The sequence below is a fragment of the Moraxella sp. HMSC061H09 genome, assembly GCF_001809255.1.
In the GTDB taxonomy this organism is placed as follows: Bacteria; Pseudomonadota; Gammaproteobacteria; order Pseudomonadales; family Moraxellaceae; genus Moraxella; species Moraxella catarrhalis.
In genome coordinates this window covers 229748-287418 of record NZ_KV796834.1, presented here as the reverse complement: position 1 = coordinate 287418, position 57671 = coordinate 229748, and the positions used below count along the sequence as shown (strand labels likewise).

Below are 57671 nucleotides of genomic sequence, written 5' to 3'. Positions count from 1 at the left end.
TCTAAGAATTCACGAAGCTCACTCACAGCAACTTGCGAACGCAACATGGCATTAATCTTATCACCCAAACCTTTGGCTGCCATACCCAAATGGGTCTCTAGCACCTGACCGATATTCATACGAGATGGTACGCCCAATGGGTTTAGTACGATATCTACAGGATTACCATTTTCATCATATGGCATATCCTCAACTGGCATGATGCGTGATACAACCCCTTTGTTACCATGACGACCTGCCATCTTGTCACCTGGCTGGATACGACGCTTAACCGCCAAATACACCTTAACAATCTTCTGAACGCCATGTGCTAAGTCATCACCTTGAGTTAATTTGCGTTTTTTCTCGGTAAATTTATTATCGATATCTTTTTGCTTATCACTTAAGAATTCAGCAATCTGACCCAAACGCTCTGAAACTTCCTCTTCAGCAGGCTGGATATCTAGCAAGCTTTCTAGTGGCAAATTTTCGATGTCTTTAGTGCTTAGAATCGTACCTGCTTTAAAGCCTGCACCACCGCTGACTTTTTTACCATCAAGTAAGCTTAAAATACGACCTTTTGCAGCTGCTTCAAAAATCACCAGTTCTTCTTTTAAATCTTTACGGTAATCATCAAGCATGGCTTTTTCAATAGATTTGGCACGGCTGTCTTTTTCAAGACCATCACGGGTAAAGACTTGCACATCAATGACCGTGCCTTTGGTTGATGATGGTACACGCAAAGAGGTATCTTTAACATCCGCCGCTTTTTCGCCAAAAATCGCACGAAGTAGTTTTTCTTCTGGGGTCAGCTGACTTTCACCTTTTGGTGTTACTTTACCAACCAAAATATCACCAGCATCGACCTCAGCACCGATATACACAATACCCGCTTCATCAAGATTTGCCAATGCAGCCTCACCGACATTTGGAATATCGCCTGTAATTTCTTCTGGTCCAAGCTTGGTATCACGAGCCACACAAGTTAACTCTTGAATGTGAATCGTGGTGAAACGGTCTTCTTGAACCACTCGCTCAGAAAGTAAAATTGAGTCTTCAAAGTTATAGCCATTCCAAGGCATGAATGCCACGCGCATATTTTGACCAAGTGCAAGCTCGCCAAGATCAGTCGATGGGCCATCTGCCAAGATATCGCCACGCTCAATTTCATCGCCTTCATTGACGATAACACGCTGGTTAATACAGGTATTCTGGTTGGAACGGGTGTATTTAATCAAATTATAAATATCAATACCCGCTTCACCTGCAGTCATTTCATCCTCATTGACACGCACAATGATACGACTGGCATCAACCTCTTCAATCACACCACCACGCTTAGCGACCACACACACGCCCGAGTCACGCGCCACATGGCGTTCCATACCCGTACCTACAAGTGGCTTATCACTACGCAGTGTTGGAACTGCCTGACGCTGCATGTTTGAACCCATCAAGGCACGGTTTGCATCATCATGCTCCAAGAATGGAATTAGACCTGCTGCTACCGATACCACCTGACGCGGTGAAACATCCATATGAGTAACTTTATCGGCGCTCATACGCACAAATTCACCATCGTGACGAACACTAACCATCTCTTCGGTCAGCTCACCCTTGTCATTCATTGGTGAGTCGGCTTGTGCGATTACCATGCCTACTTCTTCGATGGCAGAAACATATTCAATTTCGTCAGTCACACACCCATCAACGACGCGTCTGTACGGTGTCTCCAAGAAGCCAAAATTATTTGTTTTGGCAAAAGTCGCTAAAGAGTTAATCAAACCAATGTTTGGACCTTCAGGGGTTTCAATTGGACACACACGGCCATAGTGGGTCGTATGGACATCACGAACCTCAAAGCCTGCACGCTCACGCGTCAAACCACCTGGACCCAATGCTGATACACGGCGTTTATGGGTAATCTCAGATAATGGGTTATTTTGATCCATAAACTGCGATAGCTGACTTGAGCCAAAAAATTCTTTAATAGATGCTGCCACAGGTTTTGAGTTAATCAAGTCCTGAGGAGACAAATTATCAGAATCAGCTGTGGTTAAGCGTTCTTTAACAGCACGCTCAACACGTGCCAAACCGATACGGAACTGGTTTTCAGTCATTTCACCCACAGAGCGAATACGGCGATTACCCAAGTGGTCAATATCATCCACCTCGCCACGACCATTACGGATCTCGATCAACTCTTTTAAGACATCAACGATATCTTGATTGGATAAAACACCTTGTTCGCGTTGCACATCCATATCATCGGTATCAATGAACTCACGACCCAATCGACGGTTAAACTTCATACGACCCACATTAGACAAGTCGTAACGCTCTTGGCTAAAGAACATTGATTCAAAAAGTTTTTCAGCAGTCTCAAGTGTTGGTGGTTCACCTGGACGCATCACTTTATAAATCTCAATCAATGCCTCTTCACGAGTCACAATTGTATCGGCGCGTAGCGTGTCAGCGATATATGCACCATGATCGATATCATTCGTGAATAAAATCTTAAATGATTGAACATTTTTTTCAGCAAGTTTTACCAGAATCTCATGGTCGATCAAGGTATTGGCACGAACCAAAACCTCATCCCCAACCACAATATCCTCGCCAATGATACGCTCATACAAATATTCATCAGGTACCGCAAGCTTGGTCATACCTGAGTTTAAAATTCGTTTTACACGAAGTGCGTTAATGCGTTGACCTTGTTCAACAATCACATTACCATCAGGACCGACAATATCAAACTGAGCCATCTCACCTTTTAAACGATCAGCAACCAGTTCAATTTCAAAGGATTCATCACCTTTAAATACTTCAACTTTTTCAAAAAATTGATCTAAAATTTGAGCGGTATCCATACCAATGGCACGCAAAATAATCGTTGCCAACAACTTACGACGGCGGTCAATACGCGCGTACACCAAATCTTTAGCATCAAATTCAAAATCAAGCCAAGAACCACGGTAAGGGATAATGCGTGCGTTATAAAGCACTTTACCGCTTGAATGCGACTTACCTTTATCATGGTCAAAGAAAACACCAGGTGAGCGATGCAATTGAGAAACGATGACGCGCTCAGTACCATTAATAATAAAAGTACCATTATCTGTCATCAATGGAATTTCGCCCATATAAACGCTTTGTTCACGAACATCTTTAATGGCAGTTTTATTTTCTTTATCCTTAATAATAAGGCGAATTTTTACACGCAAAGGTGCCGCAAAAGTTGAACCGCGCATAATACATTCACGCTCATCAAATTCAGGCTCGCCCAAGTAATACTCAACGAATTGCAATTGAGCATTACCAGAGTGGCTTTCGATCGGAAAAATTGATGAAAAAGCCGCTTGTAAACCAATGTTGGCACGAGCTTTTGGTTTTTTATGCTCTTGTAAGAATTGCTCATAAGAATCCACTTGGATGGCAAGCAGATAAGGCACATCCATGACATCTGGAAGCTTTGAAAAACTTTTGCGAATACGTTTCTTTTCGGTATAAGAATATGCCATTAAGATTCCTTAGATTAACTTAAAAATATGTTGCCAAAGAGGCAAACACTGCCAAAGATTTTGTCTATTTTAATAGCTAAAATCAAAATATGAAAGAATCATTGCGATTCTTGAGAATAAGCACCCATTTTTTGAACTCGACAAAGGAAAATTACACGAAATAAAGACAGATAGACACAAAAAATCACCAAATACCATCCAGTATCTAGCAAATCACTGTTAATAATAGGTAAGTCGTTCAGCTTGCATGGGTGCGTTTGTCCTTTTGGGATGTGTTTCTATCCCACCATAAAAATAGATACACAAAAGGTCAAATACTTAATTATAATAAAAAAAAGCCAATAATGCAATATATTATTGGCTTTTTAAAAAATAATTTTTAAATTGCTGGTTGATTAATGAACAGCAATTTAGAAAAATTATTTAAGTTCGACGCTTGCGCCAGCTTCTTCAAGCTTCTTCTTAAGCTCTTCAGCTTCAGCTTTAGATGCAGCTTCTTTAACAGTTTGTGGCGCACCTTCAACTAGGTCTTTAGCTTCTTTTAGACCTAGACCGGTAACTTCACGCACAACTTTAATTACAGCAACTTTTTTATCGCCTGCGCTGGTTAGAACAACATCAAACTCATCTTTTTCTTCAGCTGCACCGCCAGCATCACCGCCAGCTGCTGGTGCTGCTGCTAGAGCTGCTGCAGATACACCGAATTTTTCTTCCATCGCAGAGATAAGTTCAACGATTTCCATAACTGATTTTTCTGCGATTGCGTCTAAGATTTGTTCATTAGTTAGTGACATAGCAATTATTCCTAAATAAAGGTATGAGAGTAAATAAATTTAAAATATGACAGTAAATTAAGCCGCTTCTGATTCCATCTTATCACGAAGTGCAGCCAAAGTGCGTGCAAGTTTGCCTGCTGCTGCTTCTTTCATCGTACCCATTAGACGCGCAATAGCTTCGTCGTAAGTTGGTAGGGTAGCTAGGCGATCGATAGATTTTGCGTCAATAAATTCACCTTCAAAAGCTGCGCCTTTGATTTCGAACTTATCGTTGGCCTTTGCAAATTCTTTGAACAAACGGGCTGCTGCACCAGGATGCTCATTTGAAAATGCGATTAATGTAGGACCAACGAATACATCGTTCATGCACTCAAAAGAGGTATCAGCTAAGGCACGACGCAACAAAGTGTTACGTACAATGCGCATATCAACCCCTGCCTCACGAGCAGCTTTACGAAGTTCGGTCATCTTTGCTACTGTAACTCCGCGCGAGTCGGCAACTACAGCAGAGAGCGCACCTTTGGCAGTTTCATTTACTTCAGCAACAATTGCTTGTTTGTCTTGAAGATTTAGTGCCATGGGTTGTCTCCAAAATTATTGCTTAAAATACCACAAAAGCAATAAGTCAAATTCACAAACACCAAAGGATGTTTGCACCATTACGGCGACAATATAGTCTCACCGTCTGCGTAGGCAGGTTTCTCCTATTAGATTGCTTAGCAATACCTACGGTCTTAGACAGCACAACCCGTTGTGCTGAACTAATAAATATTAATTTGTCAAAATTCTGTTGATGACCAAAGTAAACTTTAGCCATCAAAATTGTATTATTATAATCAATAAAATTTTTAAATCAAGTTAAATTATAAGAATTTAACTCAATGTATTGATTACTTATTAACACGGTGTGGCACTGGATCAATTGTGATGCCAGGACCCATAGTACTAGATAATGTAATCTTCTTAATATAAATACCTTTAGAAGTTGCTGGTTTAGCACGTTTAAGATCATTTAATAAAGCTGTTGCATTTTGCTCAATTTGATCAGCAGTGAAGCCCACTTGACCGATAGAAGCATGGATAATACCTGCTTTATCAACACGATACTGTGCCTGACCTGCTTTAGTATTTTTTACGGCAGTAGCGACATCAGCAGTTACTGTGCCAACTTTTGGGTTTGGCATCAAGCCGCGTGGACCAAGAATGGTACCAAGCTGACCGACAACACGCATAGCATCAGGTGATGCGATAACAACATCAAAATCCATATTACCAGCTTTGATGCTTTCTGCTAAGTCTTCAAAACCAACGACATCTGCACCCGCTTCTTTGGCAGCATCAGCAACAGCACCTTGTGCAAATACTGCAACACGCTTAGTTTTACCAGTACCTGCAGGTAGATTGGTTGCACCACGAACAACTTGATCAGATTTGCGTGGATCTACACCCAAATTAATCGCAATATCAATTGACTCTTTGAATTTTACTGCTGGCAAATCATTCAAAATTGCAACGGCTTCTTCGATCGTGTATAGCTTGTTGCTATCGACACGATCTTTGATTAATTGTTGACGCTTAGTTAGCTTAGCCATTACACACCCTCCACAGTGATACCCATTGAACGAGCAGTACCTGCAATGGTACGAATTGCCGCTTCAAGTTCAGCAGCGGTTAAATCCGCTTGCTTGGTTTTTACGATTTCTTCAAGCTGATCACGGTTTACAGTACCAACTTTTGAAGTGTTAGGCGTACTTGAACCTTTTGAAATACCTGCTGCTTTACGCAATAAAACTGCTGCAGGAGGTGATTTCATCACAAAAGTGAATGACTTGTCATTAAAAACGGTAATTACAACAGGAATAGGCAAGCCTGGCTCAATATTTGCAGAAGCAGCATTGAACTCTTTACAAAATGCCATGATATTTACGCCTTTTTGACCCAACGCTGGACCAATTGGTGGCGATGGATTTGCCTTTCCGGCAGGCACTTGTAGCTTGATGTAGCCATCAATCTTCTTTGCCATGAGAATCTCTCCAATAATGGGTAATAACGCTAAACAGCTCCCCAAGTTAATAACAAACTCTAGCTATTGACCAGAGCCAAAACCGTATATTATACGGCAATTAATTAATCTTTTCAACTTTATTAAATTCAAGCTCAACTTCAGTTGGGCGATTAAATACGCTAACAGTCAAATGTAATTTTGACTTATCATAATCCACTTTTTTGACAAGGCCTTTAAAGTCCGTAAACGGACCATCAATAACCAACACTTCTTCACCAGGCTCGAACATGGTTTTTGGACGCGGTGCATCACCAGTTTTATTAATACGATTTAGGATACGATCTGCTTCAATCTGAGTAATTGGTGCAGGATTCTCTGGCGTGCCACCGATAAATCCTGTGATATTTGGGCAAGATCTGACAATATGCCAAGTATCTTCATTCATTTCCATATTAATCAGGACATAGCCTGGGAAAAGTTTTTGCTGCATGGTGCATTTTTTACCTTCACGCATTTCAACAACTTCTTCAGTCGGTACAAGCACTTCACCAAATTTATCAGCAAATTCACTACGTTTAATGCGTTCAACCAAAGAACGCTGTACTTGATTTTCGTAACCAGAGAACGCTTGAATGATATACCAACGCATTTATCAACCCTTTTTAGTTATTTAAATAATCAAGCCAACAATGTAGCTAAAAAACATATCTAGCAACCAAATGATAATTCCAAAAATAATCATTATCAAAATTACTTGCCAAGTATAACGAGCAGTCTCATCTTTGGTTGGCCATGTCACACGACGCAGCTCAATACCTGCATCTTTTAACAATGTTTTGAAAGCTGATCCTTGATTGGTAAACGCCAAACATATAAAACCAAATACAACCAAGCTTACCGTAATAGCAATCTGTGTCCAAACATTATTGGCAGGTGCCCAATACCTTGGCAAATATTGGGATACCAAAGTTGCTGAGATCATAGCAATGATGGCAATTAACCACAACAAAAAATCTTTTGCTGAATGTTTTTTAGCAACCTCTACCACACTCTCTTTTGCAACCGTGATAGGGTCTTTTGTATGTTGTGAGCCAGATGCTGAAGTTCCAGATTGGATATCCAAATTGTCTTTATTATCGCTCATGCAGGGACTTGCCTTGGAATGACCAATTTTTATGAAGTTAAAAGAATGGTATGAATAATAAGATGGCAGGCGATGAGGGACTCGAACCCCCAACCCTCGGATTTGGAGTCCGATGCTCTACCAATTGAGCCAATCGCCTAGGGTATTAAGGATTGCTATTATAGCAAACTTTTTATTTTTTGCAAGTATTTTATCTAAAAAATTCAAGCAATATCCAACAAAAAACCAAACCCTTTCAGGTTTGGTTTTTGTGGTAACTGCTTAAGTTAAATACTAAAAATATCAGTCTTTAACATTAGCAACAACACCAGCACCTACGGTACGACCGCCTTCACGGATAGCAAAGCGTAGACCTTTATCCATGGCGATTGGGTGGATAAGCTCAACACTCATCTCAACATTGTCACCAGGCATAACCATTTCGGTACCTTCTTGTAGAGTGATGGCACCAGTCACATCTGTGGTACGGAAGTAGAACTGTGGGCGATAGCCATTTAAGAATGGGGTGTGACGACCACCTTCTTCTTTTGACAGTACATAAACTTCAGCATCAAACTTAGTATGTGGGGTGATTGAACCTGGTTTTGCAAGTACTTGACCGCGTTGAACTTCTTCACGCTTAGTACCACGCAACAAGATACCACAGTTCTCACCTGCACGACCTTCGTCTAACAGTTTACGGAACATTTCAACACCAGTACAGGTGGTTTTAGCAGTTGGTTTGATACCGATGATTTCAATTTCATCACCAACTTTAATAATACCTGATTCAACACGACCAGTCACAACTGTACCACGACCTGAGATCGAGAAGACATCTTCAATTGGCATCAAGAATGACTTATCGATATCACGCTCAGGCTCTGGGATATAGCTGTCTAGTGTGTCTAGCAGTTCTAGAACTGCAGGCTCGCCATATTTACCATCAGAACCATTCAATGCTTCTAGTGCTGAACCTTTGATGATTGGGGTATCATCACCAGGGAAATCATAGTCAGATAGAAGTTCACGAACTTCCATTTCAACCAATTCTAGTAGCTCTTCATCATCAACCATATCGCACTTGTTCATGAATACCATGATGTATGGTACACCAACCTGACGAGATAGTAGGATATGCTCACGAGTTTGTGGCATAGGACCATCAGTTGCAGAAACAACCAAGATAGCGCCGTCCATCTGTGCTGCACCTGTGATCATGTTTTTAACATAGTCAGCGTGACCTGGGCAGTCTACATGTGCGTAGTGACGAGCTGCAGTGTCATACTCAATATGAGAGGTGTTGATGGTGATACCGCGTGCTTTTTCTTCAGGTGCTGAGTCAATAGCAGCGTAATCTTTTGCTTCACCACCGTGGTGCTTAGCAGCAACGGTTGCGATAGCAGCAGTTAGAGTGGTTTTACCATGGTCAACGTGACCGATGGTACCAACATTTACGTGTGGTTTTACACGTTCAAACTTGGCCTTTGCCATGATGGTTTCCTCGAGTATATGCGATCATACAAACAGATCGCAACATTGTTAAAATTTGATTCATGATACCATCCGAGTATCAGATGGTATCTGATGATACTACTGCTAATAGACGATTAATTATTCATCATCATCTTTAGCTGTAAATTTCTTGATGATCTCATCAGCAACATTTTTTGGCGTTTCTTGATACTTCAAGAATTCCATTGAGTAAGTTGCACGACCTTGAGACATTGAACGCATTTGGGTTGCATAGCCAAACATTTCAGCCAATGGTACTTCTGCACGAATAGACTTGGTGCCACCAGGAAGATCATCCATGCCTTGAACCATACCACGACGACGGTTCAAGTCACCCATGATGTCGCCCATGTAGTCTTCAGGTGTTTCCACTTCAACTTTCATGATAGGCTCAAGTAGCGCTGGATTGGCTTGTAGAAAGCCTTTTTTGAACGCCATAGAACCTGCCATCTTAAATGATAGCTCATCAGAGTCAACATCATGATAAGAACCATCATATAAAGTTGCCTTGATACCAACAACTGGATATCCTGCGATAACGCCATTTTTCATACGCTCTTGGATACCTTTATCAACTGCTGCATGGTATTCTTTTGGAACTACACCGCCGACAATTTCTTCGTTAAATTCGTATTCCACATCGCCTGTCGGATCAAGTGGTTCAAGACGCAACCAAACATGACCAAATTTACCACGACCACCTGTTTGACGAACGAACTTACCTTCAACTTCCACAGATTGGCGAATCGTTTCACGATAAGCAACCTGGGGCGCACCAATATTAGCTTCAACATTAAATTCACGCTTCATACGATCAACGATGATGTCAAGGTGAAGCTCGCCCATACCTGAAATAATCGTTTGACCCGATTCTTCATCTGTGCGTACACGGAATGAAGGATCTTCTTTTGCTAAGCGACCCAAAGCAACTGACATTTTTTCTTGGTCAGCTTTTGTTTTTGGCTCAACCGCCAAAGAAATTACTGGCTCTGGGAATTCCATACGCTCTAGAGTGATGATGTTATCGTTATCACACAGCGTGTCGCCCGTGGTTACATCTTTCATACCTACTAAAGCTGCAATGTCGCCTGCACGGATCTCTTCAACTTCTTTTTGTTCATTGGCGTGCATCTGTACGATACGACCGATACGCTCACGCTTCATCTTAACAGGGTTATAAACGCTATCACCTTGCTTAACAACACCAGAATAAACACGAACAAATGTCAAGTTGCCAACATACTTATCATTCATGATTTTGAATGCCAATGCTGAAAAAGGTGCTTCATCAGAAGCTTCACGAGAAGCTTCGGTTTCGGCTTTATCATCCAAAATGCCTTTGATCGCTTCAACATCATCAGGTGCTGGTAAGAACTCGATGACAGCATCCAGCATACGCTGTACGCCTTTGTTCTTGAACGCTGAACCACATAGCATCGGCTGAATCTCACTCGCCAAAGTGCGGATACGCAAACCTGCAACGATATCTTCTTTTGACAATTCGCCTTCTTCAAGGTATTTATCCATCAGCTCTTCAGATGCCTCAGCGGCAGCTTCGATCATGTTAGTACGCCACTCTTCGGCAGTGTCAACCAAGTCTGCTGGGATTTCGCCATATTCAAACTTCATACCTTGTGACGCTTCATCCCAGATGATAGACTTCATCTCGATCAAGTCAACCACACCAGTAAAGTTTTCTTCTGAACCGATAGGAATAACGATTGGCACAGGGCTTGCACCTAAGCGAGTTTTCATCTGCTCAACAACACGGAAAAAATTTGCACCTGTACGGTCCATTTTATTCACAAATGCCAAGCGAGGTACTTTATATTTGTTAGCCTGACGCCATACGGTTTCAGACTGTGGTTGTACGCCACCAACAGCACAATAAACCATGCAAGCACCGTCAAGAACACGCATAGAACGCTCAACTTCTACAGTGAAGTCAACATGGCCTGGGGTGTCAATAACATTGATACGATGTTCTTTGAACTGGTTACCCATGCCTGACCAAAATGCGGTGGTCGCAGCAGAAGTAATGGTAATACCACGCTCTTGCTCTTGTTCCATCCAGTCCATGGTAGCAGCACCGTCATGTACCTCACCAATTTTATGTGATACACCAGTATAAAACAAAATACGCTCAGAGGTAGTGGTTTTACCTGCATCAATGTGTGCCGAGATACCAATATTACGGTAGCGACTAATAGGGGTTGTACGAGCCATAATTTTTCCTAGAAAAATTCTGTTTAATTTGGTAAATCTGTTGGCTATTAACCATCACAACCAACAGATTTTTGAGTATTATTTGGAAATAAATTTCCAAAAACAATTGCAATTATTGCAAGAAAAGTATGCACCAAACGCTGGTTAATGCACCTAAAATTAGAAACGATAGTGTGAAAACGCTTTGTTTGCGTCCGCCATGCGGTGAACATCATCACGCTTCTTGATGGCTGCACCTTTACCTTCTGAAGCATCATTTAGCTCACCAGCTAGGCGTAGAGCCATAGATTTTTCAGAACGCTTTGAAGCAGCATCAGCTAACCAACGCATAGCCAAGGCGGTACGACGGGATGGGCGTACTTCCATGGGTACTTGATAGGTAGCACCACCAACACGGCGAGCCTTAACTTCAACGGTTGGGCGAACATTTTCTAGCACTTCTTCAAAAAAAGCCACAGGGTCTTGGATATTCTTTTTGGCAACAACTGCTTCTAGTGCGCCATAAACAATTTTTTCTGCGACTGATTTTTTACCATCAACCATCACATGGTTAATGAACTTAGCAATTGTTTGGCTGCCGAATTTAGGATCTGGTAGAATTTCACGGGCAGCGACGACACGACGTCTTGGCATAATAGTTTTCCTTATCTCTTCAGGATTATCTGGTATAAAGCTAGGTTTAACCAGCCTTACTGCATGATTGGGTCTGACACACCAAACCCTGATTCACGCAACAATGTCTTAGGCAAATAATTAGGCCTTAGGACGCTTAGCGCCGTATTTAGAACGGCCTTGCTTACGATCTTTCACGCCTGCACAGTCAAGTGCACCACGCACGGTATGGTAACGCACACCTGGCAAGTCTTTTACACGACCGCCACGGATTAATACAACACTATGCTCTTGAAGGTTGTGACCTTCACCACCGATATAGCTAGAAACTTCATAACCTGAAGTTAGGCGTACACGGCAAACTTTACGCATGGCTGAGTTAGGTTTTTTTGGTGTGGTAGTATAGACACGAGTACACACACCACGACGCTGTGGGCACGCTTGCAACGCAGGAACTTTTGATTTTTCCTTGATGGTTGTGCGACCCTTGCGGATAAGCTGGTTTGTAGTTGCCATAGGGCAATTTTCTCCCGTTGTTGTTAAAAATTCGTCATCAATCAAGCACCAATTTTAGTTGGTACCTTCAACCAATAACGCAAATCCCCATTTAGGGCAATATATTATAGGGCTAAATCAAGAAAACTTCAAGCAGCCCTATAAAATAAATTATGTTTTTGATAAGAATAATTCAAGCCGCTATCAAAAAATGACTGATTGATAGCGGTTTTTTGATTACTCTTCGGTAGTTGCTTCTTGATTTTCAGTATTTTCACCTGAGTTAGCAATCAATTGATGGCTTTGCTCAAAATCATCTGAAAAGGTTGCCATCGCTGTACCGATGACTTCATCAATCAGCTCATTATTATAATGAGCACCCACTGCTACTGCAGATATTGGCAAAATTTTATGCAACCAATTTGGATTTAAATTATCAAGATTAACAAATTTATCCAAATCCAAAAACTGTTTGGCATAAGGTTGGCTTTCACGATAACGAGCAGATAAGCTATCTAACTGAGCTTTAATGCCTGTTTGTTGAGCATTGGCAAGCATGCTACTACCCAAAGCCAACGCTGTCAAAATCACCTGTTTTTCTTGGAGTTTTTCAAGATTAGCACCTGACAGCACACCATAAGCCTTCTTAGCACCTTCTTTGCCAGTCAGCGGCTGATCATAAATGGCAGCCACTTGATAAACTGTACGCAAAGATACCATCAATAGCCAAGCTGCATCAGCAAGCACACCTTTTAAGCCTGCTAAGCCTGCCACACCACCAAGTGTTGCCAACGCACGGTTTTGATTAGCAATATCTTCGGCAAAAGCATTACGCTCTTGGGTGTTCATGGTATTGATTAAATCAAATCTTGGGTCATTTTTAAGATCTTTGATTGCCCATGCATTCGACCATTCAGCTACTTTATTATAAAGTGATTCACCGATGGCTTCAAATTTAGATTGAGGAACGACTTTAGCCGCCACATTCTTAGCCGCAACTGCTTTGGCACCAAATATTTGTCCTGCAAAAAAACTGCTTTGAGCATGAAACGCATCTTTATCAAAACTTTCACGATGCAAGTCAACGCCTTGGTAGTGTTTATTTTTATTTTGGCTAATGCCATACATGCCAGACAAATAAGCACCCACTTTACCAAGTTTAGCGGTTAAACCCTTATCTTCGTGGGTGGCGTCATACGCTTCGCCAGCTGCTTTGGCAGCTTGTAGAGATTCTTGGGCATTGGTTTGTAGTGCTTGTGCTTCTTCTTTAATGACTTGGGTAGCCAAATCTACATTTTCACTGACTGCATTAATTTTTTCAGTTGCACCAAATTTCTCACCCAATTCTTGAACTTTCTCATCCAAAGCGGACTTACCTTGTTCAAAGAGCTGATTGAGCTTATCTTTTGCACTTTGAGCGGTTGATTGTACCGAATCGGCGGCAGCGACCGAGCCACTTACTACGGCAGCTTGGGCTTCTGCAATGGCATCATCAGCAGCGGTTTGAGCTGTTTGTTTAAGCTCTTCACCAGAAGATTTTAGGGTATCAGCTTTTTGGCTAAGCTGAGATTTTACCTCTTCTGTTTTATCAACAGCAGCTTGCTTAATCTCATCTATTTTTTCGCTTGCGGTATTTTTGAAAGATTCGGTGGTATGTTTGACATCATCTACCACATCTTCAACTTTACGCTTAGCAGCGGCGGCAGCTTGCACTGCCTTATCTTTTAGGGTCTGTTTTTCTTGATCTTGATCGGTGTCGTCTTGATCAGTATCATCTTGATCAGTATCGTCTTTTAGGGAATCAACCTGATCTAAGACTTTATCTTTGATGGTTTCTACTTTGTCTTCAACCGCTTGTTTGGCTGATTCAAATGCTTGAGTAGCATCATCTTTGAGTGATTGAGCTTCAGTTTTGGCGGTCTCAACCTTATCGCTGGCCGCTTGTTTTAACGCTTCAACTGTATCGGCAGCATCTTCTTGCAAAGATTGGGCTTTACCCTTGATATCCTCAACTTTATCTTCAACCAAATTCTGAGCTTTTTCTACCTTATCTTGGGTAGCCTCTTTGGCGACTTCAAGCTTTTTAGAGGCTTTGTCCTGAAGATCTTGTGCTTTATTCTCAAAATCTTCTTGAACCTCTTGAGCTTTTTGTTTAACGCCATCTACCACAGTCTCATCATCTACTTTAGATGCGTCATCAGTGTGATCTGCTTGGTCAGCTTTGGTATCCGTATCACGAATAATCAAAACATCAGAGACAGCTTGATTGTCGATATCTACTTCAGCAACAATTTCAACATCATCATATTCAGCGACTTCTTGAGCCAGCTCTTTGACTTGATCATCATGGCTGTGTTGTGTTTGTTTGGTGGTTTTTTGAGTTGATTTTGTCATCAGTTACTCCATGATTTTGGTATTAAGATTCAGGTTTTGACATAAAATACAAAAAGTCAATTTACTTTTATCTATCGTATGTCCAACCTCATTAATTGTATGAAATTGTCATAAAAATTATCTTCTAAAGATTATCACAAAAACTAAACTACGCCTAGTGATAATATACAACATAAATGTTATTAAATGTTCATAAATACCGTCGCCAATTGATGAATAACTAAATATTTGGTAAACCCTTGTCTATCTTTAGTCATTTTCACCTATTTTTATGAAAATTTTGGGAAAATTTCCCTAAGTGTTGGAATAATTTGTTACAATAGCAAGATTACAACTGTAAACTTTTTAGGATGAAATTATGAAACGAGTTGTCATCACAGGTGCAGGCATTGTTTCTTGCTTGGGTAATGATTTAGATACTGTCAAGGAGGCCTTAGAAAATGGGCGTTCAGGCATTCGCTTTAAGCAAGAATATGCCGATTTGGGATTTAAATCATGCGTGGCAGGTAGTATAGATCATGATGACTTGGACACCACAGGCATTGATCGTAAATTAAAGCGCTTTATGAGCAACGCCAGCCTTTATGCATATATCAGTGCTTTATCAGCAATCAAAAACGCAGGGCTTAGCATTGACACCATCGCTGACAATCCTAGGGTTTCGGTGGTTGCAGCATCGGGCGGTGCTTCTACTGCGGATGTGGTGGCAGCTGCGGATGCCATGCGTGAAAAAGGCTTGCGTGGCGTAGGTGCAATGGCAGTTCCCAAAATCATGGCAAGCTCGGTATCTGCGACCTTAGCGACGGGGCTAAAAATCAAGGGCTTGTCTTACTCGCTATCTTCTGCCTGTGCCACTTCAAGCCACTGTGTCGGTCATGCCATGGAGCTGATTCAACTTGGTAAGGCTGATATCGTACTGGCAGGCGGCGGTGAAAGTGAGCATTGGACGCAATCGTGTATGTTTGATGCCATGGGTGCAATGAGTACACAGTACAGCGATACTCCACAATCCGCCAGTCGCCCCTATGATAAAGATCGTGATGGCTTTGTGATTGCAGGCGGTGGTGGCATGGTTGTTGTTGAAAGTCTTGAATCAGCACAGTCCCGTGGGGCAACAATCTTGGCAGAGATTACAGGCTATGGTGCAACTTCAGACGGTGCAGAAATGGTTGCACCAAGTGGCGAAGGTGCGGTCAGATGTATGCAAATCGCCCTTGCTCAAGCAGGATTAGCCAGTGTTGATTACATCAATAGCCACGGCACCAGCACACCCCTTGGAGATATCACAGAACTTAACGCCATCGCAACCGTCTTTGGTGGAGCAAAGCAAACACCACCCATCAGCTCAACCAAATCCATGACAGGTCATAGTTTGGGTGCGGTAGGTACCCAAGAGCTGATCTATTGTCTGCTCATGATGAACCATGAGTTTATTGCTCCGACGATTAATATCCAAAATTTAGATGACGCTGCCAAAGATTTTGACATCGTTACCCAAACTCGTCAAACAGCACTCAATAGCATCATGAGCAATAGCTTTGGCTTTGGAGGTACCAACGCCGCTTTGGTTATCCAAAAATTTAATAATTAAGACAACAAGGTCATGGGGACGGCATCCCTGTGACCTTATTAAACATAACAGCCATACAGCCATCTTGTCAAATCCAACGGCTTAACTTTTCAAGTATTGCAAGCTAAACTGAAACAATCAGATCACTCCCCCTTTTTCTTTTTTGTATTTTGCTTTATAATTTGCATTTTTATTTGCCATTTGATAATGCTAAAACATCACTTTGCCACCACATACACCCCAAGTCAAATCACAGCTCTCATCACGACGCATCATCCTGATTGGCAAGTGTGCTTTTTAAATAATGCACATCGCCCTGTGATTGGGATTTGTCCTAAGGTTGCATGGACAGCTACTTTTGATAAAAATCTGTACATTCACAAAAAAACTCGTCAAGTACATGGAGCAAAGCGTGCGAATGAACAACGCTACCCATCTACTTATGACAACTGGCAGCATGAGCTGATAGCCTATGCCAATCAAATGAATCTCGATGATTATCATGGCTTAAATCATAGCAGCTATGTGCATGGATTTATGGGATTTATTAGCTATGATTTATCAGCACATCAGTTAAATCATCGCATTACCATCAAGCCAAATCAACCTTGTGGCTATTTGGCACATTATGATATTTATCTTCAGCCCATCAAAGACGGCTATAACTTAATTGGCATGGGCGTTTGTTCTGAATTTTTTCAGCGTATTACCCATCAGTTATCTGACTTATTATGTCGTTGTCCGCCCACAGCATCGCCGATAGACTTTCAGCCTATTTGGACAAAAACAGAGTATGCCAAAGCATTTTATCAAACCCAAGAATATCTAAAAGCAGGCGATACTTATCAAATCAACCTAACCCAAAAATGGCATGCTCATTTAGACCGTCTGGCAAACCACTTGCCTGATTTACAAGACACAATGAATGCACCTTTTGCAGGATTTTTACAATTGGGGGAATTTGAACTACTCTCCATCTCACCAGAGCTATTTTTTGAATTTTACAAAACAAACGGTAAAATCCATCTGATCACCAAGCCCATTAAAGGCACACGCCCACGCCATACAGACCCTATTATAGATGATGAGCTTAAACAATCTCTTGCAAATAGCGAAAAAGATATCAGCGAAAATCTGATGATTGTGGATTTGCTCAGAAATGATTTGGGCAAATATGCACAAATTGGTACGGTCAAAACGCCCAAGCGTTTCGCCATCGAAAGCTTTAAAAATGTGCATCACATGGTCAGCACTGTTACAGCGACGCTCAGTGATACGCATCCAATTACCGTCTTATTCGGCTCGCTGCCAGCTGGCTCTATCACGGGTGCACCCAAAAAACGGGCATGCGAGATTATCCATGAGCTTGAAACCTCACCTCGCGGTGCCTACTGTGGGACGATGGGCTATATGAATTTTGACGGTACAGGCAGCTGGAATGTATTAATTCGCACACTACAAAAATGGCAAGAATGCGAGATCTGGGCAGGTGGTGGCATTACCATCAAATCAAATGTTGATGATGAGTATCAAGAATGCCAAGATAAAATTGGCACTATTTTGGCAAAAATGTCTAAGCCAAAATAGTGCTTGATTTAAGTCTTAGATGGCTTTGGTTCTTTCGATCAGCCAGTCTTTAGCTGCACCACTGACACGATCAATCAGCTCATCATGCACACGCTGATGGTAGTGATTTAGCCAAGATTTTTCATCTTCGGTCAAAAGGCTGGGCAAAATGAGACGAGTGTCAAAAGGACACAAAGTCAAATCATCAAATTTTAAAAATGTGCCAAACTCACTGCGATCAGCCTCAACACAGACAGCACAGTTTTCTAAACGGATACCCCACTGACCTTCACGATACAATCCAGGTTCATTGGTGGTTACCATGCCACGCTTAAGCACACGCTCTGGCGTTGTTGGAGCAAATACTGAAATCACTTGCGGACCTTCATGGACATTCATAAAATAGCCCACGCCATGTCCTGTACCATGATTATAATCCAAACCCTGACGCCATAAATGGATTCGGGCTAACGCATCTACTTGTGATGACGCCAAACCTTCAGGAAACTGTGCTTGTGCCAGTCCAATATGTGCTTTGAGTACATAAGTAACATCGCGTTTTTCATCATCGCTCACTTGACCCACGCTTGCCATGCGTGTAATGTCGGTTGTGCCATTATAATACTGTGCACCTGAATCGATGAGTAACAGCCCATCACCTTCGATCACACTGTAATTATCTTCACTTGCACTATAATGCACAATTGCTCCATTGGCTTGAAATCCTGCGATGGTATCAAAACTGGGTGAAACATAGTGCTTTTGTTTACTGCGTGCCTCGATGAGCATACGATCGATATCAAGTTCGGTGATACGCTCGCCAAGTGATGTTTTGGCTTCAAATTCGGCAAAAAATTCACAAAGTGCCGCACCATCTTGACGCATGGCTTCACGAATATGTTCGATGTCTGCCTCAGATTTGATGGCTTTGATGATTGTACTTGGATTCATGGCACGAATCAGCTCAACCGATGAAGAAAGCTGCTTTAAAGTACCAATCGCAATGCGTGATGGATCAATTAACAGCTTGCCTGAAACTTGAGCAATCGCATCGCCAATCGCTTGATATTCAGCAACTTGTACGCCCATCGACTCAAGTGAGGTGCGTATTTTGTCATCAAGCTTATTGATATCAACAAATAAAGTCGCCTTGGTATCGTCTAATAGCAAGTGTGATAAAAATACAGGATTAAATTCCACATCAGATCCACGCAAATTTAACAACCAAGCAATATCATCAAGGCTAGATATCAGATGAACATCTGCTTGTTTTTGTTGGATTTGAGCACGAACCTGTGCTAATTTTTCGGCAACCGTTGTATCAACAAACTCAGCAGGATGCTCATAAATGGCGGCATCTGGTAACTGTGGTCGATCTGTCCAAATTTTTGACAACAAATCCAAGTCTGTTACTAACTGAATATCTTTATCCAAAAATGCTGTTTTTAAATTATCATGCTCATTTACAGACAATACATTGCCATCGATGGCAACCTTAGAACCAGCTGGTAATGTGTCAGCCAAATATTGTGTAAAAGTCGGCTGTCCGATCTGCATTTTTTGAAATTCAATGCCCGTACCTGCCAGCTGAATGGGTGCTTGTACCCAATAGCGACTGTCTGTCCATAAGCCTGCAAATGTCTGAGTGACAACCAGCGTTCCCACCGAACCTGTAAAGCCAGATACCCAAGCTCGGCCCTGCCAATATTTAGGCAAATACTCCGACATATGCGGATCGGCTGATGGGATAATCAACGCATCCACACCTTCATCTGCCAGAATTTGACGAGCAAGACCGATACGCTCTTGATATCTATTTGACGAATTTAGCATAACTTTTCCTTGATAATGATAAACCTATATTATATGCCTAAAGCGTTTAATTTTAACATAAGTTTGAACAATTGTTCTACGAATAAGGCAATCCACCTGATAAATCTTTAAGATTTAGGGCGATAAAATAAAAAACCCTTGTGATACTCACAAGGGCTAAAAGCCATAAAAAGTCAATTACTTTGCAATGTGGCGACTTCAGCTTCAGCAGGTTCAGCTTGGGCTGGATGCTCGCCTGCTGGGCGTAGCCATGCTGAAATTGCAATACCTGCAATCATTACAAGCAATAGCACAGTACCAATCAATGCTGTTAGCGATTCTTTGAGTGGGTTATTATTTGAAGCATCATGTGCCATGGGTAACCTGCCTAATTTAGTCTAAGATGGGTAATGATTTAATTTAAGATGAAACCTAAAATGAATTATCCTTATTATATAACAAATGATGGCTTTTTGTACAATGACTTTTATCAATTCAAAGTTGTCTAAACCCAAAATGTCAAAATTCACAACCAAGTCAGCTTTGAAGATTAAAAACCATTAAAAACACCCAGCCATCTTAACCTGCCCTTAGGCAATTGAGTTAAAACGACCGACCAAGCTCCAAATAAAAATTTTGTTTGTTATGGCTATAAAGTGCTGGTAAGTTACTGTTATTTTTACTGTAACGATAAGTCAGCTTTGGCGTTAATCCAAGCCAGTGAATGTCTTTGTGCCAAATGGAGGTTTGTAGGGTTAGGGTTTTATCTGTGCGATACACATCATCAGGATTAACCAGACGCAATAATTTACCATGATAACGCTCACGCTCAGCACTCACTCTACCTTGCACGGTCAGACCATTTGGCAATCTTTGCAACACCCCAAAATGTATCTTTGTGGCATGACTGCTTTTTGTTGCATCTTGCAGATGGCTAAGCTGATACCCCACGCCCAAAGAGTAACGACGATTTGGGCCATCTTGCAACAAAATGGTGTCATTCACATGATAACGCTTGCCATCATAACCTTGATAACGCTCGGTATAATTGCCTTTTTCCATGCGTGCAAAAAACGCATTTTGCCATTTATCATTGATCCGATGATGGCTGCCAAACGCCACGCCCTGACTGTCTTTTCTGGGGGATAATCTGCCATGCTGCTGATTGGTGGCAAAAATACGCCCAACAAAAGGTACGACATCAACATAACCTTTTTGGTGATCTTTTCTTAGTCCAGCATGAGCAAAAACCGCCAGTTCATTGTGGCTTTTGTCATCATAAAATTTACCATCAACATCTAGGGCTGTATAAATACTCATGCCATGACTAAGCGGCGTGTATTTATTCACACCAAGCGATAAGGCAAGCCCATGAGCAGGTTTTGGGGCATCTTTTTTAATATTGGGCTGGGTGATGGTGGAGGCGGCGTTGATATTATCCAAATGCAGATAGTTGATGCCCAAATCCAAGCCCATTTTATATTTTTTATGTAAATAGCGACTTTGCGATAGCACCCATCTTTGCTCTTTTTTGCTTAATTTTAAAAAGTGGGCATCATCTTTGAGTTCATCTAGCACCATTTGGGCGTGTTTATCGTGCTTGTTGGTCAGCAACAAGGAAGCAAGTTGTAATTTTACCGCCGTAAGTGTTGGCTCTTTGTTACTCAAATCGGTCAGCAGATTCAATGCCAATTTGGTATTGCCATCACTTAGGGCAAGTTTACTTTGGGCAAATAACAACAAAACATCATCTTGATAATCATCAGGCAGGCGGTCATAAAATGGCAATAACAAGCGTAATGTTGCCACATCATCTTGCACAATCGCTTGATGAAAGACATGATAAAATGCCTCTGGCTGGGCAAGTAAAAAATTGACATCTACGCTCGGTGGGGCAGGCTGGCTCTCATTGGTCTGATGGGCGGTCAAGGCGTTGATGGGTAAAGGGGCTTTATCACTTTTTAAGCCATCACCCAAACCATCGCCTAAACCATCACCCAAACCATCTGGGCTATCCAAACTGTCCAAACTGCCCAAATCCTTACCCAAGCCTTCATCTGATAAAGCATCAGCAGATGGCAGCTCATGCGTGGGTGTATGAATGGGCGTATGATGGCTGTGGGCGTACGCCTGTGCTGTTAATGTATCAACACAAAGCAATAACAGCACCTGCTTTAAAAATCTGTGCTTGACTTTTAAAGCAGGGTTGGTCTTTGGTAAACAGGTCATATTAAAACTTCATTTCAAGACTGGCAAAGTAACTGCGACCTGGTGCAATGTAACGGGTTGATTGGGTACTGCTTGCAGCTTCGCTGGGCAGTTGGCGTGCCGCTTCCCATGTGGTGTAGCGGGTGTTTAATACATTGTTGATACCAAGACGAGCGGTGATGCTCTCAGTTGGGCTATAATAGCCTGTCATGTCCAGTAAGGTATAGGCTTTGGGTATTGTGTGCGTTAAGGTTTGTGTTTCTCTTTTGCCATTTCGGATTCTAAGGGCACTTAGCTCATTTTCATCTTTTTGTTTGCTGTGCGTTAAAGTTGTGCCAATGCCCCATACTTGACTGGGGTGGTCATAGTTTAGACCGACCACATAGCGCGCTGGGGTGATGGCATCCCAAAAAGCAGGGCGAGCCTGATACCAACCATCGGCATCTTTGGGTGCAATGTAATCAAATTTCCCCAATTTGGTATGACCATAACCCAAGGTCATTTCAAGACCATCTGGCAGTTTTGATGTCATGGCATGCAAATCCAGTTTGCCTTTGACACTCACCCCTTTGATGGTGGCATTATATAAGTTGGCAAATACCTCATCACTGGTTTTGGGCGTGGGCGGATTGCCAACACATTCATTGGAATCCAAATGAGCCTTACAATACTCTTGCTGGGCTTTGGTTAGGTTCGGTATGGCTTTATCTAACATGTCCTTGTAACGGCTTTTGAACATGCTCATCTCAATATCCCCCCAAGGGTGCTGATAGCGAAAGCCGTATTCATTGGTATTGGAAGTTTCAGGTTTGACATCAACCGCTCGTTTGGGAAAAGACACATCAGGGTCATTTTTATGCTGGGCGGCGGTGCTGTTATAGTTGTACAGTTCATAAAAACTTGGCGTACGAAAGCCTTTGGCAGTTTTATACAACAGGCTAAAATCAGGTGTCAGATGAACCGCCGCTCCAAAATTATAGCTTTTGTTGGTGTAAGTTTTGCTGATGATGTTTGAATCGGTGCTGTGAATGCGTTGTTTATCCAAGCGTCCACCAAAACTTAAATCCACATAATCATTTGGTGTATAAAGGTTGTTAATGCCCACATATTGGTTACTGCCATGAATGGGGGCGCGTTCACATTCATTGGCATTGCCACAGGCGTCTTTTTCTTCTAAGCGTCCAAGGCGATTTTTGACAATCCATGCCGCCCCCGATTGCTTAAATTTGGCTTGCTCCTGTGCTGTCAGCGTGCTTTCATCAATGATGGCATCGCCTTGGGTGGTGTCAATGATTGTGCGTCTGGGGTTGTTGGCACGAAATTGGCTTTTAACTTTATCTGCACCAGCCAACACCGTCAAATCGTGCTGACCCAGCAGGTCAAAATTAAAATCAAGTTTGCCTGTCAAGCTGGCACGCCCTTCTTTATAACGGTAATTATTTTGATATTCATAATGCCCAATTTCACTGATGCCACAATTTAAATCCACCTTAGGATATTGGCTGCACGATTTTTTAATGTCATGGTTAATGATTTGGATATTTTGTTGGTGTAGGTTTAATTTTGCTTGCTTAAACCATGGCGTGTCAGGCTTAAACTCAAAACTTAACCCATAGCGAGTTTTGCCATGCTCTTGGTTAAACACACTGCTTCTGGCATAAGCCAGTTTTGGAATGGGGGCATCATTAGCACCTGGTCTAAATAATGCTTGTGATGCGTCATTGGCGTTTAGATACTCTTGATAATCATCGCAAAGAACAATGGAGCCACCATTGGCAGGCTTACCATCATTGCCCAATCTTGCCCCATGGTAACTACAATGACGCATATCACGAATGTTGTATGTTTGCTTGGTGTCTTCTAATAACAGTTTACTGACCAGATTTGGGGTGATTTTGATGTTAAGGCGTGCCAAATACGAGTCTGAACGATAGTCCATGGGGTCAGGCAATAGCCGATAAGTGCCTGTATAATCTTTGGCAGAGACAACCTCATGGGGGTGCGTGGACGCCAAATATTGTGCTTTTTCAGCATCGCTTAACTCAGAAAAATTGCGATTGCCGATGCCATCTGGTCGGGCTTTGGTGTAGACATAAGGGTATTGTACGCAGCTTTTTGGGTCATCACTTGCCAAACAGCTTTCGGTGATGTAGCTTGTGCCTGCAAACAGTTCATTGGGCTTTCTTAAATCATATTTTTGTTGCCATGCACCCAAGCGATATAGGCTTTGGTTGATGCCATTTAGGTCGCTGTGTGCTTTGTTTTCTTTGCCTTTACGGTAGGTATATTGCCCCATCGCTTCCACACGCTCGGTTTTACCTGCCGCTGCCAGCGTCTGACTAAAATGGTCATTTTTGCTGTTATAAGTGGTTTTGCTTTGAGCGCCAAGATTTTTACCAGATTTTAAGACATCGCTCACATCTTTGGTATGAAACGCCACCGAACCGCCCAACGCACCAGAGCCTGCTTCTAGGGCATTACCACCTTTATTGATGGCAACGGCGGCAATGTTTTCAATCTCTATCTCGTTCATCGCCCCAGAGCCTGCACCAGCTCGTTTGGTGGATTCATCTTTGTAGGATTGAATTTGGGCAATGCCATCTACGGTAATGCCCACTCGGTTTTTATCCACGCCATGAATGGCAAATCCGCTGCTGCCACCACGCCCCTGCTCAACCACACTCACCCCAGTTTCATAACGCACCAAATCACGAATGCCCTGTACTTGTTCTTTTGCCAGCGTGTCAGCGGTTTTAACGGTTTTGCCAAGCCCTGTTACATCGGTGTCAAACCGAGAAACAGGGGCAGATGGGGCGGCGGTTACCGTGATGGCATCTAAATAGACGACAGGGGTTTTTGTGTCTTTGGCATCAGAGTTGGCATCTGTCTGAGTGTTCTCTTGCGCCCAGACGGATAGGGGTAAAACTGCCACACCAAATAACGCCGCTTTGATGGCAAGGTTTAAGCGGTGCGTGGTCATGGTATGGACTGATGGTGTTTGTGTTTTTGTGATAGATTTTGACATAAAAAAATCCTAAACTTTATTTTCTATTTTATGGCGATGTTTTATCAAGATATTAGCCCAAGGCAAATCTGGTGCATTTATCCAAGAATTCGCCCAAGGCACTGTTTCAAAGTGCTGTTTTAAGACATTGCCAAGGGCGTCATCAACTGTCGGTCAAGCGACTAAAGATGATGAGGGGGCGTTATTTGGTCTCTTTAACAGCCCCAAAGACAGCCCCTGCTTTTTCGGCGGGGTCATTGATACCATCGCCTTTGTCATACTGTAACTGTCCTGCCAACTCTTCGCCATTTGTGCCAAAAAATTGCCCTTTAACATCAATGTCTGTGATGTTGTATAAAAATCCGCCACTGTTGTTATTGCCGATCTCATGGCGATAATTGGTCACATCGGCTTTGGCGCTAAAGGCTGTGCCATCAATCTTGCCATCTTTGATATTAAAAACACTATGACCATTACCATCATTGAGATGACCTGTCAGGCTGTTGGTTTCAAAATCTACATCAAACTTAGCTTTATTTTTACCATCTAGGGCAAAGGTTTTTTCATGAGTAGGCTCATTAATGGGCAAGTATTTGTTTTCAAATTCAGGGCGAATCTCACCTTTTTGATACACATTATCTGCACCATCATCATCGGCGTCGTCTGCACCATCATCTTGAGGGTCAGCAGATGCGACCAAGCTGTCATCATCTTCTTCTGGGGTGAAGTCTTCGGTTAACAGATAATCTTGATGACCTTTTTTCTTGATGGTTTCTTCATCTTTGCTATAACCTTTGTCATTTTTTTGGATAAGATAGCCCGCCCAAAGACCATTATAGGTGAATTTACCTGCACTGGGCAGCGTGGTGCTGGCATCGGCCCTACCGCCTTGCACAAAATAACTGCGTGTTGGGTTGCCTTTGTTATCATTATACAATACTTCACCAAAACTGATGTGGTCATAGCTTTTGGCATGAATGGCGGTATACGGCTTATCTTTGGCTTGTTGTAGAACGATTTTGGTAACTTTATTGTCTGTGCTTACTTTGGCATCTGGGTATTTAGCCAAAATACTCTTATTGGTGCTGGTATCTTGGGAGACACCAAGCTTGTTTGCTTCTTTGGCTGATAAGTCATAATAGTTACCATTAAAATAAAACTTATCATGCTGACCAAAATAAGCAGGGTTTTTTTGGACGCTGGCGTTTATTTTTTTGGTGAATTGTTTGTTGGGTCGTCCATAATTATATTCATAATATTCTTTATTACTGACAGGGACAGTTTCATCTTCAATTTGATTATTGACTTCATCATTTAACTTTTTACCGTCAATAATGCTACCAATCTCTTCATTGCCAACAAAGCTGGTGCTGGGTTTTTCAAATCCTGTACTAAAATACACCGTTTTTGTGGCGACAGGTTCGGTCGTTTTGTCTCGTTTGCCACCAAAGACCACAAAAGTTGCGTTGTCATTGGATAAAAATTTACCCGCCAGCTCATCGCCCGACTCACCATAAAACCCGCCTTCTAGCGTATCTGAGTTGGGGTCTGGGTTGTTGGGATTGGCTTTTTTGGAGAACAGCTCTTTAACAAAAGGTGCGGTATTGGTGTTATCATCAATCAAAGATTTGGCTGTGCCAGTAAAGCGGTTGCCATTAATCTTGGCGTCAATCTCATAGACATCGGCTTCATTGACCTTTTTGTCGGTATCAAACTGACTTCTGATATAACGCCCATCGGCTGTTTGCTTGTTTGGGTTGTCATAATAAGACAATTTGCCTTTTAGGGTATTTTGATCAAAGTCCACGCTATAAGTGGCCGGGGTGTGTTTATATTTAAAGCTGTTTAGATAAATGTGTGCTGCACTCACCAAATCGCCTTCATTTGATTTTCTGGTTGAGTTAAAATAAGTGCCTACTTTATCGTCTGTTTTATCTAAAAATGGGCGTTTTTTGACATCGGTCAGATACAACCAATTGCCCTCATAGTCAAATTTACCCGCCTTTGGCAGATGGGTGCTGGCATTCTCACCATGATAAAATAAAGTAGGTGTGGTGAAAATGATGGCACGGTTCTTGTCGCTCTGGGTGTCTGCACCTTTTTTATTTAGGTCCAGCTCTCTTAGCTCCATATAGCCAAAACGAATGTTTTGATAATCATCGCCTGGTTTTTTGTTTTTGATGTTTTGTTCTTGTTGATAATTCATGTAGGTTGGGTTTTTGGCAGGTGATGACAATGCACCATAACCATATATTTTGATGTTATTTGCTTTTTTAGCATCAAACACATGCTCGCTGTTTTCTAGGTGCAGATCGGATATTTTGGGGAATTTATCAAAATAAAGTGGTGTAATGTCATCAGCTGTGATGGGCTGGCGTAAGTTTTTACCTGTACCTGTGCCATCTGGCCGAGGCTCTTTGGTGCCTAAGTACTGTAAGCCTTGCCCTGCTGTATGTACGTTGCCTTGTAAATCTTTGGTATAATCTGGGTCATTTTTTTCGCTGGTATCACGAATTTTACCCATCACAAAAAACCCTGCGGCGGCGGCAGTTTTTTGTGCTTGTGTCAGTTGGTTGTTATCGCCATTTGGGTCAGTTGTGCTGGTGCTGTTATCCGTGTTGTTGCCCTGATTGTTGGTGTTATTGGTGTTGTCATGACCTGTGTTCGGTATTGGTGAAACCGTGCCTTGGGGCAGTTGGGTAACATTGGGTGCATTGACGCTGATGTCATCAGAGCGGCAGCCTGTCATCACCACGGCAGCAAAAATACTGGCGATGGCAAGGCTAAGGGTGCGTTTTTGGTAGAAAATGTGGGGGACTTTGACAGTACTCATGGTGATATCTCGTTTGGTGTGTTGTGAAGACCGCTTTGATCAAATTTAATTAAATCAGCCCAAGCATCCACCACTAAGGTAAGTACAATCAACTCCCACAAACACACAACAAGGCAAAAAGACAATCAGCCGATGCCATCATGCTAAGCTTGCTGTCAATCGGACAATCCGCTCACCGCTTGGTAACTGTTAAGATGGGGGATGAAGTTTAGTAATGGATATCTTGGTACTAATGATAATTATTATCACATGATAACATAAGAATTTACAATACAGCAAGTTATTTTCTGATATTTTTAGCCATTGTATGTTTAGGTTTTGGGCGGTGATGTTTGGCAGGTTTCGGGTAGGCTGATGAGTAATACAACCAAAGCTCACCCAACGCCTAATCTTGCTCATGCTCTAACGCCCAAAGTGGCACAATTCAGCGGTCTACCACACCATCAGCGGTATAAAATTTTTCTCGTTTGGCGGTGGTATTTTTCATTTTCTTTGCCATGATACTAAGAAAAATCAGCACCAAAGAAAACCCCAACATGGGATAATGCCCCCAAACCATATAAGGCGTGTGTCCAACATAACTGGGTACATCACCTCGCAAAATATCTCGCTGAAACTGCGGTATCTGCTTGATAATCCGTCCTTGATGGTCAATTAATGCAGTCACTCCGTTGTTTGTTGCACGCACAAACCATCGCCCCGTCTCCAAGCTTCGCATTTGCACCATTTGTAAATGCTGCAAAGGACCTGCTGTTGTACCAAACCAAGCATCGTTTGAGACGGTTAATAAAAAATTACTGCCAAGTGCATTTTTACGCGTCGTCTCAGGATATGCCACCTCATAACAAATTGCCGCACCAATCGTATCACCCACGCCGCCGCCCAATTTGAGCGGTGGTTGCTTATCATCGCCACGGCTTAGGCTAGCGACACCCTCAAGCCCTGGTAAAATATCCAACAAACCGCCAAATGGTACATATTCGCCAAATGGTACAAGCTGTTGTTTTTTATAAACTGATACTTGATTGGCATCGTATAACATCACACTGTTATAAAATTCTGCCTGATTTGAGGCATCGCTTGGTGTCTTGCGATACATAATGCCCGTTATCCATGCACTGCCATCAGCGTTTGCCTGTTTTGCTAGAGCATTGATGTGGTCGCTGGCTTCGTCTTGAAATAGCGGAATGGCAGCCTCTGGCCAAACCACCAAATCACGCCCCCATTCAGATTGTGATAATCCTGCATAAATCCCCAAGGTTTGTATACCAAAACCCTCTTGCCATTTTAGGTCTTGTGGAATATTGCCTTGGATGAGTGAAACGGAAGTCAGTTTACCTGTTGGCTTTGTCCAATTTACCCCTATCAATGAAATCATGACAACAGCAGTTGTTAAAATACCGCCAATCATAATATGCCCAATATTACGATAAAACAGCTCGATCACAGCCGCCCCAATAAATACCGCTAAAAACGATAAGCCAAATACCCCAAAAATCGGTGCAATGCCATTTAGCCAACTGACATCTGTAAATGCATACCCCACAAAAAGCCAAGGAAATCCTGATAAAACCCAAGTTTTTAGCCATTCTTGAAGTATCCAAAATCCTGCAAAAGATATCGGCTGTTTGGCACTAAATCGAACAAATGCCCATGCCATCAAGGCATGAAACAGCCCCATAATCAGCGACATTGCCCCAATTAATACAAGTGCAGCCCAACTTGGTACGCCGCCATAGTAGTGAATGGAGTGATATAACCAAAATGCACCGACCACCCAAGTCCCAAATCCGTAGAGCTCACCCAACCAAAAGGCCCGCTTAGGGCTATCGCACTTTTTTAACAGTGCATACAACAGCATTGGTGAGAGAACCGCAATGGGGATAATAAAATAAGGCGCAAGTGCCAAACTAAACATTGCACCAGCAGACAAAGCCGTCATCACTGATATCGGTAATGACAACTGGCGAGTGGTGGTCTTAGGCCGGATAGAATTGGTAGCGGTTCGCATATGACAAGCTAAGATTTCATAGTAAAAGTGTGAGAAGTGAGTGAGTTGTATTAATGAAATTAAATCACCTCACGCCCATGATACATATTGGGCTGGGTGATTAAAATAGTTAGGTCATTTAGCCATGTTAAGAGCTTATTATTGCCCTTCTTGGACTTCGGCATCCTGAGTGGCAGTTTTGGCGGTCTCATCAATCTCTACCACTTCAGCGATTTGAGTACTATCGCCTTCAGCAAATGCTTCAGGTACTACCTGCTCAATCGATGAAGGTGAATCACTCGGTACAACGATCATTGGCTCGGCAGGTTCAGCCGACATAGGCACTTCTTTTTCTTCAACAGGCTTGGCGGTTGCCTCTTTGGTTTTTTGGGCACAAGCAGACAGTACAATCATAGCTGACAATGCTAACGCTTGCCAAATGAGTTTTTTCATGGGGTTATTCCCTCACTGGTTAAGTCAATAGCCAAACTCAGGAAGCAATACATCCTTTAAATGAGAGTGGTTTACAATTAGCTTAGTATAGCACAGTTTTTTATAAAGCTCTAATCTTAGCGATATACCCAAATGCCCAACAACCAAAATTTATCACCGCCGATAACGACTAGCTTAGTTTGCCATGGCATTGTTTATATTTCAGACCAGAACCGCAAGGACACGGTGCATTGCGATGGATATTTTTGGGAATCACCAATGCCTCATCCGTTGTTGTATCAGCCGCTTTATCTGGTGCAGAGGTAGCACCTAAAGTCACTGTCATACGACCCAATGGGCGTGGTGTTTCTTCAGCAGGACGATTATCCAAGCTTTGAACATCATCAAGCTGTGCCTGCTGCTCAAACATCATACGCATTTGTTCGGCCTGCTGGCGACGCTGTTCTTCTAAGGCGGCAAGCTCTTCAGGCGTTGGCACATGTACACGCGCCAAATCTTGAATCAAATCTGACTTAATCGCACCAAGCATCGATTGAAATAGCTCAAATGATTCACGCTTATATTCTTGTTCTGGATTTTTTTGGGCATAACTACGCAGATGAATGCCTTTTCTGAGCTGATCCATTTGGGTTAAATGCTCTTTCCAATGCCTATCTAAGCTTGTTAGCATGAAATGGCGTTCAAGCTGGGCGGCTGTCTGTTCGCCCATTTGCTCACGACGAGTCTGATAACGCTCAATGGCAGTTTCGATGATTTTGGCACGAAGACCCTCTTCATCCAAACGACGATCAGCATCAAGCCAATCATTAATTGGCATATCAAAACGAAACGCCTCTTCGATTTCATCTTCTAACCCATCAATATTCCATTGGTCATCGATAGAGCCAGGCGGAACAAATTGATTGATTAAGGCGTGATATACTTCATGGTGCATCGCCTGAATACCTGCTTGCAAATCCATCTCTGCCAATAAATCATCTCGTTGTGAATAGATAACCTTGCGTTGTTCATTGGCAATGTCATCATACTTAAGCAAGCTTTTACGGGCATCAAAATCTCGAGCTTCAACCTTGCCTTGAGCGTTTTCAATTGCACGAGAAACCATCTTATGCTCAATGGCTTCATCTTCTTTTAAGCCCACTGCACGAAACATACTGGTAATACGATCGCCTGCAAAAATACGCATCAAATCATCTTCAAGCGATAAAAAGAATCGTGATTGCCCAGGGTCGCCCTGTCGCCCTGCCCGTCCACGCAGCTGATTATCAATACGGCGTGATTCATGACGCTCAGAACCAATGATATGTAAGCCACCTGCTGCCAACACCTCATCATGGCGTGCCTGCCAAGCTGTGAGTGCCTCACGACGCATCTCATCGGTGATGACTTCATGTGTTTCAAGCTCGGCCTGCCAATTACCACCCAAAATGATATCTGTACCACGGCCTGCCATGTTGGTTGCAATGGTCACCGCACGAGGACGACCTGCTTGTGCGATAATATCTGCCTCACGCTCGTGCTGCTTGGCATTTAAGACATTATGAGCAATACCTTCTTGATTTAATAAATAAGACAGCTCCTCAGAAGCCTCAATGGTCGCAGTACCCACCAAAACAGGCGCACCTTTTTCGGTGATTTGTTTAATCTCACGAATGATGCCTTTATATTTGCCAAGCTTGGTCAAAAAAATCTGGTCATCCATATCAATCCGTGCAATCGGTCGATGTGTCGGAATGATGACCACATCTAAATCATAGGTTGACTTAAGTTCAGCAGCTTCAGTATCTGCCGTTCCTGTCATGCCTGATAATTTATCATACAGACGGAAATAATTTTGGAAAGTGGTGGTTGCCATCGTTTGGTTTTCTGCCTGAATCTCTACCCCTTCTTTGGCTTCAACCGCTTGATGTAAACCATCTGACCATCGTCGACCTGGCATGGTACGACCTGTATTTTCATCAACAATGATCACCTCACCATCTTGAACGATATAATGAATATTTTTGACAAATAAATGATGTGCGCGTATCGCTGCTTGTGCATGTGCTAATAATGGTAATCGTGCTGGGCTGTATAGGCTTTCATTTTCGCCAAGCTCACCGACTTCCGCCAAAAAGCTTTCGATTTTTTCATAGCCTTTTTCGCTAATCTCAATCGTACGGTTTTTTTCATCAATCCAAAAGTCGCCATCAGTATTATTTTTATTATCTTCTTCATCTTTGGAACGCACCAATCGCTCAACGATATTATCAATCAAAGCATACAGATGTGCTGAGTCTTCGGCTTGGCCTGAAATGATGAGCGGAGTACGAGCTTCATCAATTAAAATGGAGTCAATTTCATCAATAATACAATAGTTTAATGGTCTTTGTTTTTTTTCACTTAGGCTAAACACCATATTATCACGCAGATAATCAAAACCGTATTCGTTATTGGTGCCATAAGTAATATCAGCTCGATAGGCGGCAAATTTTTCTTGGGGGGCTTGTTGGCTATAAATCACACCAACTGTCAAACCCAAAAAATCAAACAACGGGCGATTTAGTTGTGCATCACGGTTTGCCAAATAGTCATTCACTGTGACAACATGAACCCCTTTGCCACTGATGGCATTTAGATAAATGGCCAAGGTCGCCATCAAGGTCTTACCCTCGCCTGTTTTCATCTCAGCGATTTTACCTTCGTGCAATGCCATGCCACCAATCAACTGCACATCATAATGACGCATGCCATTGACACGCTTAGACGCCTCACGACAAACAGCAAACGCCTCAGGCAAGAGTTTATCTAGGCTTTCGCCTGCTTGATGACGCAGCTTAAACTCTTCGGTTTTTTGGCGTAATTCATCATCAGATAACGATTGAATGCTTGATTCATAACTGTTTATTTTGGTAACAATTTTACGCATACGCTTTAATTCACGGTCGTTTTTTGTACCAATGACTGTACTGATAATTTTTGTAAGCATACTAAATATTCCGTCAAGAATAGATAAACAATCCATTCTAATGGGTAAATGGGCAGTGCGATTAGATGACTTTTTACCATTTAACAATAAAATTCATCTGCATACCCCACCAATGTTTGTGTGAATTTTGACCAATTTATCTAAGATGTGCCTATCCTTTATAACATCATTTTCATTTTAAAAATTGATAAAAATAAAATAATGACTTATACATAAAAATAGCCAAACTGATTTTTATTGCAAATACAAAAGATGGGCATACCTTATTAAAATACCGCTAACGATTGAGGGTAAGATACCGCTCATGACGCTTGTGATAGCTGTAAAAATACTTGCTCTGCTGCTTTGATGGTTTTATCCAAATCTTCATAAGTATGTGCCGCACTCATAAATGCCGCTTCAAATGCCGACGGTGCAAGATACACACCCAAATCCAACATACCATGAAAAAACTTGGCAAATTTTTGGGCATCGCAAAGATTTGCCACATCATTAAAATTCTTAGGCAAACTGTCTGAAAAGAACATACCAAACATACCGCCTACCGAACATGCCTGAAAAGCTACTTGATGCTTGGCTGCCGCGGCTTTTAAGCCATCAATCAAATATGTGGTTTTTTGACCAAGCGTCTCATAAAATCCATCAACCATCAGCTCATCAAACATCGCTTTGCCAGCACGCATTGCCAAAGGATTGCCTGACAGTGTGCCTGCTTGGTACACGCCCCCAAGTGGTGCAATGCATTCCATAATTTCACACTTACCGCCAAATGCACCAACAGGTAATCCTGCACCAATAATCTTGCCAAAGGTTGTCAAATCAGGCGTAATGCCAAAATGCGCTTGAGCACCGCCAAGACCGACACGAAATCCTGTCATCACCTCATCAAAAATCAGCACCACGCCGTACTCGGTACACAATTGACGCAAGGTTTGATGAAATGCTTGGGTTGGAATGATCATGTTCATATTGCCTGCGATTGGCTCTAAAATCACGCACGCAAGCTCATGACCAAATTCATGAAAACATGCTGTCAATGCCTCGATATCATTATAGGGTAAAGTGACAGTATGCTTGGCAAAATCAATCGGTACACCTTTGGATGTCGGTTCACCGATATCTAGCATCCCCGAACCTGCCTTGACGAGCAGGCTGTCTGAATGCCCATGATAACAGCCTTCAAATTTGACAATTTTATCACGACCTGTATAGCCACGAGCGAGTCGAATCGCACTCATGGTAGCTTCTGTGCCTGAGCTTGTCATACGCAATAAATCAACACTTGGGATGATTTGACAAATCAAATCCGCCATGGTTGTTTCAGATGGGGTCGGTGCTCCAAAAGACAAGCCATCTTCAGCAGCAGCCTTCACCGCATCGATGACTTGATCATGTGCATGACCCAAAATCATCGGACCCCATGAACCAACATAGTCAATATAGGCGTTATTTTCGGTATCATAAATATACGCACCCTTTGCACGCTGGACAAATACTGGCACACCCCCTACACCAGCAAATGCACGCACAGGTGAATTTACACCGCCTGCAATATGGCGTTTGGCATCATTAAACAATTTTTCATTGGCTGGGCGGATATGTGTCATGACTGCGTCCTTATGATAAATGAACTAAAGTTGAGAGAATCAGGCTTTTTTGACAACCGAAGATTTAAGTTTCATCGCACCAAAACCATCAATCTTACAATCAATGTCATGGTCATCTGGTGCATCATAAATCAAACGAATGGATTTAACTTTTGTGCCAACTTTGATTGGTGTGCTTGAACCTTTCACTTTTAAATCTTTAACCACCGTGACCGCATCGCCGTCATTTAGGATATTGCCGACAGCATCTTTGATGATAGGCAGTGCCTCGGTCTCGCCACCCTCTTGCCATTCGTGAGTACACATTGGGCAAATCAACAGCATACCATCAGCATAGGTATAAGATTCATGACATTGCGGACAGTCAGGTAAGTTCATGATTTCACCTTAAATTAATTTTTGATAAAAAACTTAACTGCTTATTGTAACCGATTTTGGGGTTTAAGTGTTATGTTGGCTGGTATTTTGTACAAAAAATTTAACATCTGCCATCAAATTTATCCTATAATTTGATGAATAGCCCCAATATTTATTATGACAACTTTTGAATAAGAGACAAACCATGACTGATTTTTGTTATTTTGAAATGACTGGTACAGACAGTGAAAAATTCTTACAAGGGCAAATTACTGCTAATATCGCTGATATTGGTGAGCAGTTTTTACCGACAGCAATTTGTAATTTAAAAGGGCGTGTACAATTTGGGATTTGGATTGCACGAACTTTGGCAGGCTTTGATATTGTTATGAGTTCTGATATGGCAGATAATTTTATCATGCATATTAAAAAATATGGGGCATTTTCCAAAATTACCCTATCATCAGCCAACCCCATTTATCCTGATGTGATCGATGACATACCCACTTTTAATAAAACCCAGCAAACCGATACCAAGCTTTGGGAGCAATTAAGCATCAAAACAGGTAATTATTGGCTGACTGCCAAAACCAGTGAGATGTATCAACCCCAAGAGCTTCGCCTACACCAAAAAGGAGGTGTGGCTTATGATAAAGGATGTTATTTGGGACAAGAGATTATTGCACGGCTATATTTTAAGGCTCGCCCAAAGGCCTATCTACACCGCATCTTGGGGGTGGGTGCTATCCCACCTACTGGCAGTGATATGGGGCGTATGAGTGTCGTCAATGCAATCGCAACCGATACAGGTTTTGAGGCTTTGGTCATCGCCCGCCCTGAGGATTTAACGACAGTTGAAATTCTACCCCTACCCAAAGCCTTACAAGAAGATATTGGCCGCAACTAGCTTTGATATAGGCTTTATCACACCTACCAAGTCACAACAAAAACCGAATGAAATCATCAATTCGGTTTTTGTTTATTCAGCATTCTCAAGCTGTGGTATCAGCACAAGCTCCAACAGATGAATAAATCGTGCCTCAACATCAACCACGGTAATTTGCCATTCATCGATTTGAACAACCGCACCTTGAAGATGGCTAACAAAGCCCAATGCTTGCATGACCAAACCGCCCATTGTATCAACATCTGTATCATCAAAATGACTGCCTAAAATCTCGTTACAATCACTGATGAGTGTGGAAGCTTGCACCAACCAAACGCCTGATTTATCAGGATGTGGAATGATGTTATTAATGTCGCTGTCCTCGTCAATATCATCATGTTCATCAACAATATCGCCGACAATCTCCTCAAGCAAATCCTCCATTGTCGCCACACCAGAGACCGAGCCAAATTCATCAACCACAATCGCCATATGTACTTGGGCTTTTTGAAGTGAGCGTAGCAGTGTATCTGAGCGTGCCGTCTCGCTAATATACAACGGCTTTCGTACAATATCAGCCAATTTAAGCGGCTGCTCTTTACCGTCAGCTTTGGCTTTTAGGTATGGTATTAAGTCCTTAATCAGCAAAATCCCAACCACAGCATCATCATCCAAACTGTCAAAAACAGGATAGCGAGAATGCTCTGTTTCAAGCACCACCGATAAAATATCAGACAAATCATCATCGCTGGCAATCGCATGCACCTGTGGGCGTGGTGTCATAATCTCACGCACTTGGGTTGCTGGCAGATCAAGCACCCCTTCAAGCATATCAACCGTATCAGGCTCTAAAAACTGGCGAGAGTCTTGAACCAGCTTTAATAAATCATCTCGAGTTTCAGGTGCGGTGGATAACCAACGCCTAAGACCACGCATCGACCAAGTGCTTGAATTGTCATCAGACATAGACAGTATAATTTAACCTCGTGTTCATTAAAATTATGATGAATTGATTGGTTTGCTACAATTTAGCGTATCACTCGGTTTTATTCAAGTGCTTTTGATAAAATCACACACATACACCCATTTTATCAAATTTGCCAATTTTTATTTTCTTTCAATCATGTCAACAATCATGTCAAGGTTTAACCCATTTAACCACTCGCCTTTCTATGTCTTCATCACTCATACCAAGCTCACTCACACATCGCCCAGCAGTTGAAACTTTCGCAAATCCTGCACCATGGTTTTGGCTATGTTTAATGAGCCTGTGCCATGCTGGCAGATTTTGCCCAAGATACAACCGCTTATAAGCACAATGGCGTGGCAACCACAGCATATCAGGCAGCATATCAGGTGTTAAGCGAATACAATCTGGCACAATCGTTTGACGCTTGGCATAGTTTTGGCAAAATCCTGTTGAGCAGTCCAATAGCTGGCAGGCAACATCGGTATATTCGGTCAATTTAACATTGTCATCATCAAGAAATTTCACCAAACAACACGCGCCACATCCGTCACATAATGCTTCCCATTCAGCATCTGTTAACGCATCTAAGGGATAATTTTCCCAAAATTTTGGTCGCAATTCATCATAAATCATGACAATACCATATTGTTAACAATCAGCTTTATTGTACCTTAAAATCTGAAAAAATAGGCATAAAAACCTTGACTTGCTAGAAACTGCTTGTTAATTTAAAAAGACCAATACCGTGGTACAATGGATAAAATTCCATACAACCGTAGGGTATTTCATTGATATCATCCAACCCAAAAGGATAATTTTATGACAATAACGAATCGTACACTCACCACCACCGCACCTGATGGCACACCACTACTTAGCCACATTGCCCTGCCAAATGATACCACCAAGACAGGCAAGGCACGGGCAATTTTGGTTGCTCCTGAATGGTGGGGTGTTGCCGATCACCCAAAAACAGTCGCCGAACGTTTGGCCGCTGAGGGATTTGTGGCAGTGGCAATGGATGTTTATGGTGAGGGTAAGATGACAACAGACGCTCATCAAGCCAATGAATGGATGTCTCAGATGCTTGAGTATTCTGATGAACTTATGAACCGCTGTCAAGCCATTTACCAAGATGTGGCCAATTTACCCGAAGTAGACAAAGAGCGTATCGGTATCGCAGGATTTTGTTTTGGTGGTAAAATTGCTCTGGATATGGCACGCCTTGGTACACCGCTCAAAGCTGTCGCAACATTTCATGGTAATCCTGCCGCCATCACACCTGCCACCAAACAAAAGTTTATCGCCAAAGTCTTGGTTGCACATGGTGCAGAGGATTCCATGGTCTCAATGCAAGCAATCGATGATCTAAAAAAAGAACTTGAAGCTGCTGATGTTCAATACCAAGTTGATATCTATGACGGTGCCAAACACGGCTTTAGCAATCCACATGCTGATGAACGAGCTCGTGATAATGGTATTGACTTGGGCTATCATTCCCAAGCTGCCAAAGAAAGCTGGGCTAAAATGATTGTATTTATGAATGATACCTTATAAATGATACTGAATTCACCCAATCACTAAAATAAAACCATCTGCTTAAGAGTAAGCAGATGGTTTTATGAAATGGCAAATGATGATTTAGCGTTTAAGTGGTGCATTCGCCAAAATCTCGGTCAAAAGTCGCCAATACACCGCCACCGACCCAATATGCACCATTTCATCAGGTGAGTGGGCATTTTTGATGGTAGGACCAATTGAGACAATGTCCATATCAGGATGGCTTTGCTTAATCAAGCCACACTCAAGCCCTGCATGGATAACCTTAATATCAGGCTCGTGACCCAAAATCTGGCTATAAAGCTGTGTTGTGATCGGCGTAATTACAGAATCGGTATCTGGATTCCAGCCCACATAGTCGCCAGCAAAAGTAATCTGTGCACCTGATAGATGGGCAATACTTGACAGCGTATCACAAACCGCCTCTTTACCTGAATCAACCAAAGAGCGGATAAGCAGCACGCATTTAAGTACATCATCATCCATCTTAAGCTGTCCAAAGGATAATGAAGTCTCCACAGTGTCTTTGGCGATATCGCTTTGACGCACCACACCGCTAGGCAGTGCATTGATCAGATGGATGGCTTGACAAGATGACGCCCAAGTTAGCACATTGTCTTTAGGCCCAAGCTTGGTGGTATCGATGATGGCTATCAAGTTTGGCTCAGCCTGCTTTAGCTCATCAAAGATTTGAGCAGTGGCGTCATTGATGGTATCTATCAGTGCGGATAAAGATGACTGTTGGCAACTGATAACGACTTGAGCTTCTCGTGGAATGGCATTTCTTAGCGTGCCACCTTTGATGTGACTGATGGCAAATTGTCCATCGAACTGACCCAAAAGCTTAACCAGCACTCTTGCCATCAACTTAATGGCATTGCCACGATTTTTATCAATATCCAGTCCTGAATGCCCACCACGCAGCCCTTTAATGGTTAGGCTTAGTGTCGCATCAAAGGGATTTTTTTGCCACATCAGTGGCAAGCTTAGATCTGCATCAATACCACCAGCACAGCCAATATACACCTCACCGATTTCTTCGGTATCAGTATTGACCATGATTTTTGAAGCCAGCTCATTGGCTTTTAGACCAACTACCCCAACCATGCCTGTCTCTTCAGTCATCGTCAGTAGCACCTCAAGCTCAGGATGCACCAGCGAATCATCTTCAAGCACCGCAAGGCAGCTTGCCATGCCAATGCCATTATCCGCCCCCAAAGTTGTGCCTGTCGCCATCAGCCATGCATTATCATCAGGACGAAGACGCAGACGAATCGGATCTGTGGCAAAGTCATGCAATACCCCTTCATTCGCTTGGGGTACCATATCTAAGTGTGCCTGTAGGGCGATTGGCTCATGATTTTCATAGCCTTTGGTCGCTGGCTTTTTAATAATCACATTACCAATGCCATCTCGGCGAGCAGCCAGCCCATGTGCTATCGCCCACTCGATGATATCCGTCGCCAAAGCTTCTTCATGAAAACTTGGATGCGGTGTCGCACTGATACGACTAAACCAATGCCATAATAACGCAGGTTCAAAATCTTTGACAACAGTTAGGTTGTCTTCATAAGCTGCCAAATTCAAAGCCATCTTATTTCCTTAATATGATAATTTTAAAGTATCAGTCAATCTCATTTAACATCATTCTCCAAATTACCAAAATAAAAATAGGCTAGGCATTAAGCACATCGCCTATTTTTGTTTTTGGATTAAACGAACACTTGATCGACTGCACGCTTAAATCGTTCAATCGTACCTTCAATATCGGTCAATTTATCAAGCCCAAACAAACCGATACGAAAACTCTTATAATCGCTTGGCTCACCAACCTGAAGCGGTGTGCCAGCAGCGATTTGGACACCTGCCTTGGCAAAGGCGGCACCTTTGTGAATCTCATCACTTAAAGCATGGCAAACAATCACGCCATACGCTTGAGCTGATGGATCGGCGACACTGTGGACGCCTTTTTTATGAAGTGTTGCCAAAATCTCTTGACCAAGCTTGATTTGGGCTTGTTTTAGGTTATCGTAGCCAATCTGCTTTGCCTCAAGCAAAGTATCCCGCAGCTGCTTTAGACCATCGGTTGGCATGGTGGCATGATACGCATGACCACCATTTTCATAAGCCATCATGATATTTAACCAAGCTTTTAAATCCAAAGAAAAGCTTGACGGCGTGCTTGATAATACAGCTTCTTTGGCGGCCTGTGACAGCATCACCAAGCCAGCACATGGTGTGCTTGACAACCCCTTTTGAGGTGCTGATAAAAGCACGTCGATACCAAGCGCTTTCATATCCAGCCAAATACATCCAGAAGCAATACAATCAATGACAAGTAGGCCACCGACCAAATGCACAGCCTCAGCAAGTGCACGAATATAATCATCTGACAGCATCATGCCAGAGGCAGTTTCAACATGAGGGGCGAACACAACGCCCGGCCGATGCTCTTTGATATAGGCGGTCACCTCATTAATATCAGCAGGTACAAACTGACCGTTCTTGCCTTCTTGAAGACATGCCTTAAACACATGGCTAGATTTGGCAACACCAATCGCTTCTAATATCTGCGTCCAGCGATAGCTAAACCAGCCATTTCTGATAATGACAGCATCTTGATCAGTCGCCAAAGCTCGTGCAACTGCTTCCATCCCTGCCGTGCCAGAACCTGGCATGATGGCAAGTGCATCGGCTTGAAACAGTGACTTTAACTCAAAAGATAAATCCTTCATCACCTGCTGGAACTGCACCGACATATGGTTAAGCGCACGATCAGTATAAACAACAGAAAATTCCAGTAATCCTTCAGGGTCAATATCTTTTCTAAGTGCTGGCATAATCATTTCCTTTTATGCGATTAGTAGCCACTAATGTATCAAGCAAAACTCGAAAAATCAAGCCACTTCCGCTGATTTAAGCTGGGTCTTTTATGCTTTTAATGACCCAAGCTGCCGCTTGATTTTAATACCAAAACTGATTTGGTCATCATAATAAAACCTTGGCTTTTATTAAGACCAAGGCTTTATTATTCATCCAAACTGCCCTATTTCAATCAAATCAAAATTTGACCAAAGAAGATATCAGTTGGCTTGAGTTTCGGTAGGCTCTACGGTTGCATTAGCATCCGCCATTTGGGTATCTTCTTGAGCTGTGACATCAGCACTTGCATCCGCTTGAGCTGTCTCGGTCGTCATTGTAGATACACCTTCATCACCAAAAACCATGTCTTCGGCTTTTGGAGCATTGGCCAAAGCGGCTGCTTGTGCTTCTTCAACACGGTCAATAGCATGTACTTTTTCATGACCGTGACCGCAAGCGGTTAACATCAAAGTGACAAATGCTAAGGCAGTTACTGCAAAAATTTTCATACCCTTACTCCAAAATTAAAGACTGTTTAAACTATCAAGTCAGCCACTAACTTTTAAAATGCTCAAATTAAGTTACAATACCCATTTTCCAAGCACAAATTCAATCACAAGTTTGGCAAGAAAACCAAAAAAACCCATGCCCAAAGCGACAAAAATCCAAAAAGTTCCCGCTCGGCCAGCATCTGATTTTTTTGAGATATCCCACATGATAAAAATTAAAAACCCGATGAAAATAGGCAATAAAACATACAGACCCAATGTGGTAATCGTCTCAGCCGATACCAAAAACAGCGTCGCCATTGCAGACATACCAAGCACCTTTATGATTATTTATCCGCACATTATAGCAATATTTATCCCAACTACCAACCATCAGGTAAGAATAAGCACGATATTTTTATAAAAATTTGCTAAAATAGCCGTCGCTTGGGCTAATTAACGCTCACCTTAATTTGGTATTTGATTACTACCCTAATTTTTGTATAAAAACCATACAGGATATTCTTATGGCTCAAAGACCCCAAAAACAGCCTTCTGCCGTCTATAAAGATGAAGTACATAATCAAAGAGTAGGTTTAAGTAGCTTGCTTTGGATTGTCGTGGGGCTATTGGTGGCAGCGATGCTGGCGGTTTTTTTGTATGTGTCGCCTTTATTTGATGGTTTTGGTCAAAGCGCAGATCCTAAACCTGACGCTTTGGTTAAACCCATTACCGCCAGCGAACCTGAAATTGAATTTGAATTTTATGAAGTTCTGCCCGAACAAAAATTTCAAAGCATTCCAGAAGGCGTGAGCATCCAAGACCGAGAAGATAATACCTTGCCCAAGCCATCAACCGATGTGATCATCAATCACAGCACAAAAGCGAGTACCGACCAGCCAGCTGACATTTCAATCGTCGCAGAAAATACCGCTGATGATGAGCCCAATCACCAAAGCCAATACATACTCCAAATCAAAAGCTATGAAAAGGCCAAAGATGCCGATCTAAAGCGTGCTGAAGTACTCATGGCAGGTGTGGATGCCATTGTGGTACGCCAAGATACAAAAAATGGCTATGTGTATCAAGTTATCTCAACGCCCATGACTCAAAAAGAAGCCTCTGCCACCAGTGTACGCCTGCGTAATAATGGTATTGACTCTTTGCTTATCGAACAGCGTCCTACTCCCAAATAACCCAAATAACCCAAATAACTATCATCATTTCATCATGCCAAAATAAAAAGCGTCCATATTGATTAAACACTTTTTATTGATAGCTTAGGTTCAATAAATTTGGCTATTGTTTTATGAATTTTTTAACACCGATCACACCCACCAAAATCATCAAACCTGCAATCAAACCTGTCATACCATTATATAAAGCTTCGGTCAGACCACCAAAAACACCCGATAACGCCGCCAAGTCTTGAGCTTGATGATGTAAGATACCAACACCATGCACCAAAATCCCACCACCGACCAAGAACATGGCAAGCGTGCCTGCAAAGGATAAAAATTTCATAAGCCTTGGGGCAAATGCCAAAATAGTACGACCCATCGCTTGGCGGTATGCCGAGGGCTGATTAACCAAATAAATACCCATATCATCGAGTTTGACAATTAAGGCAACCAAGCCATACACCCCAACTGTCATCATAATAGCAATGGCAGATAATGCTGCCGCTTTTGTTGTGAAAGTCGCTGCCGTCATTACACCCAATGAAATCACCACAATCTCAGCGGATAAAATAAAATCCGTCCGAATAGCACCACGAATTTTATCTTTTTCAAAGGCGGCCAAATCGATGCTTTCATCAGCATTAGCTTTGAGTCTTTTGGTATGTGCCATTTCATCATCCATCTCGTGTGGTAGTAGATTGGGGGTAAATTTATGAACTACCTTTTCAGCACCTTCATAGCACAAAAAAGCACCACCAAGCATCAATAAAGGCGTGATTAGCCAAGCTGCGATGGCACTGATAAGTAATGCAGCAGGCACCAAAATCAGTTTATTAATCAATGATCCTTTAGCAACCCCCCACACCACAGCCAACTCTCGATCAGCACGCACGCCAGTAACCTGCTGAGCATTTAGTGCCAAATCATCGCCTAAAACGCCTGCGGTTTTTTTGGCTGCCACCTTCGTCATTACCGAGACATCATCAAGTATCGCTGCGATGTCATCAAGCAGCATTAATAAACTACCACCTGCCATAGTTTCACCTTTTTATTAAATGCCTCACAAATCATGTCAAGCGATTAGCCAGTATTGTAATATTATACTTCAGTCAGACTTATTCATGATGGTTTTTTGGCAATTATCACCGCACGCTTAGGTCTAGGATATCCCTCGGCAGTTTTTGAAGGATCTTTGGTATCCAAAAAATCATCTAAAGAATGGTAAGTCATCCACTCAGTGGTTCGCTGTTCATCATTGGTTGTGATATTAATATCAACACAGCGAACCTGAGCAAAGCCTATTTTGTCTAGCCACAGCTGTAAGGCAGATACCGATGGTAAAAAATACACATTATTCATCATCGCATAGCGATTTTTGGGAACAAGTACCGTATTTTCATCACCATCCACCACCAAAGTCTCAAGTATCAGCTCACCGCCTTTTGTCAGCTGATTTTTTAATTGTAATAAACAATCAAACGGTGATGCACGGTGATATAATACACCCATACAAAAAACACTGTGAAATAATCCTGACTGATTATTATCTTGGGGCAGCTCCTCTAACCCCACAGGAATAAAATGAATGGGCGACTGCTCATAGCGGTTTTTTATGTTGCCAAGAAAGTGCCGGGTCGCCATAAACTGATGGTAAAATAAGCAAGACGGATCGATGACAATCACCGTACTGGCACCCGCCCCAACCATACGAAAACCATGATAGCCCGAACCTCCGCCAACATCCAACACTCGCTTACCAGTCAAGTCGCCAATGTATGGTAATATTCTGTCCCATTTTAAATCGCTACGCCATTCTGTATCAATATGGATCAGCCGATCGCCTTGCCCAAATTTAAATCCACCTTTTCGCCATGGCATGAGATTTTTTAACAAAGCTTCACTACAACGATAATCGCTGTGAGTAAAGTCAATCTGCGAAGTAATACAAGCGGCATTTAGATTAATTTCATTAGGCGTAACATCAGGCAGTTTATCAATGATTGATTCATAATATGGCGCATGTGCATATCGATCTTTATTTTTAATGTTCGCTAACCAATCTGGTAATAATTTGAGCCATTCATACGCCATCGGATGATGCTGAGCTAGGTCAAATAAGGTTTGATAAAGGTCTTTTTCGGCACGAGTGATTGTATTCATAAGGTCATCGGTCTTCATCATTGGGCAAAATTTGGTACTAAAAACTTGGTAACTGATGATTAATTTATCATCATTTAAAAGCCACAATGGACGCAAAATTTAAAAACATAAACCAAGTCAAGCTACGCTCAAAACCTGCCTGTGCCAAGCGTTCATGGTGCTTGTGCAGCGTGTCGGTGATGAGCACATTTTCAAGTGCGTTACGCTTACCGCTGATTTCCATATCACTGTAGCCATTGGCACGCTTAAAATCATAATACCGCTCAACTCGCCACGCATCGTCTTGTTCATCGGTTAGGTGAGTTTTTTCGGTCAAAATCAAAATACCGCCTTCTGCCAAAGCGTGATGGCATTTTTGGAGTAATAACAGTCGCTGATCTGGTGGTAAAAATTGTAAGGTTAGATTAATAATAATCAAATCACAGGGTAATAAATCCACTTGACAAACATCATCCAACCAAAAGCGAATATCATGATCAGGATAATACTCACCTACAACCGATTTGGCCCGCTCAATCATTGGTGCTGAGATATCGATGGCATGAATCTCAAGCTCATCAGGAGCAAATTTATCCGCCAAAGCAAAGCTCACCGCCCCAAGCGATGTTCCTAAGTCATAGACACGACTCACACGCGCTCCACGATCACTAACTTGACGCAACAAACAATGGCGGCGTGCCAAAATCGGCAGCATCGCAAGCACTTGCCCATAGCCTGGCACACTACGGCGAATCATATCAGGAAAACACGCCACCACTTCTTCATCAAAACTAAAGCGAGCCGACTTATCAAGCGGTGTGGTAAATAAAGTATCGTGAGTATCGTGGTTGGTATTTGGCATGACTTATGATAGACTTGAAAAGGTGTTATTATAGCATTGATTGAGGATAAAAATATGAAAACTATTTTATTAGGCGGTGGCTGCTTTTGGTGCACCGAGTCGGTATTTGATTCATTAAAAGGCATCAACTCTGTCGTCAGTGGTTACGCTGGCGGTGCAGGTGATACAGCAAACTATCAAGCTGTCTGCACAGGTGAGACGGGTCATGTTGAGGTCATTGAAGTAAACTATGATGACTCAATACTTGGTACTGATGCGATTTTGTCGGTATTTTTTGCCACGCATGATCCAACAACGCTCAACCGTCAAGGCAATGACATTGGCACGCAGTACGCATCAGTGATTTTTTATACCGATGATGAACAAGCCAAAGTCGCTAAGGCAATGATTGAGTCGTTACGCTCAGAAGGCGTCAATGTGGTCACAAAACTTGAGCCTGCACCAACATTTTACCCCGCTGAGGACTATCACCAAAATTACTATGCCAATAACCCCACGCAAGCCTATTGCAATTTTGCCATTCCGCCCAAGCTTGCCAAGTTGCGTGCAAATTTTGCACATTTATTAAAAGACAATCAAAATGCATAACATTTGGCGGTGTTTTTTGGGATGCAAGATATATCAAAAGATAAGGCAGTTGGCTTGGTTATAAGATGTACAGTATTCATCAAAACACTTTAAGGAATATTATGAAATTACACACATCCGCCCTAGTGCTGGCTATGTCTGGTATCATGCTATCACAAACGGCATTTTCCAATGATTCTGCCAATCTTAGCAACAGTGAATTTCAGCAGTGTCTTAGCACTTTAAAAAACAGTAGTACCTTTCGGAGTATCTCTGGGGTGACATTTGAAAAATATCGCCCATCGCAGCCTGATCCCAGCGTCATTCGCTCGCTCAATTATCAGCCTGAATTTAAAAAAGATGTTTGGGATTATTTGGCGTCTTTGGTAGACAGTGAGCGTGTCCAAGACGGTATCCGTGCCAAGCATGAGCAAGCTGATGTGCTACGCCGCATTGAGAGCCGCTATGGCGTCAAGCCTGAGCATGTACTGGGCGTCTGGGGCGTTGAGAGTAATTTTGGTCAGACGCTGGGTAAAAAAAATTTATTTGATAGCCTAGCGACTTTGTCTTGTTTTGATCGTCGCCAAAGTTATTTTCGTGGTGAGTATGCCAATGCACTAAAAATTGTCCAAAATGGTGATATTCACCCTGAGGATATGACGGGTTCTTGGGCGGGAGCATTTGGTCAGACACAGTTTATGCCGAGTACCTTTTTAGAGCTTGCGGTGGATTTTGATGGTGATGGGCGTAAAGATTTGGTCAACTCAAAAGCCGATGCATTGGCAAGCACTGCCAATTTCTTGGTGAAGCGAGGCTATCGCCTAGGCGAACCTTGGGGCTATGAAGTGCGTCTTAATGGCTATAATGGCTCAAGTGGTCGCCGCAATAAGCAATCAATCAATCACTGGCGTGCTCAAGGCATCACCTTGCCAAATGGACAACCTATCCCAAATAATATGGCATCAGCAGGTTTACTACTGCCTGCTGGTAGGCAGGGTCCTGCATTCTTAGTTGGTAAGAATTTTGATACTTTTTATTCTTATAATGCCTCAGAAAGCTATGCGTTAGCCATCGCTCAGCTGTCTGACCTTGTGCGTGATGAAAATACCAATACCAACTTTGCCACACCTTGGCCAACAGACGACCCTGGTATCGGTCGCCGTGAATCCAAAGAAATCCAGCAAGCACTCATCAATGCTGGCTATGACATCGGTGCGGTCGATGGCATCATCGGTGATAATACACGCCAAGCAATTATGGATTATCAGCGAAAAGTTGGTGTTATGCCCGATGGTCGAGCAGGTCAAAAGTTTCACCGATTAATTACTGGTCGCACTGCTTCCATCCAATCTGCCCAAACACCAGCCCAGTCCATAAATACGCCCACAACCCAGTATCACTCAGTACAGCCAACTGTCAGCACGCAAGCCAATGCAGCGAGGGCGGTAATTGTCAAGCCAGCAAATACTCCGCCTACCACAGGGACGACCTATCGGCGTGTCATCAATGCCGATGGCAGCTCATCTTGGATATTAGTTAAATAGCCGAAGTAAAAGCCCAAGAGTTATCTTGGGCTTTTTTTGCTGTTAAGCTTTTTATCTCAATATGGCATATAAAATTATGATATGTCAAATTAAAAATTATTCGTCTTTTTTATCATCATCCCATTTGGCATAGGTTTTTGAAGGATCAATCCCTTGATCTTTCAGATACTCCACCTGCTCTTCTAGCGTGCGTTTTTTCTCGGCATCATGCATGGTGTCACTTAATTGATCAAATTGTTCAATTTTTTCACGCAAGGCACTTTTTTTGGTATCGGTTGTCATCACAAGCTCCATTTTGGTGGTTAATTTAACCATTAAATTCTTAAAATAAATTCTTAAAATTATTACACCAAATTTTAATCAAATTTAATCAAAATTGCAAATCTATCAAGCGTATTTTACACAAAACCCACAGTTGGATAAAGCTTTGGGCAAAAGTTTGATTAAACATTGATGGGCAAAAAGTTGCCATCAACAAAGCTAATCGGCACCTGTGAGAGTCTGCGTGCTGTGGCGGGTACATTATCTGTTAAATCAGATGCATAGAATGTCAGCGGCTCATCAAGCACATCACCATCAGCACTTATCCCAAAACAGTCAAGCAAAGATTTGACCCTTTGGGCAATGGCAGCACCCGAATCAAGCAAGGTCATCGTAATGTGTTGTTCATCAATCCAATCTTGCAAAAATTGTCGAAAAAATGGGTAATGCGTGCAACCCAAAACAAGTATATCCACGCCCTGCTGATACCATGCTTGAGTTTGTTTGATCAAAAGATCAGCGACATGATGATTGATTGGCATCCCCGACTCGACCCACGGCACAAGCATTGGCTCAAAGTGCTTATGTACCGTTACACCTTTGGATGTTGCCACCTCATGAATGACTTGGGCAAGCAGTTGCCCTTGAAGTGTCGCTTGCGTCGCAAGTAAAGCAATTTGGCGTGTTTGACTCATCTCACAAGCAGGCTTGACTGCAGGCACCAAGCCCACAATGGGAATACGGCAGCGGATACGAAGCGTTGTCAATGAATACGCCGAAGCACTGTTACATGCGATGACAATCAGCTTACAGCCTTGACGACACAGCCAATCCACCGCCTGCAGAGTCAAAAACAAGATCTCATCGCCTGATTTGTTGCCATAAGGCAGATTTTGGGTATCTGCATAATAAACATATCGCTCTTTGGGCATAAGTTCTGACAAATGCCGATACACCGACAAACCACCAACCCCAGAATCAAAAATACCGATGGGTGCAGATTTTTGGGGATTTATTGAATCAAAATGTGGATGTATCATGTTGCAAGCCTTATAACTTTAGGCTCATCACAGACGCTTTTATTTTGATAAAGCACTCAGCAAGCCTAACCGTGCTGTTCAATTTGATAAATTTTACCACCGCTACTGAGTTTTAGCACGGTTTTATTCTGTCTACTTTCTTGGATTTGGCTAAGCCTGCCCATTTGGATCAAATGATACATGGCATTATTCATCAAGCGTGCAGTCAACCCAAAGCGTGTATCAATATATACCCGTTCTTCATCACCAAATCGCTTAAAATATAATGGATGATCTTCATCCAAGCGAATGACATCGCCATTTGTTGTACCAAATTCTATCCACTCACCATCAGCATCCGTGACTTGAGTGACTTGATTGATAAACAATGGTGCGTCAGCCACATGAATTTGATACTTGTCAGTTGGGGTTTTAAGATAATGAATGGCTTGATCATCATGCCACTCCACCCACAGCACACTGGCAAATAGATCCACAAGTGACTGACGAGTCATTTTCTGACCTTCATGCCACCATTCACCATTATCACGGATTTCGATATTTAAAGGTGTCGTTCGTCTTGGCTGCCAGCTTTGTAATGGTGGAATTTTACGGATCTTGCCGACCTGCTTGGTTTGGATAGCTGTCAGCTTTTGGATAAGTGAATTATTTAAGTCATTGTTTTTATTATTAATATTATCTTTATCCATCATCATTTTATTCCTATTATTTGACCAAAACCATGCCAAATTATCAAAAATTAGCCTGATTTTTGCTAAATTATCTTGTCAATTTGCCTTATCATGGCAGTTTTTAGAGGGAATTACAAGGGGATTTTATGGCGGTGTTTAGTCATAATCCAAGCCATTTTATCCAAATTTATCAAAAATTTTTAGCAGATTGGCGATTATTTATCGCAAATTGAACGATACAAACCCATCAAAAAAACTTGCCTAATTAGTGAAGCTTGTTACAATAGATATTATTAAAATATTTTGGCAAGAATCTTGCCGCCTGATTTGCCAGCTGCTTTTGCCGCTCGCCTGTTTTTGATATTTGACCTATTTTTAAGGATAATTCATGCAAATCGAACGCGACTCTATGGAATTTGATGTTATCATCGTGGGCGGTGGACCTGCTGGTCTATCCGCTGCAATCCGCTTACGCCAATTGGCAATCGCTGCTGGAATGGATGAGTTCACCGTCTGCGTCATCGAAAAAGGCTCAGAGTTTGGGGCACACACCCTATCAGGTGCCGTGATAGAAACGCGCGCACTTGATGAGCTGATTCCTGACTGGAAAGAGCGGGACGCACCGATCACAGTAGAAGCCAAAGAAGACCGTGTGTATATGTTGACCAGCGAAAAGGGCAGCACCGCCCTACCCAGCTCAATTGTACCAAGCAGTATGCATAATGATGGTAATTATATCGTATCGCTTGGCAATGTGGTTCGCTGGCTGGCTGAGCAAGCAGAAAGCTTAGAGGTGATGATGTTCCCAAGCTTTGCAGCCAGTGATGTTTTATATCATGAAGATGGCTCAGTGCGTGGTGTGGTGACGGGTGATATGGGTCTAAATGCACAAGGCGAACCAAAAAACAGCTTTGAGCCTGGCTACGAACTGCTTGCCAAATACACCATCTTTGCTGAAGGCTGTCGTGGACATCTTGGTAAGCGTCTGATCAGCCGTTTTCATTTGGATAAAGACAAAGACCCACAGCACTATGGCATCGGACTCAAAGAGCTTTGGGAGATTGATGCCGACAAGCACGAACAAGGCGTCATCATGCATGGTTCAGGCTGGCCACTGTCAGAAACTGGTACTACGGGTGGCTGGTGGCTGTATTTTGCCGAAGACAATCAAGTCAGCTTTGGTTTGGTGGTTGATTTGTCTTACCATAATCCATATGTCTCACCATTTGACGAACTTCAGCGTCTTAAGCTTCACCCAATCATTCGCCCTATTTTAGAAGGTGGTAAGCGTCTGTCATATGGTGCACGAGCCCTAACCAAAGGCGGTCTAAATAGCTTACCAAAATTAACCTTTGCTGGCGGTGTGCTGGTGGGTGATGATGCAGGTTTTCTAAACCCTGCCAAAATCAAAGGCACCCACACTTCAATGAAATCAGGCATGCTTGCCGCCGAAAGCATCTTTAATGCCATTCAAGCAGGACGCAGCTCTGATGAAGTGGTCGAATATCAAACTGCTTTTGAGAATTCTTGGCTATTTGAAGATGCTCATCAAGCTCGCAACTTCTCACCATCATTACATCGCATGGGTACTTGGATGGGCGGTGTGTTCACTTTTGTTGAGCAAAACTTATTTGGCGGTAAAATGCCATTGACCATTCATGACAACACCCCAGATTACTCAACACTTGATAAGGCTGACCATGCCTATAAGCCCAACTATCCAAAGCCTGATGGCAAACTGACTTTTGACAAATTATCAAGCGTGTTTATCTCAAATACCAATCACGCCGAAGATCAACCAAATCATCTGCGTCTGACAGATCCAGCAGTGCCTGTCTCACTCAATCTACCGCTTTATGCTGAACCAGCGCAACGCTATTGCCCAGCAGGCGTCTATGAAATTGTACACAAAGAAGGCAAGACGCCTAAATTTGTGATTAACAGCCAAAACTGTGTCCATTGTAAAACCTGCGATATCAAAGATCCATCGCAAAATATTACTTGGGTAACACCTGAGGGCGGTGGTGGCCCTAACTATCCGAATATGTGACAAATATTAAAAACGCTTCATCAAATCATGAAGCGTTTTTTAATTTGTTTTTTAATTTTAAAGTATCACAGTGAAAACAACAAGCATTATCTTAATACAATATTTAAATTGGCTTACGATAACTATGAATGAGTTCATGCGACACCAAATCTAGGGTATCTGCATCGTATGTTTTGGCAATTTGACGAATCAGCCTTGAAGGGCTGTGCATAAGTGCTTGACTGAGCGTATGAGAAAACTCGCTTAACACCGCTTTGGCATCATCACCTTGATCAATCTGTGACATCGCCCGTGCAAGTAAAACTTGAGTGCGTGCCTCAGCCATTTGCCGATAATCTCGGATATGCGTGCGGGCAACCTGTCCTTGCATCTGTGCTTCGATATCTGCTACCAGCTGACCGACCAAAAGCTCCGCTTCAACTGCTGCTTGCTTACGCTCAGCGATATTACCTGCGATGACATGCTGTAGATCATCCACCGAATATAGGTAGATATTATCAAGCTGTCCAACCAAAGGATCAATATCTCTTGGCACTGCCAAATCCACAAGCAACATCGGCTGATGACGGCGTATCTTAAGCGCATATTTAACCATGGCGGTATCTATGAGTGCCTGCATGCTCCCGCTGCAACTACTGACAATGTCTGCGTGTGGTAAAACTTCGCCCAATCTGTCCAAACCTGCAAGCTCAATCTCAAGAAAACGCCCCGCCTGCTGAGCCATCTCAGATAGCTCATCTGACAGTGCTTGGGCTCGCTCAGGGCTTCGGTTGCAAATGATGATTTTTTTAACACCCAAAGCGGCGACATTATGTGCAACCAATCGATTCATCTCGCCTGCTGCAACCAATAAGAAGGTCAACTCACTTGGGTCATCAAAAATCTGCGTAGCAAGACGAGCGGTTGCAAAACCTAATGTTACCGCTTGCTGCCCAACCTTGGTATCACGGCGTACCGTCCGTGCCGCAGCAAAAACCTGCTGCGTCAGCCACCCAAAATCACTGTCTACACCGCCATACTCTCGAGACAGTGCAACCGCTTGGCGAATCTGGCCTAAAATCTGTGGCTCACCAAGAATCATTGAGTCCAAACCTGCTGCAACTCTTAGCCAATGATTAAGTGCACGTGAGTCTTCATAAGTATACAAATAAGGAGCAATCTCATCAAATGAAATGCCCTTAAACTCTGCCAACCATTCACCAATCGCCTGAAGCTTAGCAGAAATTAGCCCGCCTGATTGCTCATCTTGAGACTCGTGCTGACTGCCCACATCATCAACGATACCAACATAAAGCTCGCTACGATTGCAAGTTGAGACGATGGTACAGCCATTTGCCAATGTTGATAGTTGCTCAATTGCCTGAGGCATATCCGAGCCAAACGAAAGCCGCTCCCGCAATGAAACGGGGGCAGTCTTATGATTGACTCCGATGACAGCTAATTTCATACAAACGACCAAAAAGCCAAAGATCTTGCCAGTTAAAAACTCACTATTATAACAGCTTTGATGCTATCATCGCCAATAAATTACAAGTTTATTTTATTGACTATTTTAAATTTTAGTCTTTGATACTTTTATATCAGGTATTCATGATACGCTTTGGTCAAAAGGATACAAAATTAAAGCCTAATCACGATTTTACACAATGTTATCCAATTTAGTTTTGAATATTTAGACGGTTTTGTTTGCACTTATCAAAAATACTTTTATAATAGAGCGTATTGTACCTTTAAATTAAGTTGACTTAATCATCTAACACTCAGGAGGTGTTTGGTAAGTTATGAATTGGCTTTGGCGTAAACGGCGGTATCACTCACACGATGTCTCAAAATTGGCACATCAAGGTACACCTGCACCCAAAAATTCTGACAAAACCTTGAAAATATCCAAGTCCATCCTGACCGCTTCAATACTCGCAGGCTTGATGGTAGCCACCACTCTACCGACGCACGCCAATATCTTTGATCCTTTGTTACGCATTTTATTGCCATTTTATAAAAAATCACCAAAAGCTGAGGGAGAAGCTAAAGAACCTTTAGTAGAACCCAAAGAGCCTTTAAAAGATGATATTATTCAGACACCCACTCATACGCATACAAATAAAGAAGCGTCCTCGGTGGTCATACCCCAAGCTGAGACAACAAAGCGATATGCCAACATTCCTGAGATTTTGCTCGAAGATACACTGATCGCCGAAAATGTTGAGCCTATACTCAACATACCTGATTTATATGCACTGATGGATGCTGAATTTGCTGCTGATCGAGGTGATATCAGACGAGCGTTGAATATTTATAAAGCAGAATCTTTTAAAAAAAACGCCACCAATGTGTTTGAGCGTGCCTTATCTTTATCCATTGAGTATGAAACGCCTGCTCAATCATTGGCGTTTGCCACCGCTTGGCAGGATCGCAATCCTGACCATATTCCTGCTTGGTTTTATGTAACCCACTTAGCACTAAAAGCGGGTGAATATAACCAAGCGGCCGCAATGATATCAACCATCTTACACTACGATCCACGCTCAGATTTAGGGCAAATCTTGACTGGTATCATACCACCCAAACGAGAAGATAAACGAGCGTTATTATACGCTTTACAGGGTCTTGGTGAAAACAATGCGTCCATCTCTGTACTTAGAGCGGGGATCTTGATGGGATTGGCGGATTATCAAGCGGCACGCCTGCATGTCAATCAAGCCTTAAGCATTGAGCCAAATAATTTGGCATTTATTACCCTAAAATTAGATATCTTGCGTGCTGCCAATCAGTTAGATGAACTTTGGAACTATCTACATCAAGCACGCAAACAACTGCCCAAAGAAAAAGAGCTTTATTTGTACGAAGCTCGGCATCTGATTGAAGTGGGTGACCTTAGTCAAGCTTGGCAACTTTTGACACAAGCTGTCAAAAATACTCAAGATAAGGACATTATACTCTTGGCAGGACTGGTAGGACTTGACAGCGGTCGTTATGCCGATGCCATTGAGATACTTAAACCTTTAACTAAGAATACAGAGATAGCAAGTCAAGCGCATTATTATATCGGTATTGGCTATGAACGCCTAGGCAATCCCCAACAAGCACGAGAAAACTTTGAAAAAGTACATCATTATGAACATGTGCTTGATGCCACCAATAAAGTCGTTGGTTTTTATTTGGCGGATAATAACACGACCGATGCCATCAAAACACTGATTCGCCTGCGTGATGAATTTGAAAATTACGCCACCGACAGCTATATCCTCCAAGCTGAGATTTATTTGCGTCAAAACAATCAACAAAAAGCCAAAGATCTGCTGACGGTCGCAAACCGTGAATATCCTGATGATGACCGCTTGCTGTATGCCAGTTTTCAATTGCTCGAAAATGAACTTGAGCCACAAGATAAACGCCAAGCCATCGATCGACTGCTTGAGATTGATGAATACAATCCTCGCTATCGCTTGGCAGATGCCAAACTTCGCCTCAGTCAAAACGCCAATGATGATGATGCACTCAATACCGCCTCAGAGATTAGCAATATCAGCTTTGATGATCCAGAGTATGACAGCCAGCTTCAGTTGGATGCCCTGCTTGTTCTTGGTAATCACGCACTGGCTGAACAAAATTATGAAGCAGTCATTGATTATCTGCAAGCACCTTATGAAGTGATGCCCAATCTTAATGTTGGTATTACACTGCTTCGAGCTTATCAAGGGCTTGGTAATAATGAAGCAGTAGCAAATCTTTTGGCTGACTTACAGTCTCGTTTTGCCAACTCTAGTGCCATTGCTGACGATAGCCAAATTTATTAAAAACTCTTAAGCATCTAGGAGACAGATTGTGAAAAAAATTGCATTTGCTGCTTTGAGTGTATCCGTACTTTTATTAAGTGCTTGTACCAACATACAACCAAGCACCCAAACGCCCACCATCCTGCCTACTGCGGATACCCCTCTTAAATTTGCGGTCACAGGTAAAATCGGCGTGGTTACCACCACCCCCGAAGGTAGGCAAGCAGGTAGGGCCTTTTATACTTGGACACAAGAAGATGATCGCTTCGCTATTGAATTGACAGGTATGCTTGGTATTGGTGCAACCCAAATCCGTTATAACGGGACAACTGCCGCCTTGGACAGTGAACGCACAGGCACGATAACTGCCGATACGCCTGAAGCACTTTTATTGACTGCAACAGGCTGGCAAGCACCAATCTCTCAGCTACCACACTGGATCTTAGGACGCGGTGCTCCTGATGACAGCACAGCCGGCTATGATCACTTAGGTCGGCTGGTATCTGCTGCTAATGGTGCATGGCATGCCCAATTTGATTACGACAAAACCTCTTTGCCGTCACGCCTTCGCATCACACATACCAACCAGCACAGTATAACCATGACAGTAACACATCAATAAGAACATGGCTTTAAAGATTTTTTCTCCAGCAAAAATTAATTTATTTTTGCATATCATTGGCAAGCGTTCCGATGGCTACCACGATCTACAAAGCGTCTTTCGTACGCTGGATTTTGGTGATTGGTTAAGCTTTGATCTGACGGATACAAAAAAACCTTTAATCACGCTGACAGGTGCTGAGGGCTTAACCAAAGAGCTTGACCAAAATCTCATTGTCAAAGCTGTAACCTTACTTGCCAAACACTTTCCAAATCACGCCAAGCCGTTGATAATTGATTTGCAAAAACATATCCCAACAGGTGCAGGCTTAGGCGGCGGCTCCAGCAACTGTGCGACGACACTCATCGCACTCAATCAGCTGTGGGCGCTTGATTTATCGCTTCAAGCTTTGATTGATTTTGGTCAGCAGCTTGGTGCAGATGTACCATTTTTTATTTTTAGTCACTTTCACCAACAAGATGCGATTGTCTGTGGCATCGGTGAGATTTTAACACCACTTAAGCTGCCCTCAGCGCGTTATTTACTCTTATTTCCTCAGGCACATCTGTCCACAGCTCAGTTTTTTGCACACCCTGACTTACAAAAAAACTGCTTGCCCATACCAAATATTGGCAGTCGCTATGATGACTATGGCAATACTATGACCGATGCGTTTTTCAATGTCTTTGAGCCGATTGCCGTCATGCACTCGCCCGCCGTTGCCTTGGCACTTCAATATCTAAAATCACGACAAGTATTCACTGGTACGACCGCACGCTTAACAGGTACTGGCAGTACGGTATTTTTACCCATTCCTGACAACATAGATGACGCAATGCTCAAACACTGGCAAGCTGCTGCACCATGCCCCACAATCATGACACAAAATTTATATTAAAAATTATATAATTTTCAATGAGTTGCATAAATTTTAAGACAAATTATGCAAAAATGGTTGCATTCATTTTAAAATTTGGTATAATTTTTGCCCTATACAGGGGTATCGCCAAGTTGGTAAGGCATCAGGTTTTGATCCTGACATTCGTTGGTTCGAGTCCAGCTACCTCTGCCATTTTTGTCCGATGCATTGTATCAGACTCTCGGTCATAGTACCGAACCAAAGAATCCGATCAAGGTTCTTTTGCTGAGAATATAATCAGTACCTACAGGGGTATCGCCAAGTTGGTAAGGCATCA

The 57671-nt window shown here is 42.5% G+C and carries 46 protein-coding genes and 2 tRNA genes (1 of these 48 cut by a window edge); 12 read left to right on the top strand and 36 right to left on the bottom strand.

The features are described from left to right. From rpoB to HMPREF2573_RS01695, 13 genes are all read right to left on the bottom strand, one after another. On the bottom strand, positions 1–3503 hold the 5' portion of the coding sequence (gene rpoB / locus HMPREF2573_RS01755; RefSeq protein ID WP_070472352.1) for a DNA-directed RNA polymerase subunit beta. 589 nt of this gene lie to the left of the window's left edge; the window shows 3503 of its 4092 coding nt (coding positions 1–3503); it begins with the start codon at positions 3501–3503; its stop codon lies beyond the left edge, outside the window. 419 nt (positions 3504–3922) lie between these two features. Then, the gene (rplL, locus tag HMPREF2573_RS01750; protein ID WP_003656495.1) at positions 3923–4297 is read right to left on the bottom strand and encodes a 50S ribosomal protein L7/L12; all 375 of its coding nucleotides are present in this window, start codon (positions 4295–4297) and stop codon (positions 3923–3925) included. Positions 4298–4354: 57 nt separating this feature from the next. After that, positions 4355–4858: a 50S ribosomal protein L10 gene (rplJ, locus tag HMPREF2573_RS01745; protein ID WP_003656498.1), complete on the bottom strand. Its 504-nt coding sequence runs from the start codon at positions 4856–4858 to the stop codon at positions 4355–4357. 311 nt (positions 4859–5169) lie between these two features. After that, complete coding sequence (gene rplA / locus HMPREF2573_RS01740; protein WP_003656500.1) at positions 5170–5871, bottom strand: 50S ribosomal protein L1; 702 nt, start codon at positions 5869–5871, stop codon at positions 5170–5172. Then, positions 5871–6302: a 50S ribosomal protein L11 gene (gene rplK / locus HMPREF2573_RS01735; protein ID WP_003658756.1), complete on the bottom strand. Its 432-nt coding sequence runs from the start codon at positions 6300–6302 to the stop codon at positions 5871–5873. The genes rplA and rplK overlap by 1 nt, the downstream gene beginning before the upstream one ends. A 100-nt stretch (positions 6303–6402) precedes the next feature. Further along, positions 6403–6933, bottom strand: coding sequence for a transcription termination/antitermination protein NusG (gene nusG / locus HMPREF2573_RS01730; protein WP_003658755.1), 531 nt, complete (start codon positions 6931–6933; stop codon positions 6403–6405). 21 nt (positions 6934–6954) lie between these two features. Next, positions 6955–7428: a preprotein translocase subunit SecE gene (gene secE / locus HMPREF2573_RS01725; RefSeq protein ID WP_003656505.1), complete on the bottom strand. Its 474-nt coding sequence runs from the start codon at positions 7426–7428 to the stop codon at positions 6955–6957. A 63-nt stretch (positions 7429–7491) separates the two neighbouring features. Then, positions 7492–7567: transfer RNA gene (locus HMPREF2573_RS01720), tRNA-Trp, on the bottom strand. A 143-nt stretch (positions 7568–7710) separates the two neighbouring features. After that, complete coding sequence (tuf, locus tag HMPREF2573_RS01715; RefSeq protein ID WP_003656211.1) at positions 7711–8901, bottom strand: elongation factor Tu; 1191 nt, start codon at positions 8899–8901, stop codon at positions 7711–7713. A gap of 120 nt (positions 8902–9021) precedes the next feature. After that, positions 9022–11148 (bottom strand): elongation factor G, encoded by a 2127-nt coding sequence (fusA, locus tag HMPREF2573_RS01710; protein WP_003656379.1) that lies wholly within the window; start codon positions 11146–11148, stop codon positions 9022–9024. Between the two features lie 159 nt (positions 11149–11307). Further along, the gene (gene rpsG, locus HMPREF2573_RS01705; protein ID WP_003656378.1) at positions 11308–11781 is read right to left on the bottom strand and encodes a 30S ribosomal protein S7; all 474 of its coding nucleotides are present in this window, start codon (positions 11779–11781) and stop codon (positions 11308–11310) included. 120 nt (positions 11782–11901) lie between these two features. Beyond that, entirely contained in the window at positions 11902–12276 is a 375-nt protein-coding gene (gene rpsL / locus HMPREF2573_RS01700) for a 30S ribosomal protein S12 (protein ID WP_003656377.1), read from the bottom strand. Between the two features lie 216 nt (positions 12277–12492). Then, positions 12493–14649 (bottom strand): EcsC family protein, encoded by a 2157-nt coding sequence (locus tag HMPREF2573_RS01695; RefSeq protein WP_070472349.1) that lies wholly within the window; start codon positions 14647–14649, stop codon positions 12493–12495. Between the two features lie 358 nt (positions 14650–15007). Between HMPREF2573_RS01695 and HMPREF2573_RS01690 the strand changes: the two genes are divergently transcribed. Further along, positions 15008–16240 (top strand): beta-ketoacyl synthase N-terminal-like domain-containing protein, encoded by a 1233-nt coding sequence (locus tag HMPREF2573_RS01690; protein WP_003656374.1) that lies wholly within the window; start codon positions 15008–15010, stop codon positions 16238–16240. Between the two features lie 186 nt (positions 16241–16426). Continuing rightward, a complete protein-coding gene (locus HMPREF2573_RS01685; protein ID WP_070472346.1) occupies positions 16427–17806 on the top strand; it encodes an anthranilate synthase component I family protein in 1380 nt (459 codons plus the stop codon). A gap of 15 nt (positions 17807–17821) precedes the next feature. On the opposite strand, the gene HMPREF2573_RS01680 is transcribed toward HMPREF2573_RS01685, so the two are convergent. From HMPREF2573_RS01680 to HMPREF2573_RS01635, 10 genes are all read right to left on the bottom strand, one after another. Next, on the bottom strand, positions 17822–19618 hold the full coding sequence (locus HMPREF2573_RS01680; protein WP_003661782.1) for an aminopeptidase P family protein: 1797 nt from the start codon (positions 19616–19618) through the stop codon (positions 17822–17824). 173 nt (positions 19619–19791) lie between these two features. After that, positions 19792–19974 (bottom strand): hypothetical protein, encoded by a 183-nt coding sequence (locus HMPREF2573_RS01675; RefSeq protein ID WP_003656368.1) that lies wholly within the window; start codon positions 19972–19974, stop codon positions 19792–19794. Between the two features lie 226 nt (positions 19975–20200). Further along, positions 20201–21826, bottom strand: coding sequence for a surface lipoprotein assembly modifier (locus HMPREF2573_RS01670; protein WP_003671460.1), 1626 nt, complete (start codon positions 21824–21826; stop codon positions 20201–20203). Between the two features lies 1 nt (position 21827). Further along, entirely contained in the window at positions 21828–24830 is a 3003-nt protein-coding gene (locus tag HMPREF2573_RS01665; RefSeq protein ID WP_070472344.1) for a lactoferrin/transferrin family TonB-dependent receptor, read from the bottom strand. 181 nt (positions 24831–25011) lie between these two features. Next, a complete protein-coding gene (locus tag HMPREF2573_RS01660) occupies positions 25012–27642 on the bottom strand; it encodes a transferrin-binding protein-like solute binding protein (protein WP_070472342.1) in 2631 nt (876 codons plus the stop codon). 424 nt (positions 27643–28066) lie between these two features. Next, a complete protein-coding gene (gene lnt / locus HMPREF2573_RS01655; RefSeq protein WP_070472340.1) occupies positions 28067–29653 on the bottom strand; it encodes an apolipoprotein N-acyltransferase in 1587 nt (528 codons plus the stop codon). Between the two features lie 138 nt (positions 29654–29791). After that, positions 29792–30085, bottom strand: a complete 294-nt coding sequence (locus tag HMPREF2573_RS01650; RefSeq protein WP_049155756.1) for a hypothetical protein — start codon at positions 30083–30085, stop codon at positions 29792–29794. 169 nt (positions 30086–30254) lie between these two features. Continuing rightward, a complete protein-coding gene (gene secA, locus HMPREF2573_RS01645) occupies positions 30255–33053 on the bottom strand; it encodes a preprotein translocase subunit SecA (protein ID WP_070472337.1) in 2799 nt (932 codons plus the stop codon). Positions 33054–33355: 302 nt separating this feature from the next. Continuing rightward, positions 33356–34660 carry a glutamate-1-semialdehyde 2,1-aminomutase gene (gene hemL, locus HMPREF2573_RS01640; protein WP_070472334.1) on the bottom strand — a complete coding sequence of 435 codons (1305 nt, stop codon included), beginning with the start codon at positions 34658–34660 and terminating at the stop codon, positions 33356–33358. A 39-nt stretch (positions 34661–34699) separates the two neighbouring features. Further along, positions 34700–35038, bottom strand: coding sequence for a zinc ribbon domain-containing protein YjdM (locus HMPREF2573_RS01635; protein WP_003656357.1), 339 nt, complete (start codon positions 35036–35038; stop codon positions 34700–34702). Between the two features lie 184 nt (positions 35039–35222). On the opposite strand from HMPREF2573_RS01635, the gene HMPREF2573_RS01630 reads away from it, so the two are divergent. After that, entirely contained in the window at positions 35223–35924 is a 702-nt protein-coding gene (locus tag HMPREF2573_RS01630; protein WP_070472331.1) for a CAF17-like 4Fe-4S cluster assembly/insertion protein YgfZ, read from the top strand. A gap of 72 nt (positions 35925–35996) precedes the next feature. Here HMPREF2573_RS01630 and HMPREF2573_RS01625 read toward each other — a convergent pair whose 3' ends face one another. Further along, positions 35997–36869 carry a CBS domain-containing protein gene (locus HMPREF2573_RS01625; protein ID WP_003656353.1) on the bottom strand — a complete coding sequence of 291 codons (873 nt, stop codon included), beginning with the start codon at positions 36867–36869 and terminating at the stop codon, positions 35997–35999. A 172-nt stretch (positions 36870–37041) separates the two neighbouring features. Next, complete coding sequence (locus HMPREF2573_RS01620; protein ID WP_003656352.1) at positions 37042–37506, bottom strand: YcgN family cysteine cluster protein; 465 nt, start codon at positions 37504–37506, stop codon at positions 37042–37044. A gap of 186 nt (positions 37507–37692) precedes the next feature. On the opposite strand from HMPREF2573_RS01620, the gene HMPREF2573_RS01615 reads away from it, so the two are divergent. Beyond that, entirely contained in the window at positions 37693–38430 is a 738-nt protein-coding gene (locus HMPREF2573_RS01615; RefSeq protein ID WP_003656351.1) for a dienelactone hydrolase family protein, read from the top strand. 84 nt (positions 38431–38514) lie between these two features. Here the strand turns inward: HMPREF2573_RS01615 and HMPREF2573_RS01610 are convergent, their stop codons facing one another. From HMPREF2573_RS01610 to HMPREF2573_RS01595, 4 genes are all read right to left on the bottom strand, one after another. Then, positions 38515–40026 (bottom strand): aminoacyl-histidine dipeptidase, encoded by a 1512-nt coding sequence (locus HMPREF2573_RS01610; protein ID WP_070472327.1) that lies wholly within the window; start codon positions 40024–40026, stop codon positions 38515–38517. A gap of 119 nt (positions 40027–40145) precedes the next feature. Next, complete coding sequence (locus HMPREF2573_RS01605) at positions 40146–41273, bottom strand: aminotransferase class V-fold PLP-dependent enzyme (protein ID WP_063453918.1); 1128 nt, start codon at positions 41271–41273, stop codon at positions 40146–40148. Positions 41274–41516: 243 nt separating this feature from the next. Continuing rightward, positions 41517–41804, bottom strand: coding sequence for a hypothetical protein (locus HMPREF2573_RS01600; protein WP_003656344.1), 288 nt, complete (start codon positions 41802–41804; stop codon positions 41517–41519). Positions 41805–41876: 72 nt separating this feature from the next. Beyond that, the gene (locus HMPREF2573_RS01595) at positions 41877–42113 is read right to left on the bottom strand and encodes a DUF2788 domain-containing protein (RefSeq protein ID WP_003656342.1); all 237 of its coding nucleotides are present in this window, start codon (positions 42111–42113) and stop codon (positions 41877–41879) included. A gap of 197 nt (positions 42114–42310) precedes the next feature. Between HMPREF2573_RS01595 and HMPREF2573_RS01590 the strand changes: the two genes are divergently transcribed. Then, positions 42311–42979, top strand: a complete 669-nt coding sequence (locus HMPREF2573_RS01590) for an SPOR domain-containing protein (RefSeq protein ID WP_003664045.1) — start codon at positions 42311–42313, stop codon at positions 42977–42979. 103 nt (positions 42980–43082) lie between these two features. Here the strand turns inward: HMPREF2573_RS01590 and HMPREF2573_RS01585 are convergent, their stop codons facing one another. From HMPREF2573_RS01585 to cmoA, 3 genes are all read right to left on the bottom strand, one after another. Next, positions 43083–44000 (bottom strand): DUF808 domain-containing protein, encoded by a 918-nt coding sequence (locus tag HMPREF2573_RS01585; RefSeq protein WP_070472324.1) that lies wholly within the window; start codon positions 43998–44000, stop codon positions 43083–43085. Between the two features lie 83 nt (positions 44001–44083). Further along, the gene (gene cmoB / locus HMPREF2573_RS01580) at positions 44084–45124 is read right to left on the bottom strand and encodes a tRNA 5-methoxyuridine(34)/uridine 5-oxyacetic acid(34) synthase CmoB (RefSeq protein ID WP_003656337.1); all 1041 of its coding nucleotides are present in this window, start codon (positions 45122–45124) and stop codon (positions 44084–44086) included. Positions 45125–45194: 70 nt separating this feature from the next. Further along, positions 45195–45965 carry a carboxy-S-adenosyl-L-methionine synthase CmoA gene (gene cmoA / locus HMPREF2573_RS01575; RefSeq protein ID WP_003665033.1) on the bottom strand — a complete coding sequence of 257 codons (771 nt, stop codon included), beginning with the start codon at positions 45963–45965 and terminating at the stop codon, positions 45195–45197. A 54-nt stretch (positions 45966–46019) separates the two neighbouring features. Here cmoA and msrA point away from each other — a divergent pair, with 54 nt between their 5' ends. Both msrA and HMPREF2573_RS01565 read left to right on the top strand, forming a co-directional pair. Beyond that, positions 46020–46553, top strand: a complete 534-nt coding sequence (gene msrA / locus HMPREF2573_RS01570) for a peptide-methionine (S)-S-oxide reductase MsrA (RefSeq protein WP_003656334.1) — start codon at positions 46020–46022, stop codon at positions 46551–46553. Between the two features lie 101 nt (positions 46554–46654). After that, positions 46655–48076 (top strand): lytic murein transglycosylase, encoded by a 1422-nt coding sequence (locus HMPREF2573_RS01565; RefSeq protein WP_070472321.1) that lies wholly within the window; start codon positions 46655–46657, stop codon positions 48074–48076. 96 nt (positions 48077–48172) lie between these two features. Here HMPREF2573_RS01565 and HMPREF2573_RS01560 read toward each other — a convergent pair whose 3' ends face one another. The 3 genes from HMPREF2573_RS01560 to HMPREF2573_RS01550 all read right to left on the bottom strand — a co-directional run bounded on the left by HMPREF2573_RS01560 (position 48173) and on the right by HMPREF2573_RS01550 (position 50069). Continuing rightward, positions 48173–48358 (bottom strand): hypothetical protein, encoded by a 186-nt coding sequence (locus HMPREF2573_RS01560; RefSeq protein WP_152719359.1) that lies wholly within the window; start codon positions 48356–48358, stop codon positions 48173–48175. A gap of 161 nt (positions 48359–48519) precedes the next feature. Then, positions 48520–49377 carry a glutamate racemase gene (murI, locus tag HMPREF2573_RS01555; protein ID WP_003672829.1) on the bottom strand — a complete coding sequence of 286 codons (858 nt, stop codon included), beginning with the start codon at positions 49375–49377 and terminating at the stop codon, positions 48520–48522. Between the two features lie 65 nt (positions 49378–49442). Further along, a complete protein-coding gene (locus tag HMPREF2573_RS01550; protein WP_070472377.1) occupies positions 49443–50069 on the bottom strand; it encodes a DUF1285 domain-containing protein in 627 nt (208 codons plus the stop codon). Positions 50070–50436: 367 nt separating this feature from the next. Between HMPREF2573_RS01550 and HMPREF2573_RS01545 the strand changes: the two genes are divergently transcribed. Continuing rightward, a complete protein-coding gene (locus HMPREF2573_RS01545) occupies positions 50437–52098 on the top strand; it encodes an electron transfer flavoprotein-ubiquinone oxidoreductase (protein ID WP_003664052.1) in 1662 nt (553 codons plus the stop codon). Between the two features lie 103 nt (positions 52099–52201). Here the strand turns inward: HMPREF2573_RS01545 and hemA are convergent, their stop codons facing one another. Then, positions 52202–53545 (bottom strand): glutamyl-tRNA reductase, encoded by a 1344-nt coding sequence (hemA, locus tag HMPREF2573_RS01540; RefSeq protein WP_003656323.1) that lies wholly within the window; start codon positions 53543–53545, stop codon positions 52202–52204. A gap of 334 nt (positions 53546–53879) precedes the next feature. Here hemA and HMPREF2573_RS01535 point away from each other — a divergent pair, with 334 nt between their 5' ends. The 4 genes from HMPREF2573_RS01535 (at position 53880) to HMPREF2573_RS01520 (ending at position 57547) form a co-directional block, all read left to right on the top strand. After that, positions 53880–55895, top strand: a complete 2016-nt coding sequence (locus HMPREF2573_RS01535) for a tetratricopeptide repeat protein (RefSeq protein ID WP_070472318.1) — start codon at positions 53880–53882, stop codon at positions 55893–55895. Positions 55896–55923: 28 nt separating this feature from the next. Beyond that, entirely contained in the window at positions 55924–56496 is a 573-nt protein-coding gene (locus HMPREF2573_RS01530; protein ID WP_070472316.1) for an outer membrane lipoprotein LolB, read from the top strand. Positions 56497–56500: 4 nt separating this feature from the next. Then, positions 56501–57373: a 4-(cytidine 5'-diphospho)-2-C-methyl-D-erythritol kinase gene (gene ispE, locus HMPREF2573_RS01525; protein WP_070472313.1), complete on the top strand. Its 873-nt coding sequence runs from the start codon at positions 56501–56503 to the stop codon at positions 57371–57373. A gap of 98 nt (positions 57374–57471) precedes the next feature. Continuing rightward, positions 57472–57547, top strand: a tRNA-Gln gene (locus tag HMPREF2573_RS01520). Positions 57548–57671 lie beyond the last annotated feature (124 nt).

Excerpts from the sequence above, each read along its gene's own strand:
- ispE (WP_070472313.1), top strand. The coding sequence starts at position 56,501 with ATGGCTTTAAAGATTTTTTCTCCAGCAAAAATTAATTTATTTTTGCAT.
- HMPREF2573_RS01565 (WP_070472321.1), top strand. The coding sequence starts at position 46,655 with ATGAAATTACACACATCCGCCCTAGTGCTGGCTATGTCTGGTATCATG.
- msrA (WP_003656334.1), top strand. The coding sequence starts at position 46,020 with ATGAAAACTATTTTATTAGGCGGTGGCTGCTTTTGGTGCACCGAGTCG.
- rplL (WP_003656495.1), bottom strand. The coding sequence starts at position 4,297 with ATGTCACTAACTAATGAACAAATCTTAGACGCAATCGCAGAAAAATCA.
- HMPREF2573_RS01675 (WP_003656368.1), bottom strand. The coding sequence starts at position 19,974 with ATGGCACATGATGCTTCAAATAATAACCCACTCAAAGAATCGCTAACA.
- HMPREF2573_RS01690 (WP_003656374.1), top strand. The coding sequence starts at position 15,008 with ATGAAACGAGTTGTCATCACAGGTGCAGGCATTGTTTCTTGCTTGGGT.
- nusG (WP_003658755.1), bottom strand. The coding sequence starts at position 6,933 with ATGCGTTGGTATATCATTCAAGCGTTCTCTGGTTACGAAAATCAAGTA.
- HMPREF2573_RS01650 (WP_049155756.1), bottom strand. The coding sequence starts at position 30,085 with ATGAAAAAACTCATTTGGCAAGCGTTAGCATTGTCAGCTATGATTGTA.
- HMPREF2573_RS01545 (WP_003664052.1), top strand. The coding sequence starts at position 50,437 with ATGCAAATCGAACGCGACTCTATGGAATTTGATGTTATCATCGTGGGC.
- HMPREF2573_RS01695 (WP_070472349.1), bottom strand. The coding sequence starts at position 14,649 with ATGACAAAATCAACTCAAAAAACCACCAAACAAACACAACACAGCCAT.
- HMPREF2573_RS01620 (WP_003656352.1), bottom strand. The coding sequence starts at position 37,506 with ATGATTTATGATGAATTGCGACCAAAATTTTGGGAAAATTATCCCTTA.
- HMPREF2573_RS01685 (WP_070472346.1), top strand. The coding sequence starts at position 16,427 with ATGCTAAAACATCACTTTGCCACCACATACACCCCAAGTCAAATCACA.
- cmoA (WP_003665033.1), bottom strand. The coding sequence starts at position 45,965 with ATGCCAAATACCAACCACGATACTCACGATACTTTATTTACCACACCG.
- secA (WP_070472337.1), bottom strand. The coding sequence starts at position 33,053 with ATGCTTACAAAAATTATCAGTACAGTCATTGGTACAAAAAACGACCGT.
- rpsG (WP_003656378.1), bottom strand. The coding sequence starts at position 11,781 with ATGCCAAGACGTCGTGTCGTCGCTGCCCGTGAAATTCTACCAGATCCT.
- hemL (WP_070472334.1), bottom strand. The coding sequence starts at position 34,660 with ATGACACATATCCGCCCAGCCAATGAAAAATTGTTTAATGATGCCAAA.
- HMPREF2573_RS01625 (WP_003656353.1), bottom strand. The coding sequence starts at position 36,869 with ATGTCTGATGACAATTCAAGCACTTGGTCGATGCGTGGTCTTAGGCGT.
- HMPREF2573_RS01590 (WP_003664045.1), top strand. The coding sequence starts at position 42,311 with ATGGCTCAAAGACCCCAAAAACAGCCTTCTGCCGTCTATAAAGATGAA.
- murI (WP_003672829.1), bottom strand. The coding sequence starts at position 49,377 with ATGATACATCCACATTTTGATTCAATAAATCCCCAAAAATCTGCACCC.
- HMPREF2573_RS01660 (WP_070472342.1), bottom strand. The coding sequence starts at position 27,642 with ATGAGTACTGTCAAAGTCCCCCACATTTTCTACCAAAAACGCACCCTT.
- fusA (WP_003656379.1), bottom strand. The coding sequence starts at position 11,148 with ATGGCTCGTACAACCCCTATTAGTCGCTACCGTAATATTGGTATCTCG.
- lnt (WP_070472340.1), bottom strand. The coding sequence starts at position 29,653 with ATGCGAACCGCTACCAATTCTATCCGGCCTAAGACCACCACTCGCCAG.
- rplA (WP_003656500.1), bottom strand. The coding sequence starts at position 5,871 with ATGGCTAAGCTAACTAAGCGTCAACAATTAATCAAAGATCGTGTCGAT.
- hemA (WP_003656323.1), bottom strand. The coding sequence starts at position 53,545 with ATGAAATTAGCTGTCATCGGAGTCAATCATAAGACTGCCCCCGTTTCA.
- rplJ (WP_003656498.1), bottom strand. The coding sequence starts at position 4,858 with ATGGCACTAAATCTTCAAGACAAACAAGCAATTGTTGCTGAAGTAAAT.
- HMPREF2573_RS01680 (WP_003661782.1), bottom strand. The coding sequence starts at position 19,618 with ATGCTAAATTCGTCAAATAGATATCAAGAGCGTATCGGTCTTGCTCGT.
- HMPREF2573_RS01535 (WP_070472318.1), top strand. The coding sequence starts at position 53,880 with ATGAATTGGCTTTGGCGTAAACGGCGGTATCACTCACACGATGTCTCA.
- HMPREF2573_RS01605 (WP_063453918.1), bottom strand. The coding sequence starts at position 41,273 with ATGCCAGCACTTAGAAAAGATATTGACCCTGAAGGATTACTGGAATTT.
- rpsL (WP_003656377.1), bottom strand. The coding sequence starts at position 12,276 with ATGGCAACTACAAACCAGCTTATCCGCAAGGGTCGCACAACCATCAAG.
- HMPREF2573_RS01585 (WP_070472324.1), bottom strand. The coding sequence starts at position 44,000 with ATGGCAGGTGGTAGTTTATTAATGCTGCTTGATGACATCGCAGCGATA.
- rplK (WP_003658756.1), bottom strand. The coding sequence starts at position 6,302 with ATGGCAAAGAAGATTGATGGCTACATCAAGCTACAAGTGCCTGCCGGA.
- HMPREF2573_RS01630 (WP_070472331.1), top strand. The coding sequence starts at position 35,223 with ATGACTGATTTTTGTTATTTTGAAATGACTGGTACAGACAGTGAAAAA.
- HMPREF2573_RS01610 (WP_070472327.1), bottom strand. The coding sequence starts at position 40,026 with ATGGCTTTGAATTTGGCAGCTTATGAAGACAACCTAACTGTTGTCAAA.
- HMPREF2573_RS01635 (WP_003656357.1), bottom strand. The coding sequence starts at position 35,038 with ATGAACTTACCTGACTGTCCGCAATGTCATGAATCTTATACCTATGCT.
- HMPREF2573_RS01600 (WP_003656344.1), bottom strand. The coding sequence starts at position 41,804 with ATGAAAATTTTTGCAGTAACTGCCTTAGCATTTGTCACTTTGATGTTA.
- tuf (WP_003656211.1), bottom strand. The coding sequence starts at position 8,901 with ATGGCAAAGGCCAAGTTTGAACGTGTAAAACCACACGTAAATGTTGGT.
- HMPREF2573_RS01665 (WP_070472344.1), bottom strand. The coding sequence starts at position 24,830 with ATGTCAAAATCTATCACAAAAACACAAACACCATCAGTCCATACCATG.
- HMPREF2573_RS01670 (WP_003671460.1), bottom strand. The coding sequence starts at position 21,826 with ATGACCTGTTTACCAAAGACCAACCCTGCTTTAAAAGTCAAGCACAGA.
- HMPREF2573_RS01550 (WP_070472377.1), bottom strand. The coding sequence starts at position 50,069 with ATGATGGATAAAGATAATATTAATAATAAAAACAATGACTTAAATAAT.
- HMPREF2573_RS01615 (WP_003656351.1), top strand. The coding sequence starts at position 37,693 with ATGACAATAACGAATCGTACACTCACCACCACCGCACCTGATGGCACA.
- cmoB (WP_003656337.1), bottom strand. The coding sequence starts at position 45,124 with ATGAATACAATCACTCGTGCCGAAAAAGACCTTTATCAAACCTTATTT.
- HMPREF2573_RS01560 (WP_152719359.1), bottom strand. The coding sequence starts at position 48,358 with ATGACAACCGATACCAAAAAAAGTGCCTTGCGTGAAAAAATTGAACAA.
- secE (WP_003656505.1), bottom strand. The coding sequence starts at position 7,428 with ATGAGCGATAATAAAGACAATTTGGATATCCAATCTGGAACTTCAGCA.
- HMPREF2573_RS01595 (WP_003656342.1), bottom strand. The coding sequence starts at position 42,113 with ATGTCTGCAATGGCGACGCTGTTTTTGGTATCGGCTGAGACGATTACC.